The sequence below is a fragment of the Micromonospora zamorensis genome, from assembly GCF_900090275.1.
In the GTDB taxonomy this organism is placed as follows: Bacteria; Actinomycetota; Actinomycetes; order Mycobacteriales; family Micromonosporaceae; genus Micromonospora; species Micromonospora zamorensis.
The window spans coordinates 1,151,606-1,206,752 of the sequence record NZ_LT607755.1 but is presented as its reverse complement, the minus strand read 5'-3'; the positions used below and the strand labels follow the sequence as shown (position 1 = coordinate 1,206,752).

General features: G+C 70.2%; 59 protein-coding genes (2 of these 59 cut by a window edge). 25 read left to right on the top strand and 34 right to left on the bottom strand.

The features are described 5' to 3' along the window. Positions 1-245 carry the end of an MOSC domain-containing protein gene (locus tag GA0070619_RS05510; protein ID WP_088951575.1) on the top strand. The gene continues 574 nt to the left of window position 1, outside the view, so the window shows 245 of its 819 coding nt (coding positions 575-819); its start codon lies beyond the left edge, outside the window; it ends in the stop codon at positions 243-245. On the opposite strand, the gene GA0070619_RS05505 is transcribed toward GA0070619_RS05510, so the two are convergent. The 4 genes from GA0070619_RS05505 to GA0070619_RS05490 all read right to left on the bottom strand — a co-directional run bounded on the left by GA0070619_RS05505 (position 242) and on the right by GA0070619_RS05490 (position 2,294). Further along, positions 242-865 (bottom strand): hypothetical protein, encoded by a 624-nt coding sequence (locus tag GA0070619_RS05505; RefSeq protein ID WP_088947052.1) that lies wholly within the window; start codon positions 863-865, stop codon positions 242-244. The genes GA0070619_RS05510 and GA0070619_RS05505 overlap by 4 nt on opposite strands. Positions 866-942: 77 nt before the next feature. Further along, positions 943-1,413 (bottom strand): SRPBCC family protein, encoded by a 471-nt coding sequence (locus GA0070619_RS05500; protein WP_231927285.1) that lies wholly within the window; start codon positions 1,411-1,413, stop codon positions 943-945. A gap of 87 nt (positions 1,414-1,500) precedes the next feature. Further along, a complete protein-coding gene (locus GA0070619_RS05495) occupies positions 1,501-1,977 on the bottom strand; it encodes an SRPBCC family protein (RefSeq protein WP_088947051.1) in 477 nt (158 codons plus the stop codon). Then, positions 1,974-2,294 carry an ArsR/SmtB family transcription factor gene (locus GA0070619_RS05490; protein WP_172861982.1) on the bottom strand — a complete coding sequence of 107 codons (321 nt, stop codon included), beginning with the start codon at positions 2,292-2,294 and terminating at the stop codon, positions 1,974-1,976. The genes GA0070619_RS05495 and GA0070619_RS05490 overlap by 4 nt, the downstream gene beginning before the upstream one ends. A gap of 326 nt (positions 2,295-2,620) precedes the next feature. On the opposite strand from GA0070619_RS05490, the gene GA0070619_RS05485 reads away from it, so the two are divergent. Beyond that, a complete protein-coding gene (locus GA0070619_RS05485) occupies positions 2,621-3,748 on the top strand; it encodes a hypothetical protein (RefSeq protein WP_088947050.1) in 1,128 nt (375 codons plus the stop codon). A 216-nt stretch (positions 3,749-3,964) separates the two neighbouring features. Here GA0070619_RS05485 and GA0070619_RS05480 read toward each other — a convergent pair whose 3' ends face one another. Next, a complete protein-coding gene (locus tag GA0070619_RS05480; RefSeq protein ID WP_088947049.1) occupies positions 3,965-4,807 on the bottom strand; it encodes an aldo/keto reductase in 843 nt (280 codons plus the stop codon). 233 nt (positions 4,808-5,040) lie between these two features. Between GA0070619_RS05480 and GA0070619_RS05475 the strand changes: the two genes are divergently transcribed. From GA0070619_RS05475 to GA0070619_RS05450, 6 genes are all read left to right on the top strand, one after another. After that, the gene (locus GA0070619_RS05475) at positions 5,041-5,622 is read left to right on the top strand and encodes a type 1 glutamine amidotransferase domain-containing protein (protein WP_088947048.1); all 582 of its coding nucleotides are present in this window, start codon (positions 5,041-5,043) and stop codon (positions 5,620-5,622) included. A 373-nt stretch (positions 5,623-5,995) separates the two neighbouring features. Next, positions 5,996-6,907, top strand: a complete 912-nt coding sequence (locus GA0070619_RS33275) for an SRPBCC family protein (RefSeq protein ID WP_231927284.1) — start codon at positions 5,996-5,998, stop codon at positions 6,905-6,907. Next, positions 6,904-8,079, top strand: a complete 1,176-nt coding sequence (locus GA0070619_RS05465; RefSeq protein ID WP_088947047.1) for a zinc-dependent alcohol dehydrogenase — start codon at positions 6,904-6,906, stop codon at positions 8,077-8,079. The genes GA0070619_RS33275 and GA0070619_RS05465 overlap by 4 nt, the downstream gene beginning before the upstream one ends. 190 nt (positions 8,080-8,269) lie before the next feature. Next, complete coding sequence (locus tag GA0070619_RS05460) at positions 8,270-8,899, top strand: TMEM175 family protein (protein WP_088947046.1); 630 nt, start codon at positions 8,270-8,272, stop codon at positions 8,897-8,899. A gap of 73 nt (positions 8,900-8,972) precedes the next feature. Continuing rightward, positions 8,973-9,380: a DUF2267 domain-containing protein gene (locus GA0070619_RS05455; RefSeq protein WP_088947045.1), complete on the top strand. Its 408-nt coding sequence runs from the start codon at positions 8,973-8,975 to the stop codon at positions 9,378-9,380. Positions 9,381-9,536: 156 nt separating this feature from the next. Next, entirely contained in the window at positions 9,537-10,382 is an 846-nt protein-coding gene (locus GA0070619_RS05450; protein ID WP_088947044.1) for a hypothetical protein, read from the top strand. A gap of 64 nt (positions 10,383-10,446) precedes the next feature. Here GA0070619_RS05450 and GA0070619_RS05445 read toward each other — a convergent pair whose 3' ends face one another. The 7 genes from GA0070619_RS05445 to GA0070619_RS05415 all read right to left on the bottom strand — a co-directional run bounded on the left by GA0070619_RS05445 (position 10,447) and on the right by GA0070619_RS05415 (position 18,194). Then, positions 10,447-11,103: a DUF1345 domain-containing protein gene (locus GA0070619_RS05445; protein WP_231927283.1), complete on the bottom strand. Its 657-nt coding sequence runs from the start codon at positions 11,101-11,103 to the stop codon at positions 10,447-10,449. Positions 11,104-11,551: 448 nt separating this feature from the next. Further along, a complete protein-coding gene (locus GA0070619_RS05440; RefSeq protein WP_231927282.1) occupies positions 11,552-12,496 on the bottom strand; it encodes a mechanosensitive ion channel family protein in 945 nt (314 codons plus the stop codon). Positions 12,497-12,837: 341 nt separating this feature from the next. Further along, on the bottom strand, positions 12,838-14,385 hold the full coding sequence (locus GA0070619_RS05435; RefSeq protein WP_231927281.1) for an RICIN domain-containing protein: 1,548 nt from the start codon (positions 14,383-14,385) through the stop codon (positions 12,838-12,840). Between the two features lie 381 nt (positions 14,386-14,766). Next, positions 14,767-15,150, bottom strand: coding sequence for a VOC family protein (locus tag GA0070619_RS05430; protein ID WP_088947040.1), 384 nt, complete (start codon positions 15,148-15,150; stop codon positions 14,767-14,769). Between the two features lie 67 nt (positions 15,151-15,217). Then, entirely contained in the window at positions 15,218-15,967 is a 750-nt protein-coding gene (locus GA0070619_RS05425; RefSeq protein ID WP_231927280.1) for an alpha/beta hydrolase, read from the bottom strand. A gap of 162 nt (positions 15,968-16,129) precedes the next feature. Then, positions 16,130-17,551, bottom strand: coding sequence for a dihydrolipoyl dehydrogenase family protein (locus GA0070619_RS05420; RefSeq protein WP_088947039.1), 1,422 nt, complete (start codon positions 17,549-17,551; stop codon positions 16,130-16,132). A 1-nt stretch (position 17,552) separates the two neighbouring features. Continuing rightward, positions 17,553-18,194 (bottom strand): hypothetical protein, encoded by a 642-nt coding sequence (locus tag GA0070619_RS05415; protein WP_231927279.1) that lies wholly within the window; start codon positions 18,192-18,194, stop codon positions 17,553-17,555. Positions 18,195-18,293: 99 nt separating this feature from the next. Between GA0070619_RS05415 and GA0070619_RS05410 the strand changes: the two genes are divergently transcribed. After that, positions 18,294-18,902 (top strand): TetR/AcrR family transcriptional regulator, encoded by a 609-nt coding sequence (locus GA0070619_RS05410; RefSeq protein WP_088947037.1) that lies wholly within the window; start codon positions 18,294-18,296, stop codon positions 18,900-18,902. A gap of 30 nt (positions 18,903-18,932) precedes the next feature. Here GA0070619_RS05410 and GA0070619_RS05405 read toward each other — a convergent pair whose 3' ends face one another. Both GA0070619_RS05405 and GA0070619_RS05400 read right to left on the bottom strand, forming a co-directional pair. Next, entirely contained in the window at positions 18,933-20,168 is a 1,236-nt protein-coding gene (locus tag GA0070619_RS05405; protein WP_088947036.1) for a low temperature requirement protein A, read from the bottom strand. Positions 20,169-20,636: 468 nt separating this feature from the next. Further along, complete coding sequence (locus GA0070619_RS05400; RefSeq protein WP_088947035.1) at positions 20,637-21,152, bottom strand: hypothetical protein; 516 nt, start codon at positions 21,150-21,152, stop codon at positions 20,637-20,639. A gap of 502 nt (positions 21,153-21,654) precedes the next feature. Between GA0070619_RS05400 and GA0070619_RS05395 the strand changes: the two genes are divergently transcribed. Next, on the top strand, positions 21,655-21,987 hold the full coding sequence (locus GA0070619_RS05395; protein WP_231927278.1) for a hypothetical protein: 333 nt from the start codon (positions 21,655-21,657) through the stop codon (positions 21,985-21,987). A 16-nt stretch (positions 21,988-22,003) separates the two neighbouring features. On the opposite strand, the gene GA0070619_RS05390 is transcribed toward GA0070619_RS05395, so the two are convergent. Then, complete coding sequence (locus GA0070619_RS05390; RefSeq protein WP_088951570.1) at positions 22,004-23,098, bottom strand: bifunctional NAD(P)H-dependent oxidoreductase/GNAT family N-acetyltransferase; 1,095 nt, start codon at positions 23,096-23,098, stop codon at positions 22,004-22,006. Between the two features lie 71 nt (positions 23,099-23,169). Between GA0070619_RS05390 and GA0070619_RS05385 the strand changes: the two genes are divergently transcribed. After that, a complete protein-coding gene (locus GA0070619_RS05385) occupies positions 23,170-23,604 on the top strand; it encodes a MarR family winged helix-turn-helix transcriptional regulator (RefSeq protein ID WP_197699598.1) in 435 nt (144 codons plus the stop codon). Positions 23,605-23,609: 5 nt separating this feature from the next. On the opposite strand, the gene GA0070619_RS05380 is transcribed toward GA0070619_RS05385, so the two are convergent. After that, positions 23,610-24,644 (bottom strand): questin oxidase family protein, encoded by a 1,035-nt coding sequence (locus GA0070619_RS05380; RefSeq protein WP_088947032.1) that lies wholly within the window; start codon positions 24,642-24,644, stop codon positions 23,610-23,612. Positions 24,645-24,864: 220 nt separating this feature from the next. On the opposite strand from GA0070619_RS05380, the gene GA0070619_RS05375 reads away from it, so the two are divergent. Then, entirely contained in the window at positions 24,865-25,224 is a 360-nt protein-coding gene (locus GA0070619_RS05375; RefSeq protein ID WP_157743912.1) for a hypothetical protein, read from the top strand. A gap of 327 nt (positions 25,225-25,551) precedes the next feature. On the opposite strand, the gene GA0070619_RS05370 is transcribed toward GA0070619_RS05375, so the two are convergent. After that, positions 25,552-25,941, bottom strand: coding sequence for a hypothetical protein (locus tag GA0070619_RS05370; protein WP_088947030.1), 390 nt, complete (start codon positions 25,939-25,941; stop codon positions 25,552-25,554). A gap of 29 nt (positions 25,942-25,970) precedes the next feature. Between GA0070619_RS05370 and GA0070619_RS05365 the strand changes: the two genes are divergently transcribed. Then, positions 25,971-26,243, top strand: a complete 273-nt coding sequence (locus tag GA0070619_RS05365; RefSeq protein ID WP_088947029.1) for a hypothetical protein — start codon at positions 25,971-25,973, stop codon at positions 26,241-26,243. Between the two features lie 150 nt (positions 26,244-26,393). Here the strand turns inward: GA0070619_RS05365 and GA0070619_RS05360 are convergent, their stop codons facing one another. The 14 genes from GA0070619_RS05360 to GA0070619_RS05295 form a co-directional block, all read right to left on the bottom strand. Continuing rightward, positions 26,394-26,873: a GNAT family N-acetyltransferase gene (locus GA0070619_RS05360; protein WP_088947028.1), complete on the bottom strand. Its 480-nt coding sequence runs from the start codon at positions 26,871-26,873 to the stop codon at positions 26,394-26,396. Between the two features lie 291 nt (positions 26,874-27,164). Then, positions 27,165-28,322 (bottom strand): acyl-CoA dehydrogenase family protein, encoded by a 1,158-nt coding sequence (locus GA0070619_RS05355; RefSeq protein WP_088947027.1) that lies wholly within the window; start codon positions 28,320-28,322, stop codon positions 27,165-27,167. 12 nt (positions 28,323-28,334) lie between these two features. Continuing rightward, the gene (locus GA0070619_RS05350) at positions 28,335-28,712 is read right to left on the bottom strand and encodes a Zn-ribbon domain-containing OB-fold protein (RefSeq protein WP_088951569.1); all 378 of its coding nucleotides are present in this window, start codon (positions 28,710-28,712) and stop codon (positions 28,335-28,337) included. Next, positions 28,712-29,845: an acetyl-CoA acetyltransferase gene (locus GA0070619_RS05345; RefSeq protein ID WP_231927277.1), complete on the bottom strand. Its 1,134-nt coding sequence runs from the start codon at positions 29,843-29,845 to the stop codon at positions 28,712-28,714. Before GA0070619_RS05345 ends, GA0070619_RS05350 begins: the two co-directional genes overlap by 1 nt. A gap of 5 nt (positions 29,846-29,850) precedes the next feature. Next, on the bottom strand, positions 29,851-30,294 hold the full coding sequence (locus GA0070619_RS05340; protein ID WP_088947025.1) for a MaoC/PaaZ C-terminal domain-containing protein: 444 nt from the start codon (positions 30,292-30,294) through the stop codon (positions 29,851-29,853). Next, positions 30,291-30,791: an FAS1-like dehydratase domain-containing protein gene (locus tag GA0070619_RS05335; protein ID WP_088947024.1), complete on the bottom strand. Its 501-nt coding sequence runs from the start codon at positions 30,789-30,791 to the stop codon at positions 30,291-30,293. Before GA0070619_RS05335 ends, GA0070619_RS05340 begins: the two co-directional genes overlap by 4 nt. After that, a complete protein-coding gene (locus GA0070619_RS05330; RefSeq protein WP_088947023.1) occupies positions 30,788-32,023 on the bottom strand; it encodes a RidA family protein in 1,236 nt (411 codons plus the stop codon). Before GA0070619_RS05330 ends, GA0070619_RS05335 begins: the two co-directional genes overlap by 4 nt. Beyond that, positions 32,020-33,414 (bottom strand): MmgE/PrpD family protein, encoded by a 1,395-nt coding sequence (locus GA0070619_RS05325; protein ID WP_088947022.1) that lies wholly within the window; start codon positions 33,412-33,414, stop codon positions 32,020-32,022. The genes GA0070619_RS05330 and GA0070619_RS05325 overlap by 4 nt, the downstream gene beginning before the upstream one ends. Beyond that, positions 33,411-34,670: a CaiB/BaiF CoA transferase family protein gene (locus GA0070619_RS05320; RefSeq protein ID WP_088947021.1), complete on the bottom strand. Its 1,260-nt coding sequence runs from the start codon at positions 34,668-34,670 to the stop codon at positions 33,411-33,413. The genes GA0070619_RS05325 and GA0070619_RS05320 overlap by 4 nt, the downstream gene beginning before the upstream one ends. Next, complete coding sequence (locus GA0070619_RS05315) at positions 34,667-35,701, bottom strand: LLM class flavin-dependent oxidoreductase (protein WP_088947020.1); 1,035 nt, start codon at positions 35,699-35,701, stop codon at positions 34,667-34,669. Before GA0070619_RS05315 ends, GA0070619_RS05320 begins: the two co-directional genes overlap by 4 nt. Continuing rightward, the gene (locus GA0070619_RS05310) at positions 35,698-36,237 is read right to left on the bottom strand and encodes a MaoC family dehydratase (RefSeq protein WP_088947019.1); all 540 of its coding nucleotides are present in this window, start codon (positions 36,235-36,237) and stop codon (positions 35,698-35,700) included. Before GA0070619_RS05310 ends, GA0070619_RS05315 begins: the two co-directional genes overlap by 4 nt. Then, positions 36,237-37,778: a class I adenylate-forming enzyme family protein gene (locus GA0070619_RS05305; RefSeq protein ID WP_231927276.1), complete on the bottom strand. Its 1,542-nt coding sequence runs from the start codon at positions 37,776-37,778 to the stop codon at positions 36,237-36,239. The genes GA0070619_RS05310 and GA0070619_RS05305 overlap by 1 nt, the downstream gene beginning before the upstream one ends. A 46-nt stretch (positions 37,779-37,824) precedes the next feature. After that, positions 37,825-38,622, bottom strand: coding sequence for an SDR family oxidoreductase (locus tag GA0070619_RS05300; protein ID WP_088947018.1), 798 nt, complete (start codon positions 38,620-38,622; stop codon positions 37,825-37,827). Positions 38,623-38,661: 39 nt separating this feature from the next. Further along, positions 38,662-39,336 carry an isochorismatase family protein gene (locus GA0070619_RS05295; RefSeq protein ID WP_088947017.1) on the bottom strand — a complete coding sequence of 225 codons (675 nt, stop codon included), beginning with the start codon at positions 39,334-39,336 and terminating at the stop codon, positions 38,662-38,664. Between the two features lie 216 nt (positions 39,337-39,552). On the opposite strand from GA0070619_RS05295, the gene GA0070619_RS05290 reads away from it, so the two are divergent. Further along, positions 39,553-40,419, top strand: coding sequence for a DUF4437 domain-containing protein (locus GA0070619_RS05290; RefSeq protein WP_157743911.1), 867 nt, complete (start codon positions 39,553-39,555; stop codon positions 40,417-40,419). 98 nt (positions 40,420-40,517) lie between these two features. On the opposite strand, the gene GA0070619_RS05285 is transcribed toward GA0070619_RS05290, so the two are convergent. Further along, positions 40,518-41,384 (bottom strand): HpcH/HpaI aldolase/citrate lyase family protein, encoded by an 867-nt coding sequence (locus GA0070619_RS05285; RefSeq protein ID WP_231927275.1) that lies wholly within the window; start codon positions 41,382-41,384, stop codon positions 40,518-40,520. Positions 41,385-41,462: 78 nt separating this feature from the next. Here GA0070619_RS05285 and GA0070619_RS05280 point away from each other — a divergent pair, with 78 nt between their 5' ends. Further along, a complete protein-coding gene (locus GA0070619_RS05280) occupies positions 41,463-42,170 on the top strand; it encodes a hypothetical protein (RefSeq protein WP_088947014.1) in 708 nt (235 codons plus the stop codon). 14 nt (positions 42,171-42,184) lie between these two features. Here the strand turns inward: GA0070619_RS05280 and GA0070619_RS05275 are convergent, their stop codons facing one another. Continuing rightward, positions 42,185-43,003: an IclR family transcriptional regulator gene (locus tag GA0070619_RS05275; RefSeq protein WP_088947013.1), complete on the bottom strand. Its 819-nt coding sequence runs from the start codon at positions 43,001-43,003 to the stop codon at positions 42,185-42,187. Between the two features lie 205 nt (positions 43,004-43,208). Between GA0070619_RS05275 and GA0070619_RS05270 the strand changes: the two genes are divergently transcribed. The 6 genes from GA0070619_RS05270 to GA0070619_RS05245 are packed head-to-tail and all read left to right on the top strand — an operon-like array spanning position 43,209 to position 50,526. Next, positions 43,209-44,162, top strand: coding sequence for a flavin reductase (locus tag GA0070619_RS05270; protein ID WP_157743910.1), 954 nt, complete (start codon positions 43,209-43,211; stop codon positions 44,160-44,162). Between the two features lie 5 nt (positions 44,163-44,167). After that, positions 44,168-45,445 carry an acyl-CoA dehydrogenase family protein gene (locus GA0070619_RS05265; protein ID WP_088947011.1) on the top strand — a complete coding sequence of 426 codons (1,278 nt, stop codon included), beginning with the start codon at positions 44,168-44,170 and terminating at the stop codon, positions 45,443-45,445. Next, positions 45,442-46,935 carry an aldehyde dehydrogenase family protein gene (locus GA0070619_RS05260; RefSeq protein ID WP_088947010.1) on the top strand — a complete coding sequence of 498 codons (1,494 nt, stop codon included), beginning with the start codon at positions 45,442-45,444 and terminating at the stop codon, positions 46,933-46,935. Before GA0070619_RS05265 ends, GA0070619_RS05260 begins: the two co-directional genes overlap by 4 nt. Further along, positions 46,932-47,855 carry an isocitrate lyase/PEP mutase family protein gene (locus tag GA0070619_RS05255; protein ID WP_088947009.1) on the top strand — a complete coding sequence of 308 codons (924 nt, stop codon included), beginning with the start codon at positions 46,932-46,934 and terminating at the stop codon, positions 47,853-47,855. The genes GA0070619_RS05260 and GA0070619_RS05255 overlap by 4 nt, the downstream gene beginning before the upstream one ends. Next, complete coding sequence (locus GA0070619_RS05250; RefSeq protein ID WP_231927274.1) at positions 47,855-49,060, top strand: FAD-dependent oxidoreductase; 1,206 nt, start codon at positions 47,855-47,857, stop codon at positions 49,058-49,060. Before GA0070619_RS05255 ends, GA0070619_RS05250 begins: the two co-directional genes overlap by 1 nt. Next, complete coding sequence (locus tag GA0070619_RS05245) at positions 49,057-50,526, top strand: aldehyde dehydrogenase family protein (protein WP_088947007.1); 1,470 nt, start codon at positions 49,057-49,059, stop codon at positions 50,524-50,526. The genes GA0070619_RS05250 and GA0070619_RS05245 overlap by 4 nt, the downstream gene beginning before the upstream one ends. 29 nt (positions 50,527-50,555) lie before the next feature. Here the strand turns inward: GA0070619_RS05245 and GA0070619_RS32160 are convergent, their stop codons facing one another. Next, positions 50,556-50,918, bottom strand: a complete 363-nt coding sequence (locus GA0070619_RS32160; RefSeq protein WP_255509111.1) for a Dabb family protein — start codon at positions 50,916-50,918, stop codon at positions 50,556-50,558. Here GA0070619_RS32160 and GA0070619_RS05235 point away from each other — a divergent pair. The 4 genes in view from GA0070619_RS05235 to GA0070619_RS05220 are tightly spaced (at most 6 nt apart) and all read left to right on the top strand, a layout consistent with a single transcriptional unit that may run on beyond the window. Next, positions 50,911-52,551, top strand: a complete 1,641-nt coding sequence (locus GA0070619_RS05235) for a nitrilase-related carbon-nitrogen hydrolase (RefSeq protein WP_088947006.1) — start codon at positions 50,911-50,913, stop codon at positions 52,549-52,551. The two genes, GA0070619_RS32160 and GA0070619_RS05235, sit on opposite strands and share 8 nt — an antisense overlap. 2 nt (positions 52,552-52,553) lie before the next feature. Further along, a complete protein-coding gene (locus GA0070619_RS05230) occupies positions 52,554-53,360 on the top strand; it encodes an oxidoreductase (protein WP_088947005.1) in 807 nt (268 codons plus the stop codon). Continuing rightward, positions 53,357-54,346, top strand: a complete 990-nt coding sequence (locus GA0070619_RS05225; protein WP_197699597.1) for an alpha/beta hydrolase family protein — start codon at positions 53,357-53,359, stop codon at positions 54,344-54,346. Before GA0070619_RS05230 ends, GA0070619_RS05225 begins: the two co-directional genes overlap by 4 nt. A gap of 6 nt (positions 54,347-54,352) precedes the next feature. After that, positions 54,353-55,147, top strand: the 5' portion of a protein-coding gene (locus GA0070619_RS05220; RefSeq protein WP_088947004.1) for an aromatic ring-hydroxylating dioxygenase subunit alpha. Its footprint extends 471 nt past the window's final position; the window shows 795 of its 1,266 coding nt (coding positions 1-795); it begins with the start codon at positions 54,353-54,355; its stop codon lies off the right edge, out of view.

Genomic DNA, 55,147 nt, shown 5'->3' with positions numbered 1-55,147 from the left:
GTGACCCGGAACCGGGGCAGGAGCTACGTCTGGGCGACGTCGTGCTCCGGGTTACCCTGCCCACCCCGAGGTGCGTCATTCCCGGTCTGCCCCAGGCCGACCTGCCGGCGGACCGCTCGGTGCTGAGCGCCCTGGCTCGGCACTACCGCGTCCCGGTCGCCGGGCTGGGGCAAGCGGCCTGCTTCGGGACGTACGCCGATGTCGTTCAAACAGGCCGGCTCCGCCTGGGGCAGCGCGTCCGCTAGGGCCCTGTTCGATCCGTGGGCGGCCGGTGGCCTCCGTGGGACGCGAGCAGCGCCTCCGCCACGATCTCAGCGTCGGCCTCTGCGACGTCGGCCGGATACGCCGGCAGCAGGTCGTCCCAGACGGGCAGCCACGACCCGAAAAACTGGGCCTGCCCTTCCGGCCGGGCGAAGAACCAGATGTGCAGGTGGGCGCCACCATCGCCGATGCGATACAGGTGAGCCCGCGAGATGTGCGGCAGCGCCTGCATGTGGCGAACGATGCGGGTGCCCAACAGCCCCAGTTCGGCGGCCAGCTCGTCCGGCAGGTCCGCCATGTCGTAGTGGTCACGCGGATGCAGCATGAGTACGAGCGGGACGCCCACGCCCGAGATCCGGACCAGTCGCCAGTGGTCGTTCCACCAGATGCCCTTGTCCCGGTCGCGGCACGCGTCACAGTCCGACGGGTCCTCACCGTGGCGCGGGGGCTCCGGGAGCACCGGCGGGCGCAGGGGCGTTACGCGCAACCCGTCCGGCTCGAAGGGACTGATCTCCCAGCCCGTCATCCGTGCCAACGGAAGCCGACGCTCGCTGTCCGCGGCGGCGATTGCGTGGTCGTAGAACTCGTCCGGTCGCAAAGCCATGCGGCGAAGACTAGCCCGGGAGGAATCCGCGTGATCGACAGGCTCTCGGGACGGTCACGACACGCCGCCCGGCGTCGTCACGCCCGACGGTCGTGGGCTTCCGCCAAGGACCTGATGTGCGCTGCCCGCTGCCTCAGCAGGCGTCGCAGATACGGCGCGACCAGCACCCGGGCGGCCACCGCTCCCAGCGGCCCCCAGGGAGCTCTCATCGTCACGCGGTCGGTCATCCGCGTCCCACCGCCGTCGAGGCCCTGGAAGTGGTGCTCATGACGGATGGCGCTGAAAGGACCCCGTGTCTGCTCGTCAACGAAGCGGTGGGGCCGTTCATAGACGGTGATCCGGCTGGTCATGCACCAGCGCAGACCCAGATGGCGGGCGCGGAAGGTGACCTCGTCCCCGAGCGTGAGGAGACGACGTCCGGTGCTGGTGGTGGCCGTCTCCTGGCTGCCGCGCAGGGACGCGGCGTGCACGTCCACATCGAGTTCCAGGTCGAACACCACGTCCGGGGCAGCGTCGATGACGGACACGATCTCGATCAGCGCCGGCACGTCGACAGCTTAGAGCCACGTGGTGAGCGCTTCCCCTGGCCGCTCGTGACGCCCGGTCGGCGGCATGAGCGCGCACACGTACGTCACCTATCCCTGGAAGAGGGAGTGGTACCGGTCGAGGTAGAGGGGCCACCCGGCTTCGTCCTCGACGCCGTCCCGAACCGATTCCCAGCCAGGCCCGTGCCGGTCGAGATGCCGGTGCTCCAGCTCGACCCTGGTCTGGTCCGGAGTCTCGACCACGAAGGTGACCTCGACCTCGCTGGTCAGGCCAGGGTCGGTTTCGAGCTGCCAGGTCGGTCCGATATCCCAGCTGAAGACGACCCGCGTCGGCGGCTCGAAGGCGAGAATGCGCGCCCACCGGCATTCGCTGCCGTCGACGCCCCGGTCGTAGATGTGCCCGCCGACCCTGGGCTCGAACACGGTTTCGGCGATCGGGACCTGCAGCAGGTTGTGCTCGCGAGGCTTGAAGTCCCCGAACCGCTCGGTGAACACGGTGAAGGCCTGCTCGATCGGTGCGTTGACGACGATCTGTCGGCGGACCACCGACGTGGCTGCTTGCGTCATGAGCTCTCCTCGGTGTCTTCAACGACGTCCTGATAGCCATCCAGCGCCCGTCGCCAGAACGTGTCGAGCTGGTCCCGCAGAGCGGCCAGGCCAACCGGGCTGAGCCGGTAGACGCGGCGGGTCCCCACGGCCTGGTCAACGACCAGGCCAGCGCTCTTGAGCACCTTGAGATGCTGCGACACGGCCGGCCGGCTGATCGGCAGCTCGTCTGCCAGCTCCCCCACGGCGCGGGGCCCCTCGGCGAGGCGTTGAACGATGGCGAGCCTGCTGGGATCGCCCAGCGCTTCCCAACCCGGATGCGTTCGGTAAGTCGCCACGAACGTAAGCTACGACTTACGGTTGCCGTGGTCAAGGGGAACTGCTGAACGATCAGCCCGTCACCGCCTTCGCGACCCGCTACGGCGTCCCGACCGGGCCGCGCAACGTCCATTCAGGGCTGACGCAAACCGGCCTTAAAGATCGGAACGGTCTGCGACGATATGAGCGCCACAAAGGGCATGGCTCGGCAGTGCGTGGATTTTCTGCTGCACCCCGACGGTCGGCACTGGAAAGCACTCGCTTCTCAGGGATGACCTGGCCTACTCCGCAGCCGGCGTTGGTGACGACGGACGGCGACGAGCCCGGCCAGCGGTGAGGAGCAGCGATGACCCACAGTGAAAAGCACCGCCCGCAGATCGTCGTCGGGCTGGTGGCGACCCCGCCGGATCACCCGGCGCGGGTGGCCGCACGGCTCACCGCCGAGCTGGCCGGCGGGCTCCGCGAGCGGGTGAACGCGGACGTGCGGTGGACTGTCCGGGAAGGCTGGGGCGAGGTGGCGCCGCGCCGCGACGGTGGTGTTGAGGCACTGCTCGACGATCTTGCTCGGCGGCGTGCCGAAGACCAGTGGGACGTCGCAGTCTGCCTGACCGACCTGCCGCTGCATGTCGAGCGGGTGCCGCTGGTCGCGCAGACCTCCGCTCGGCGGCGAGTCGCGGTGGTGTCCCTGCCAGCGCTGGGACTGAACCAGCTACGAGCGGCCCGCGCGGCCGTTCCGGATCTGGTGAGCCGGCTGCTGAGCGATGCTTCGGACCAGCGGGTGCCGCAGGCCGGCTGGGCACCGGCCGAGATGGCGAGCAGGGTTCCCGCCGTCCACCGGATGGTCGGCGAGGCCGACGCCGGGGAACGAAGCTACGTCGCCTCGCGGTTCATCGGCCGGGTGCGGCTGTTGACCGGCATGGTCCGAGCCAACCGCCCGGGGCGAGCCCTGCTGGGCCTGTCCAAGCTGCTGGTCGGCGCGTTCGGCACGGCCGCGTTCGCGCTCACCACGGACACCATCTGGCAGATGGGCGATGCCCTCGGCGGGTTCCGGCTCGCGGTGATCATGCTTCTCGGGCTGTCGGCGTTGGTGGCCTGGCTGATCGTCGCGCACAACCTGTGGGAGAAACCGGACCGGGAGACGCCGGCTGAGCTGGCACGGCTGTTCAACCTGGGCACGATCCTCACCCTCACTCTGGCCACGGTGCTGTCGTACGTGGTGTTGTTCGTGGGGACGGTGCTCGTCGGGGCGCTGCTGATCGACACATCCGTGCTGGAACAAGTCTTGCAGCGGCCGGTCGATCTCACCGACTATCTGACGCTCGCCTGGATCACCAGTTCGCTGGCCACCGTCGGCGGCGCGATCGGCTCCGGGCTGGAGAACGAGGAAACCGTCCGGGCCGCCGCTTACGGCTATCACCCCGAACCGGACGGCTGGCGGGACGAGAAAGACGGGCAGCCCCACAGCAGGAGGTAAGCGGGATGCCCCAAGTCTCGCCTGACCAACTATGGACCGGGCGGTGCGAGAGAGAGTTGGCGGCAGTCGTACCGATCAGCCGGTGGGCTGGAAGACGGCCCGTACGCGTCCGTCGGACTTCTGTTTGAACCTCTCGTAGCCGCGCGGAGCTCGCCCAGCACGAATACTGCCGCCCTTGCGGCACTTACCTGGCTCCCGCCGAAACGGCCGTTGGCCCTACAACATCTCCAGCGGTTGCGGACCGGCCGGCGGCGGAAACGCCGTGTCGAGCGCCGCCACGTCCTCCTCGGTGAGTTGCACGTCACGCGCCTCCGCGTTCTCCCGCGTGTGTTCTGGCTTGGACGATCGGGGGATGGCCGCGACCGCCTCCTGTCGCAGCAGCCAGGCCAGCGCGACCTGAGCGGGTGTGGCCTCGTGCCGGGCGGCGACCTCCGCGACCTGGGGGTGGCCGAGCAGCCGCCCCTGCTCGATCGGCGAGTACGCCATCACCGGGATTCGGTGCTCGCGTAGCCACGGTAGGAGGTCGTACTCGGGGCCGCGGCGCGTGAGGTTGTACAGGATCTGATTCGTCGCGCAGGCATCTCCGCCCGCATCGAGCAGCTCCGTCATGTCCGAAAGATCAAAGTTGCTCACACCCCACTGCCCGATGTCGCCGGCGTCGACGAGTTCGGCGAACGCCTCGATCGTCTCCGCGAGTGGATGCGGGCCGCGCCAGTGCAGCAGGTAGAGGTCGATGTGGTCGACGCCGAGTCGTTGCAGGCTGCGGCGGCAGGCCTGCACGGTTCCCCGCCGACTGGCGTTGGACGGCAGCACCTTGTCGACCAGAAAGGCGTCGGCGCGCCGTCCGACGACTGCCTCGCCGACGAGTTCCTCGGAAGCGCCGTCACCGTACATCTCCGCAGTGTCGATCATGGTCATGCCCAGGTCGAGCCCGGTACGCAGGGCGGTCATCTCGTCCCGCCGCCTCGCGGGGCGCTCGCCGAGGTACCAGGTTCCCTGGCCGAGCACGGGCATGGTCTGGCCGGACGGCAACTCGATCGCGTCGGCAGCAGGGTTCATGTCGGCCTTCCGGGTACCAGTGGGTTGTCTGCGATACCCGCTGCGACAGCCAGCACACGCGCGATGCGGCCTTCTCCGCACAGGCACTGGCTGTGCAGCGGGCAGGTGAGGAAAATTGTCCACCCTCGAGCGGGCTTCGCTGGCCTGTTTGCCCGTCCCCCACACCGGGAAGGCGACCGCGATCTAGCGACGCGCCGCCGACGGGGCGGTGCCGCGAAGGGGAGGCCGCCGAGATGGCGCAGAGCCAGCAGCCACTGACCGGCAAGCGAATCGCTTGCCTCGCCGCCGACGGAGTGGAGGACGTGGAATACACCCAGTCCCGAGCCGCCGCGGAGCAGGCGGGAGCCGAGGTCCATCTGATCTCCTTGCAATCGGGCGAGATCCAGTCGATGAACCAGGACATCAACCCGGCCAACCGCTATCGGGTGGACCGGACCGTGAACGACGTCAATGCGGCCGACTACGACGCCCTGTTGCTGCCTGGCGGGACGGTCAACCCCGACCGGCTCCGGATGAACCCGCAGGCGATGGACTTCGTCCGGGCGTTCTTCCAACAACAGAAGCCGGTGGCGGCGATCTGCCACGGCCCCTGGTCGTTGGTCGAGACCGGCATGGTCAACGGCCGGACTCTCACCTCATTCCCCAGCCTGCGCACAGACATCCGTAACGCGGGCGGGAACTGGGTGGACCAACAGGTGCAGGTCGACAACCGCTTGGTCACCAGCCGCAGTCCCAGCGACCTTCCGGCATTCTGCGCAAAGATGGTCGAGGAGTTCGCCCAGGGCGAAGACGTCCGCCAGATGGCGACGGCCTGACAAGCGGGGCTCAGAGCCGGAAGCACCAGGCCGGTCCTGAGCCCGTAGCGGCGTTTATCCCGCCGCCCGAAAGGCCGCCGCTCCCGCCGAGCAGCGGCTGTTAGAACCGGTGCAAAGCGACGATCAGCCGGTGCCGTGACGCCGTGCTGAGCAGCGGGACAGGGATCGCCTGCGTACTGCGGCCGATGGGCGGGTTGAGGTGGTTTCCGAGGGGTATCCGGGCGCCTAGGGGTCGCGGCCCGGACCGTCGTGAACCGGAATGCGCGGCCGGTGCGACCGGATGCGGAGGCTACCCGTGACTCAACTAGCAACCCGAGATGCAGTGAAGGCCAGGCAGGACGAGGTTCAGCGGCGCGGGCGCGGGCTCGGCTGGATGAGTCTCGGTCTGGGCGTGGCGCAGCTGGCGGCACCGGACACGGTACGGCGGATCAGCGGAGTGGACGACTCCCCGACGTCACGGACGGTGGTGCCGCTGGTCGGGGCGCGGGAGTTGGTACATGCGGCCGGGCTTCTGACGAGCCGGCGGAAGAGCATCTGGGCGTGGACCCGGGTCCTGGGCGACGCGATGGACCTGGCCTCTCTCGGGGTGGCCATCGCCCGCCGTGGCGGGCGTCGCCGTCGTCGTCTCGTCGGTGTCACTGGCGCCGTCGTCGGGATCACGGTGGTGGACCTGCTGACCGCCGTGCAAGCCACCCGGGCGAAAAGGAGCGGGGCGGTACAAGGCTTACGCGAAGGAGGATCCATGGAGCTGACGGCCACGACAACCATCCGCAAAACCCCACCCAAGGTCTACGCGTTCTGGCGCGACCTGGGCAACCTCCCGACGTTCATGGCCCACCTTGAGGAGATCCGCACCACCGGTGATCGCACGAGCCACTGGTCCGCCAGCGCTCCGTTCGGCAAGAACGTCGAGTGGGACGCGGAGATCGTTGACGAGGCACCCGGCGAGAAGATCGCGTGGCGGTCGACCGGGAACGCGGATGTGCCGAACGCCGGTACGGTCCGCTTCGTCCCCGCCCCGGACGGTGTGAGCACCGAGGTGCACGTCGTTTTGTCGTACGACATCCCGGGCGGCGCGATCGGCAAGGCGGTCGCCAGGTACTTCGGCGAGGAACCACACCAACAGCTCGACGACGACCTGCGGCGGCTCAAGCAGGTGCTGGAGACCGGCCAGGTGGTTCGTTCCGACGGTGCCCCGTGGGGCAAGCGGGCTCGCAAGGAGTTCCCGCAGCGTCCGGCGCAACCGCTGTCGGATGCCGAACTGGCCAAGGGGGCGGACGCGTGAGGGCGAACACCTGGGCCGGCCGCAACAAGGTCAAGGTCCGCGACGTGCCGGACCCGAAGATCCTGAACGAGCGCGATGCCATCGTACGGATCACTTCCACGGCGATCTGCGGCTCGGACCTGCACCTGCTCGATGGGTACGTGCCCACGATGCAGGACGGCGACGTCATGGGTCACGAGTTCATGGGCGAGGTGATCGAGGTCGGCCGGGGCGTCGATCCGGGTCGGCTGCGCGTCGGGGACCGGGTCGTCGTGCCGTTCCCCATCGCCTGCGGCGCGTGCGGCGCCTGCGCCGCCGAGCTGTACTCCTGCTGCGAGAACTCCAACCCCAACGCCGGGATCGCGGAGAAGATGTTCGGTCACCCGGTCTCCGGAATCTTCGGCTATTCGCATCTGACCGGCGGCTTCGCGGGCGGTCAGGCACAGTACGCGCGGGTGCCGTTCGCCGACGTCGGTCCGCTGAAGATCGAGTCCGACCTGACCGACGAACAGGTGCTGTTCCTCTCCGACATCCTGCCCACCGGCTACATGGGTGCCGAAATGTGCGACATCCAGTCCACCGACGTGGTGGCGGTGTGGGGCGCCGGTCCGGTCGGCCAGTTCGCGATGGACAGTGCCCGCGCGCTCGGCGCCGCGAAGGTCATCGCCATCGACAAGGAGCCCTACCGGCTGCAGATGGCCGAACGGGCGGGCCACACGCCGGTGAACTTCGAGGAGGTGGACGTGCGGTCCCGGCTGCTGGAGCTGACCGGTGGGCGGGGACCGGACAAGTGCATCGACGCGGTCGGCATGGAAGCCAGCCACGGCAGCGCGCACGTGCACGCCTACGACCGGGTCAAGCAGGCAGTCCGCTCGGAGACCGAGCGCCCGCACGCACTGCGGCAGGCGATCCTGTCGTGCCGCAGCGGCGGCATCGTGTCGGTGATCGGCGTGTACGGCGGCTTCCTCGACAAGTTCCCGGCCGGGGCGTGGATGAACCGGGCGCTGACCCTGCGTACCGGTCAATGCCACGTACAGCGCTACATGAAGCCGCTGCTGCAGCGCATCGAACGCGGGGAGATCGACCCGACCCGGGTCATCACCCACACCCTGCCGCTCGACCAGGCAGAACGCGGCTTCGAGATCTTCAAGAACAAGCAGGACCACTGCGAGAAGGTCGTCCTCAAACCTTGACCACCACCCGCATCCGGCCACCGCGGCGCGCCCGGTGGCCGGATGCGGCGTATCCGGAGACATCGGCCTGCGGGCGCGGGGCATTCGCAACGGGGCTGCCCAGCTGTTTGCCGCGGACGACCCTGGGAAGGCGCACTCGGTGAGCGGGCCAGACACGGACCTAGGCACCCGATCGGACACCAGCCGTGCCGTGGCGTTCAGCGATGCGATCTTCGCCATCATCATCACGTTGCTGGTCCTGGACCTCCGGGTGCCGGACGTTCCTCCTGGCCGCCTCCTGTCTGGCCTACTCGACCAATGGCCATCGTACGTCGCCTATCTCGCGTCCTATTCGTACGTGGCCGTCGTCTGGCTCAACCACAAGGCGGCGTTCAACCGCATCCGGCAGGTCGATCGCGGCCTGCACTGGATGAACCTCTTCGTGCTGTTCAGCACGGCGCTGCTGCCGTTTCCGACGATTGTCGTGTCGCACGCGCTGCAGGAGCACAACAACGCGGACCAGCGTGTAGCCATCGCCTTCTACGCGCTGATCGGCGCGTTGCTGTGCGCGACGTGGCTGGCGTTCTACCACTACCTGGCCCGGAACCCCGATCTGCTGAAGGAGCAGGCCAAGGACGGCTTCTTTCACGTCGAGCGGTTCCGGGCCCTCGCCGGGGTCTTCCTGTACGTCCTCGCAGGAATTGTCGGCTACCTGGTGGCCCCCTTGATCGGCCTCGTCATCTTCCTCATCCTTCCCGTCTTTTATGCCATCACCAGTGCCGGCCTGTACCAGTTGCGGGTGACCCGCAGGATCATCCACCGCCCTCCGCCACCACCCTGAGGGTGTGCGAACCGCCGTTTCACCCCGGCAAGGGCGGGTACCCGCCGCAATCCGGCTCGAGAGGGGATCCGAGGTGAACTACAGCGAGTTCATTCAGTCTGTGGCAGCACGACCCAAGGTTCCACCGGGGCAGGCGGAACCGATCACTCGCGCCACGCTCGAGACTGTGGCAAAACGGATCACTGGTGGCCAGGCAAGGGACCTCGCTTCCCAGCTCCCCGAGGAGCTGAAAGGCCTGGTGTCCAGGCCCACCGAAGATCCGGAACGGTTCGGCTTCACCGAATTCTTGGAACGGGTGCAGTCCCGGGCAGGGGTGGATCGCCAGGTGGCCACCGACGGAGCGCGGGCCGTGCTGGACACCCTCCGTGAGGCTGCCAGCGCGAAGGAGTACGGGGACTTTGTCGACCAGTTGCCGCAGGAGTTCTGGCAGTTGACCGGGCCAGGGTCGGGACAGCTCCAGCCCCGGCGGATCGGCACCTAGGCCACACCCTCGCTGCGGTGAGGCTCAGGCTGATCACCAGGATCAGCAAGGCGGGGTTGGCCTTTCACACCAAGGGATGGGCCGAGGATCGGAGCGACGTACCGATGGTGGGGCTCCATCTGGTCGGGACGTCAGGCGAGGCCCGAGGAGTGCGGGATGACCGAACCGGAGAGCCGGGACACGCACGGGGAGTCGCCCGGGCAACCGCGTGAGCAGGTTGGTGGGCGGCGCGACGGCGAGGAAGGCGCGAAATCCGCCGGTCGCGGCCAGAACTTCGGTGCCGCCGGCGGGCCAACGGGTGCCAAGCACGGCGAACGCCCCGTCGTCCCGAAGAGCGCTGAGCACGGCCTTCCTCAGCCGGCTGGCGGGCACAGCAGCAAGACGATGTCAGACCCAGACGTCGTCCTCCAGATTCCGCAGGTCAAGGTCGAACAGATCTACGTCGAGGTCGACGATCTGGACGCCTCCGTTTCTCTGCGAGCCCGGCTGGGTAGCCTGCTCCAGCTCGACGTGGGCGTTCAGGCGCATCTCGGCACGGTGAAGATCGACATCAAGGGCGTCGAGGCCGAGGCGATGCTCGAGGTTCGGCTCGATGAGCTCAGGGGCATTCTCGACAGCGCCCTCCGCACAATCGAGCGCAACCCTCAGATCATCGAGTCGGTGGTGAAGACGGTGGACACGGCCGTGAACCAGGTCGGGCAGACAGCGCAGGAGGCGCTGGGGCCGGATGGACCACTGTCGCAGACGCTGCAGCAGGCCACCCAGCAGCTCGGTCAACAACTCGGACAGGCCGCCCAGCAGCTCGGACAGAGCACCCAGCAACTGACTCAGACCAGCGGGACGGCGGCTGGCGGCGGCGTGGAGGGTCTCGGCAGCGTGCTGGGCGGGTCTTCGGGCCGAGCGGGGTGGCAACGGATGAAGAAGATCGTCAACAGCAGTCAGCCACTGAGGCAGGTCACGGCGCGGCTGGCACGACCGCAGGGGCAACAGCCACAGAGCTGATCGACGTCTGCCGTGGTGGTGGCACAGCAGCTGGCCAGGTCACGCCACTGCATGCTCCGCGGGGTCACGATTGGCCCAGGTTGGTGACCAGGTTGACGGCGACGGCCAGGATGCCAGTTCCGAAGGTGTAGGAGAGCAGCGCATGCCCGAGCGCGACCCGACGCATGCGATTGCTTGTCGGTTCGTTCTCGCCGGGAGCATAGGACATGCCCACCGTGAAGGCGGCGTACGCGAAGTCGGAGTACGCCGGTGGGTCTTCCCGCTTGAAGTCGATGCCGCCATCGTCGCGGTAGTACAGCCGAGCGTACTTGAGTGCGAAGATCGTATTGACCAGCGCCCACGCCAGGACCACCGCGACGACGCTGAGGATCACCAGCGTGACAGCCACCGTGTCCTGCTGGTTCGAGGCGCGGACGAGCGCCTCGGCCACGGCGGCGAGGCTAATGGCGGACGCGATCAGGATCGCCGCATCGGTGGAACGGGACTGCTGCTCCGCCTCGGCAAGCTGCTCGGTGCGCGTTGGGCTCGCCCACCAGCAGGCCCGCCACACCCAGACGAGGATCGTGCCCGCCGCGATCGTCCAGATCACCAGCGGCGTCAACTCCGGCGCCCCGACCAGCGCGGTGGCGGTCCCTGCGACGACACCGACCGCTAACGACCACAGGGCACGCCTGACCGACAGCAGCCGTCCCCGCGCCGGTGGTCCCGATTGCTGCTCCACCTGTTCAGCGTTCCAGCTCGAACGGATCATGCAGGGAATACCCGAAGCGATTACCGGATCAGGTTGTGAATATCCTGGAATTGTGGAGGCTCGCCGATGGTGATGTGTCCCTTCTCAACCTCGTTGCGGTGCCGCGACGCGCAAATGAGGGCCGTGGCGCTCAGCCCTCCATTCGCAGGTGGCGGTGTGCGGCGCGCAGCGCGTCCGGCAGCTCCTCGGACCGCTCGCAGACCAGCCCGGGCACCTTGGACCGGACCAACTCCGGCACCGCGCCTCGGGCGAGCGCGACGGGCCAAACTTAGGCGGTCGTTCTGGTCGGCTGCTGTTCTTACCGGGACCCGCTGTCTGGAGCAGCGACGCGCCGCCACCCCCGCCCGCAGCACAGCCGTCCTTGATCAACCCAAGAAGGGCCATTAGAGGGCGCGGGTGGCTAGTAGCCGCCTGCCGGTCAGGGTTGGTACTGACTGCGCGTGCGGGGCAGCCACTGGGGATGATGGTCGCGCAGGTACGCGACGAGTCCCTCGCGCAGGTCGCAGCGCAGGTCCCAGGCGCTGGCGCCGTCGGCAGCTGAGGCCTGCACCTGGATGACCGCCGTCTGAGGGGTGGAGTCGACCATCTGGAGCACCCACTGGCCGCGATCCCACAACGGTGAGGATTCGACCAGCCGGCGCGCCTCCCGGCGCAGGTCGTTGAGGTCGGCGGTGTGGTCGACATGGATCTGGATTTTGCCGACGACCCTGGACTCGTTCCGGGTCCAGTTCTGAAACGGCCGCTCGGTGAAGTACGTGGTCGGCAGGATGAGCATCCGCTCGTCCCAGAGTCGGATCACCACGTTGGTCAGCTTCACCTCTTCGACTCGGCCCCATTCGCCGTCCACCACCAGCACGTCGCCGACATGCAGACCGTCGGCGAAGGCGACCTGGACGCCGGCGAACGCGTTGCCGAGCGCGGTTCGGGCAGAGAGGCCGATCAAAGCGCCGACCACTCCTGCCGACGTCAGCACGGAGATGCCGAAGAGGCGTACCGGCCGGAAGGTGATCAGGATCAGGCCGACCGCGACGATCGTGACCACGGCGACGGTGAGCCGCCGTACCGGGCGAATCTGCGTCCGGGCCCGCCGGACCCGCCGGCTGGTGACCGCGTCGCCCGGAAGTCGGCTGAATGCGACCGCTTCAGCGACGTGCAACGCCCTGTTCACCAGCCATGCGCTGAGGATGATCAGGACCACCTGGACGGCGTGCCGCAGGTCCCGCTGCCACCCTGCCGGCCCCACCGGCAGCGCGTAATACAGCGCCCCGACCAGCAGGACCGCTGCCGCCGGGCGGCGGCAGGCTTGCCGCAGCGGCTCCAGCAGCCACTGGTAGCGGCCACGGGCTACGCGGCGGATGAGCATGCCAGAGATCAGGTCTACGACCACCGCCGTCGCCAGCGTGGCTCCTACGATCAACGCGGTGCGCATCAGAGGCCGTTCACCGTAGTCCCGATGTCAGCCTCCCCCGGCTCCCTGCCCTGTCCACGTGCCCAGGGTGCCACCCGGTCCGATCGTAGGCAGCGAACATCGGCGACCATCGCTGACCTGCATGCCAGATTCCCGGGTCACTCGTCATCGGTGACTGTGAAGGGCGTTCAGCCCTCCCCACCTCCGTCACAAACCAGCCAGACCGTGGTGCCGCGCGACCAGGTGGCAACGAGGCCAACCGTTTGACGGTTGGCCCCGCGGTTGCAGCGCACCGGTCAGCCTTGGCGCCACTTCTGGTTGGCGGTGCCGGCGCAGTCCCAGATGATCAGCCGTGCGCCGTCGCTACCGTTCCAGCCGTCGATGTCGACGCACTTGTTGGCCTGAGGGTTCACCAGATCGCCGGCCGCCGACAGAACGAACTGCTGGGCGCCGGTGCCGTTACAGGACCAGAGCTGAACGACCGCACCGTTGGCCGTAGAGCCGCCGGCGACGTCCATGCACTTGTTGTTCGCAGACCGCAGCGCCCCGCCGCTGAAGGTCCACGCCTGGGCGGCGGTGCCATTGCATCCCCAGGTCTGCAGCGGTACGCCGTCGGAGAAGTTGGCCGACGGCACGTCGATGCACTTGTTGTTCCAGTTACTGATCAGGCGGGTGCTCCCGCCACCGCCGGTGGTGACCAGACTGAGCCCGTACGTGCTGAGGATCTCGTTGACCGGCTGGAACCATATTGTTGCTCCGGAACTGCAGTTGCCGGACCCACCCGAGGTCACACCCTGCGCCTGGTTTCCCGAGATCCATGAGCCGCCGGAGTCCCCGGGCTCGGCGCAGGCGTTGCTGCGGGTCAGGCCGGAGACGGCGCCCTGGGCATAGTTGATCGTCTCGTTGCGGCCCAGAATCGTGCCGCAACGCCAACCGGTCGTACGCCCTGAGCGGCACACCGAACTGCCGATCGCGGCGTCCTGCGAACCGGCTACGGTCACGTTGCCGCCGGAGTAGTTGTTGACCCACGGCTGGGGCGTCCAGGAACTGTTGGTCCGGATCCACGCGTAGTCGTTACCGGGGAATGACGAACCGGCGAAGCTGCCCTGTGCGGCGTTGTTGTAGCCGAGGGTGGCGCTGCCGACGCCGCCACAGTGCCCGGCGCTGACGAAACCGCCGACGACCGCGAAGCCGACCGAGCAGAGTGTGTTGCCGTTGATGACGTACTGGTCGCCACCGCGGATGTCGTACAGCGGCCGGGGCGCTTCGGGGGCCTCGACGACGGCGATGGCGTCGCCGGCGACGCCGCTGGACCGGGCGAACGACCTGGCGGCCAACTCACCGCCGGGCTGCACCCGCACGACGACGCGGTTGGTGAGAACGTCGACGTACCAGCCGTGGACGCTTGCGCCGGCGCTGGCCCCATGCCGGTCGAGCACCGCCAGTGTGGCGTTGAGCTGCTTCTCGCTGCGGGAGACCACTGTCGCGTCCGCGCCCTGCGCGCGTACCACGGTGATGGCGGAGGTGTCGGTGACCGCGACGGTCAGACGGTCACCGCCCTCCGGGATCCAGGCGCCGGCGAACGACGGGCCGAGCCGCTCGCGCAGCCGCCGCTCGACGGCCGGCGCGGTGGCCTCGACCCGCACCCGATTGGCGATCTGGACGTCGGTGAGGTGCAGATCCCGTCGCATGGCGGCGGCCATCGCGGGATCCATGTCGAGGGCGGGCGAAGCGGTCGGCGCGGCCGGAGCAGAACCTGAGTCGGCGAAGCTGACGGTCGGCGGGAGACTGAGCGTGGCAAGCACCGCGGCGGCGATGCCGAGCGTCCTTGGTAGACGGTTCATTGCGCATTCCTTCCAGCTCCCGGCCGCATGTCGACCGCGGACCGGCGGTGGCGGAGGAGGTACCGGAACGAACACGGAGAGCGCTCTCTCGCATGAAGAGTCTGACCCTCGACATCTACGCGTGTCAATCAAATGATGGTGGTGGGGACCAGGCTGGCACGGCAGGACCGATGGCTGTGGGTGGCTGGCAAGCGACTGACCACCGATGACAACCTGGCTTTCGTCCCGTCCCTCTCCCATGGCATGCGGTCGAGCGCGGGACGGGTGCGCCGAGGCGACATCAAGCCCTGCCCGTTTCCCGGCCGCCGCCCGGAGGAGGTATTCCGGCTGCTGCAGACCGACGAGACAGACCCGGTTGCGGAATGGGCCCTGATCATGGCCTCAAGCGACGCAGAACTCGTTGCCCTCGGGGTCGAGCATGACGACGTGCCCGAGGACATCGCCGTACCACTCCTCGCGGACCACCGTCGCGCCGGCGGCGACCAGATCGGGCACTTTCTGCCGGATCAGCAGGGTGCGCTCGGCCATGTCACCGGCGCCCGGACCGACGACTCGGATGTCGATGTGCATGCGATTCTTGGCAGACTTGCCCTCGGGCACCTTGAGAAACGCAATGGCGGGGCCCCGGCCGTCCGGGTCGACGATGGACGCGTTGTCGGGCTCGTCAAAGCCGGGTTCATTGACATAGCCGAGGGCCAACGCCCAGAAAGCAGCGATCCGCTGGGGATCGTCGGCATCACAGCCCAGGGTCCAAAGAGTGCCCACCGCGCCAACGTACCCTGTTGCTCCCAGCAGACACGGCCAGCGCAGTCCGACCAGTCGGAACGAACACCTAGCGCGTGGTGGCGCGGGCGGCGGTGTCGATGAGGTCTGCGACCGGGCCGGGTTGAGAGACCGCCACGGCGTGGGACGCCTCAATCTCAACCGTCGTGGAGCCGGCCCGCTTGGCCAGGAAGCGCTGGAGGTCCGGCGGAATCCCCATGTCCTGGGTGGTGATCAGGGTCCAGGACGGGATCGTCTTCCAGGCGGCCCTGGTCACGCTCTCCGTCTGGGCGGCCTCGGTGGGCGGCCGCTGCGTCACCGCCATCAGCTCAGCGGTGTCGGGGTCGACGTCGGCGGCGAAAACCGCAGGGAATTTCTCCTGATAGATGTACTGCTCCATGGACGTGCCGCCCTCGTCGAGGGGGTACGGCACCATCTTGACGGAAGTGAGGAGCGCGCTTCCCGGGAACTTCGTGACCAGGTCGGCCACGCTCTCGCCGACGTCCGGGCTCACGCTGGCGACGTACACCAGAGCCTTGACGTTGGAGGCCCCATCGGCAGCCTCGGTCATCACTGATCCGCCGTATGAATGAGCGGCCATCACGACCGGGCCGGACACGGTGTCTACGACAGATCGAACGTACGCCGCGTCCTTGTGCACACCGCGGAGCGGGTTCGCGACGGCGATGACCGGATAGCCCCGACCCTTGAGGTGAGCGATCACCCCGTTCCAACTCGACGAGTCGGCGAATGCGCCGTGAACAAGCACGATGGTGGGCATCCCAGCGTCCTGGGCGGACATGTCAGATGCAGCGTTCATCGCGGCATTCCTTCCGAGCTGGCGGACGTCGTACCGGCCCGCAGTTTCGGCTGTGGGAACGGTGCAGCACTCAGTATTCAAGGCGACTCAGACCTCTGTCAGCGAGATCTGGAATGCCAGCTGTACAACTCGACGACGCGGGGCGAGCGCTTGGTTGCACCGTCACCGGCCGTATGTCTCCAGCAGCCGTAGCCAGACCTCGCTGACGGTCGGGTATGCCGGAACCGCGTGCCACAGCCGGTCCAGCGGAACCTCGCCGACGACGGCGATGGTCGCGGCATGGATCAGTTCCGCGACGTCCGGGCCGGCGAGGGTGAAGCCGATGATCACCTTTCGATCCTCGTCGACGACCATTCGGGCGTGCCCCTTGTAGCCATCAGCGTGCAGGGACGATCCGGCGACAGAGCCCAGGTCGTAATCAACGACCCGGATCCGCAGCCCGGCCGCCGCAGCCGCAGCTGCGGTCAGCCCGACCGACGCGACCTCCGGGTCGGTGAAGATCACCTGCGGCACCGCACGCTCATCAGCCGTCACCGCATGGCGGCCCCACTGACCGTCCTCGACCTTCTCACCCCTCGCCCGGGCCACGATCACGTCGCCCGCCGCGCGCGCCTGATACTTGCCCTGATGGGTCAGCAGCACTCGCCGGTTCACATCACCGGCGGCGTACAACCATCCCCCGCCGCCGACGACGCGCAGCGTGTCGTCGACCGCCAGCCAGACACCCGGCGCCAGCCCAACGTTCTCCAGTCCGATGTCCTGGGTGTTCGGGATACGACCGACTGCCACCAGTACCTCGTCGGCTTCAACCTGCTCACCGTCGGCCGTATCGACGTGGACGGTTCCGCTGTCGCCGCGGCTGACGGAGACGGCATTCGCACCGAGGCGTACCGACACACCGGCCTCGCGCAACGACTCCGTGACCAACTCCCCCGCGAACGGCTCTGCCGACGGCAGCACACCGTCACGGGCCAGCACCGTCACCGAAGATCCCAGAGCGCCGAACGCGGTCGCCATCTCGGCCGCCACCACGCCACCACCGATGATCGCGAGCCGGCGGGGCACCGAGGCGGCCGAGGCGGCCTCGCGACTGGACCACGGCGCCGCCTCCCGCAGGCCTGGAATATCCGGCAGCAGAGCGCTACTCCCGGTCGCGACGACCACCGCGTGCCGCGCGGTCAGCGTGACCGTCACGCCGTCGACCCCAGTCACCTGGACGACCCGGGCCGAACGGATTCGCCCCTGCCCGCGGTGCAGCGCGATCCCCGCCGACTCAAGCCAGGACACCTGCCCGTCGTCCTTCCACTGCGACGCGAAGGAGTCCCGGCGTCCGAGCACCGCTGCGGCGTCCAGGAGTCCCGTCACCGCTTCCCGCGCACCCGGCAGTTGGCGAGCCGCCCGCAACGCGGACGCGCTACGCAGCAACGCCTTGGTCGGCATGCAGGCCCAGTACGAGCACTCCCCGCCGACCAACTCCCGCTCGACGATGGCGGCGGTCAGGCCGCCCTGCACGACCCGGTCAGCGACGTTCTCCCCAACCGGACCGGCACCGATCACGACGACGTCGTACTCGAAGGCGGTCATGTCAGTTGCCCCTGTCGGCACGGCCGAGACGGAAGGCCGCGATGAGGAAGAAAATGGCGCCGGGGATGGCGTAGCCAGCCGCGTTGGTCAGCGACGGGTCAGCCGCGGACGCACCGGCGATGAAGGACCCACCAGCCAGAACCGAGATACCGCCACTGATGATCATCGGCCACTGGCCACCCATCTTCCGACGAGTGACACCCACAATCAACTGGACCAGTCCGGCCACGATCGCCCAGACGCCCCACACCCGCAGAACGGCGGGGATGCCGGACACGCTGGCGACGCCCACGCCGACGGCGGCGATCAGGCTGACCGCGATGTTCACGTACAGCAGGGCCGGTGAGCCGGCGAGCCGCGTCGAACGAAGGTCGTAGATGGCGGCGCCCACGTCGAACAGCGGGTAGAGCACGAAGAGTGCCACCGTGAGCGGGCCGATCTCCTTGGCGGTGGCGATCGTCACGAGTGCCCACACGATGGCGAACGCGAAGCGGGTGAAGTACAGCCGCCGCAGGGCGGAGGCGGGCTGGGAGATACCGGGGGAGGCAGCAATGGCGGTCACGGTGACCCTTTCGGCGAAGGCTTGACGAGAACGAACGTTCTGTCGTGCCTCAAGCATGACGAGCCCCCGCCCGTCTGTCAAGACAGACCGTTCTACCCACCAATCCGCCGAGGAGCCACCACCACAAGCCTTCGGCCGCGCGCAGCGTCAGACCGAACGTTCTATCGCTAAGATGGTGGGATGCTCCGCACCGAACCTGGCACGCGGCCTTCTGAGGCGCGGCTCCGGCTCCTCACCACGGCAACCAGGATCTTCTACGCCGAGGGCATCCACGCCGTGGGCGTTGACCGGATCATTGCTGAGGCGAAAGTGACCCGGGCCACCTTCTACCGGCACTTCCCCAGCAAGGACGACCTCATTCTGGCGTACCTGCGGGAGATCCACCGCCTGGAGCGCGGCACGGTCGAGGCGGCCATCGCCGCCGACTCCGCGCCTGTCGACCGCCTCCTGGCCGTTGCTGGCTCCATCGCTGGAAACATCCAGTCCCCCGGGTTCCGCGGATGCGCCTTCCTGAACGCAGCGGCCGAGTATCCCGACACCGACCATCCCGTGCATGAGGAGATCATCGCCCACCGGCAATGGTTCCTGGACACGCTCACCACGCAGATGGCGCAGGTCCACGAGGAAACGGCGGATGCCGCCGCACGCCACTTCGTCATGCTCCGCGACGGCGCCATGGCGGCCGGGTGCCTTTTCGACCCCGCGTTGGTGTCCGAGACCTTCCTCAGCGGGGTCGAAGGACTGCTCCGGATCAATACCGAGCGTCAGTCGGCCGAGTCGGCGCCTTAGTACGCCTGATTGGTGCGCAAAGTCGCGCGGTCATGCCTCGGAGTCACGCTCGCCGGATGCCTCTCGCCCGATCGGCGAGGCGGAACCCTCCAGCGGTCGTCCCCGGCTCCGCAGGCTGTCGAGTAGCGCCACCAGGACCAGCACTGCGGCCACCACGCTCAACCCGACCATCGGTGCCCAGCGGGCCAATGCCGGCGTGAACAGCAGCAGGGCCAGCACTCCGGTCACCCGGGAAGGCGAAACCCGGCCAAAGATCTCGTATTCCAGCCGCATACGGGCGACAAGGAAGAGCATCGGACCGCCCACCACGAACAGAAGCCAACCGGGACGCGGCGACCCGAACGGATTGTGGATCACCAGCTCGTAGCCGACCGAGGTGACGAGCACGCTGAACACGATCAGCAAATGCGTCCGTTCCGACGACGCGCCCAGCCGGCCGGGCATGGCCGACCGTTCCAACGCCTCGGCCAACAGCAGGCCGGCGCGGTGGAAGTAGATCCGCCAGATCAGCGCGCTGATGGCGAACGCGACCGCGAAGGCGGCCGCCCGCACCGCGGAGTAGTCCGTCCCGCTGAAGACCACGCCGATGACCAGAATCGACTCACCGAGTGCGATGAGAAACATCTGCTGGTAACGGTCGGCGAGATGCGTGCCGGCGATCCGCCAGCGGCCCACCTCTGAGGCCCCGAGCCACGGCAACGGCCAACCCAGGGCCCAGGCGACGTAGTCGACAGTAAGGGCGGCAGCCCACAGCGGCAGGCGAAGTCGATCCGGCCCCAATGCGCCGGCCAGCCACAGTGGCGCACTCGCCGAAGCCCACACGGCAAGCCGAAACGGCACCAGTCGTCGCGGATGGCCACGCAGCGCGGCCGCGATCACCAGCGGCCGCACCACCATCACCATCAGGTACGCGACCGCGAACGGCAGCGCCCGTTCCTCCATGGCCCGGGGCAACGCCACCGCCATGACCAGGCCGGCGAACATGGTGCCGACCACGACGGCCTGGATGATCGGTTGCTCTGGTTCGTAGCGACTGGTGATCCAGGCTGTGTGCGACCAGATCAGCCAGAGGGCCAAGAAGAGCAGCAGCGTACGACCGAACCCCTCGACGAGGGCCCAACCGGTGTCATCGCTCAGGCCGGCGAATCGTTGCGAGACCCGGGTGAGGGCCACTACGAAGGCCAGATCGAAGAAGAGTTCGAGGAAGGTCGCGCGGCCCGAACTCGTCGGAGGGCGCAGCAGTGCGGCGCCGCGTTCCGCCGCCATCGTCCGCCCCCGTCCTCCCCTTGTCGCACCAACGATTCGGCCGACAGAAGAGTTGCGTCCGGGTCCGCCCGAACCAGATAGAGCGGGCGAGCCGCTCCTGATCCAGCTGAGCTGTCAGGTCGGGCACCGTGTTGATCTATACCCCGGATGGCTCCTCGTGACGGTGGAGCCATCGGACGAGAGCGCGTTCGATGTGTCCTCGTTGCCGCATCCATCGGACCAACAGGGCGACGCCGAGTGACAGGACCAGGCCCGCCCACTTGGGTGCACCGGCTTTCCACACGAGCCCGCCAGCGAGCCCGGCGACGATGAGCAGAACCGACTCCGCCCTTTCGGGGGTCACCCACCTAACCAGCCTTGTGCGAGTCACGAGCACACCGAAGCACATCTGCGGTCCGGTCGCCTCGATCGATCAGGTGAGGAGGAACACCGGAGGTACGACACACCCGTTCCGCCCTAAAGGGTCTGTCACGTGTTGTTGCCCGGTCCATCCTCACTCACCCGGGACGCCACTCGCCTCGACTGCCGTTGGTGTTCTCGGGCGCGCTGTTCGAGGTAGTCAGCGACGTCGTCCGCCCGGGTCGCACGTCCGAGCCAGCGGCTCAGGTTCGACTTCTGCGGGGCGGGAGCCATTACCCGACTGCCGTCGGCGCAGGTGATGGCGATTCCGTGATAGCCCGGGTCGCACCGCACAACGGCTGACCACGGCAGCACGTGGAACGTACGCCACTGGCTGTGCAGGATCAGTCCTTCGGGACCTGCGGACAGTCGAGGATGGAATATGTTCCGCCACAACACGAATCCCAGGAGGCCGTAAGGCACGGCGATGGCGAGCACCGGACGCAGATCGCCGTCGGGTGCAGAAGCCTGGTAGGCGGAGAACACCAGCACCCCAACGGCTACAACACCCAACAGCAGGCCGCTGAAGATCCTCAACGCGACACCCAGTCGCCACACCCGCACTTCCTGCAGATCGATCGGCACTCCCGACCCCTATCTGTCTGGCCGCGATTACGTCAAGCGCCACAGGCTCCGCCCACGAGCACCGGCAGCAACACCATCATCTATCCGCGCCGTGCCCAGCCCTCGGCCGGGTTCGCCGCCGTCTCCACGACGCGGGATTTCCCTGCGATAGTTCAGCTCTTACGGTTCGGGTCGGGCTGATCATTCACTGCCGGCAAGGTAACAGCACAGTGGGACATCACCTCGTCTGCTCGCCGTGTGCCGTAGCGCAGCGGCATGAGCGGATACCGGCTGGCGAGACGTGTGTTCAGTGGGCCATGGTTTGGGCGTGATCGTCATTCAGCGGGTACGCGTGCGATGGAGCGCGGCTGGGCGAGGCGCTCCACAGGCCAACGCCCGTCGAGGGCTCAACCGCCCAGTGGCACTCCCTGCGCCACTCCCAGAAGGCGACGTCGTAGTCCACGACGTCCTGGACGATGAGGCCCGCGGCTACGTACGTCGTAGCGACGTACTGACCGGTGACGTGAGCATCGCCCGCAACCTCAATCTGTGGCTCACCTCCGACGGCCCGGCGGTAACCGTCGAGCGCCTGCCCGGCGCGGCGGCGTTCCCCCCACCGGGAGTGTCGGCCCGCCTGTTCACCCTCGCCCACGGACAGGTCGGCCGGTATCGAGCCAATTTCCGGTTCCGGTTCACCCAGTGCGCGTGCGACCCCAGCTGGTACTACGAGGACTGGGTGGTTCATGTCAGCAACGGCCGTGTCGCACACGACCGCTTCCTGCACGGCGAACCGGACCACGATGTCGACAACCGCGTCCACCTGTATGGCGGCCCTGCGCGCCGAGGTAACCGCTGACAACCGGCGATTAGGGTCAGGCGGTCGGTTGCCTCTGTTTGATGAGGTGGACGCTGCCATCCGGGGTGTCGTCAGCGTAGGTGAGGGCGTAGCCGGCGCGTTCGTACATCTTGATGTTGCTCGTGCTGCGGTGGCCGGTGAACAGCTCGTAGTGCGTGGTTTCCTCGGGGGCCTGCTGTTCGGCGTATGAGAGAAGCCAGGAACCGACGCCGTTTCCGGCCTGGTCGGGCGCCACCATGAGGCGACCGATCAACCACCCACGGCCGCGTGCCTGGGCTCGGACCGCTGCGACGAGGCGTCCGTGTCGACGTACGCACCACACCTGCCATGTCGACGTCGATTCGCGCAGTTCGTCGAGGGTTTCCCGGAGCGGCGACAGGTCGAGCGTGTCGTTCGCGAGGGCCTCCTGCACCCAGCAGCACCGCTGGAGGACGAGCAGCTCGGCGAGGTCGTCCGGCTGGGCGATGGTCAGCCGTAGTCCTTCGACCGGCCCGGGCACGCTGGTGACGTCACTGTCAGGTTCGGTGCGCAGGGGCCGCATCGCCGAGGCCACCCGGGTCAACTCAAGCAGCATCCTGCGAGCCGTGTCGTCGAGTCCCGCGGAACGGAGAACCTGCCCGTCCTGGGTGCTGTCGGCGATGCGGAGGGCGACGGTGGCACCGATGGGCATCATCTTCAAGGTGGTGACGACCTGCTTCGTCATCTGCACCGACCGGGTGCCGGCCGAGGTGTTGCCGTAGCTGACGAATCCCACCGGCTTCCACGCCCACTCGTGGTAGAGGAAGTCCAGAGCGTTCTTCAACACCGCTGGCATGCCGTAGTTGTACTCGGGTGTCACCACCACGAATGCGTCAGCTGCGGCAACCCGCTGGCTCCACGCGCGAGTGTGCTCGTGGACGTAGATGCCGCTGGAGGGATGCTCGGGCTCGTCGAGCAGCGGCAGCCCGATGTCGGCCAGGTCCGCGACGTCGAGAGTGATCCGGGCCGCCGCGGCTGTCGGGAGGGTCGCCTGGACGAACCAGTCGGCGATTGCTGGTCCCAGCCGTCCGGGGCGGGTGCTCCCGACGATTACCAGGACGTTCAGTTGGGCAGTCTGCGCCTTCAATGACATGTCAACGAACATAACCGAGCTTTCGATGACGTGTCAACGAGATGTAGTGTGACCGCGTGGACACTGCCTGGTTGAGCGAGGACGAGGAACACGCCTGGCGCGCTTTCCGGCGCCTGCTGACGACGCTGCCGGCGCGGCTCAACCGGGACCTGGCCCGCGACTCAGGGCTGTCGCCGGCCGACTACGAGGTGCTGAGCACGCTGTCGGAGAAGCCGAACCGCCGGTGGGCGCTCAAGGACCTCGCCCACAAGATGGAGTGGTCGCGCAGCCGACTGTCCCACCACGCGACCCGAATGGAGGCGCGCGGACTCATCGACAAGGAGCCCGACCTACAGGACGCGCGGGGCTGCATCCTGCACCTGACCGACGACGGCTTCAGGGTGCTGGATGAAGCTGCCCCACACCATGTCGTTTCCGTACGCGCGCGCTTCCTCGATCATCTAAGTCCCGACGAGCTCGAGGTGCTGCGCAAACTTTCGACCCGGATCTCCGACCTGCCTGACTGACGGCACTAGTCGGCGGCGATCTGCTCGACGGATTGCGCGGCGATGGCGAGCAGTGCGGAATCTCCGGATCGGGTGTACGTGTCGCTCAAGGCATCAATGAACTTGATCGCGTGCGCGTCTCCGCTGTCTGTTGCGCGGCGCATGACCTGACCGAGGCTCAGGTTGGTGCCAGCGGACGGGGCGGGCCGCGCCTCGGCCGGGGCGTAAGCGGCAGTAACGGCAGCTGTTGCCGCCCAGGCGGCGGCGAGGCTCGGCACCCAGAGCGCCTGCGGTAGAGCCGGCAACGCACGCAGGACCGCGTTCGGCGCGGTCGCGGCGTGGACGAGCATGACAGGGCTCGCGTACCCGTGGGTGCCGTGCCGGACCACCGCGGCGTCGACGATCCCCGCGAGCCGTGTCGGCACGTCGTCCGTGTTGTTTCCGGGCACCGCGCCGGCTGCGGAAGGCCACCGGCTCAGGTCGGCCAGTTGGGCGAGGCGGGCTCGAATGCCGGACCGCTGGTCGGGTACGCGGGGTACCGCGTCGAGCGCGGACCGGGCGTCGGTTGTCGGATACGGCCCGGCGCCAGGTGGCGCGAGGGGCTGCCACCGGGCGGCCCAGTAGGCCAGCCCCTGACCGAGTTCGGCGACGCGCGGCTGGGTCTCCTCGTCGAGCAACGCGCGTACGGCGTGGCCGACCCGGATGACGCCGTGGGTCGCGCCGGCGGCTATGCCAGGTAGCAGGCGCGGCCACCACCGGACCAACACCTCCCGCCAGGGTTCGCCGGCCAACTCGCGGTCGAAATAGTTCAGCCAGTCTCCGGTACGAACCGGGTCGCCGAGCGGGTCGCGCCACTCGTCACCTGGGATGGGCCGAATACCACGTGGCCGCTCTTCCAGCCTGTCCGCGTAACCATCAATCCATCGGTGCACTGCCTGCTCGTGGCCGCGGTAGGCCAGGGCCTCGACCGCCATCGGGGCGTGGTTGGACAGCCAACCGTTGCGCTCCGGACCAGTGTGGCGCACCCGTTCGTACGCCTCGTCGAGGACGAAACTCGTCATGCAGTGGAGTCTTCAAACTGAAGTCCGGTTGAAGTCAAGCGATAGTTGCCCGAGTGCCGAGGTCGAGTCCCGCTGTTCGCCGGACCTCGCCATGCAGCAGGGAAGAGACCGATGCGTAGCGACTGGACCACCCTGCCGGAGAGTGTCACGGCAGGCATCGCCGAACGGGTCGGCGGCAGCTTCGACGTCGTGTGTGACTCTCGTTGGTATTTTTTGCGGCATGGTGGGGCGCCAGAGATCGGGTAGCCGTAACAGACGGCGACAGGTCAGCGAGGATGAGCGCGCCGCCGCGATGGAGGCCCACCGCACGTCGGTTTCCCGCTTGCAGGACACCGCGTACCGGAACATGCGACAGACCGTCGCCTACGCGACGATCTTCGTTGCGGCCATGGCCACCTGGATGATCTTCATCGGTCAGCCGACGCCGACGACCTTCCCGTGGTACGCGATTTCGATACTCAGTGGTGCGTTCGGCCTGTGCACCTACTTCGTGCGACAGCCGCGTCCGCGGTTCTACGTGCTCGCCGCCGCCGTCGTCCTGGCCGTCGTGGGCGTAACCGGCATCTTCGTCACGGACTAGGTAACCCCGATGACGCTGTCGATGTCCGTGACGTACGCGGCCACCTCGACACCCCGGGCGACCCAGACAAGCCCGCGAACTCACTCGCCTGGATAGACTACCTCAGCCCGGCCAGTTGGCTCAACGAAGTGTTCAACCACGTCTTCGGCTTCGACCCCATCGGAAGGCTCCAGAGTCAGGTCTCCGGGGACTGGGAAGCCCTGGCCAAGATGGCACCCGTCATCGACAACATCGGTGACGCCCTGCGGGACCTGGCGTACAACCTCCAGTCCGGCACCACCACCCTGCGCCCCCTCTGGCACGGCGTCGCCGGCGACGGAGCTTCCGCTACTTCACGACCACCGCCAACGCCACCGCCGACCTCGACAGCTCCTTGTCCGCCATCAGCAAGGCGTTCCGGGAAATGTCTGACGCTGTCTGGTCCGCTGGTGAAGCCCTCGGCGGCGTGGTCAAAAGCCTTATCGACGCCGCCATCATCATCGGCGTCTCCGCTGCCGCCGGCACCGTCACCTCACAAGCGGCGTCGGCGCACCCGTCGGCTACGGCGTCGCGGCCATGGAGGTTGGAAACATGTTCCGGCTCTGGGCCGAAGCAACCAAACTCTGTCATTAGATCGCCGCCGCCGTCCTCGCCTTCCGCGCCGTTCTCACACGTGAAGTCAGCGGCCTCGACAGCGTCGCCCTTCCCGCGCTCCCCGACGGCGATCGCTACGACCACCCCCTCGTCGACGCCAAGGTCTGAACCTGATGGACGACCTCGACGACATCACCGGCGGCGACGAGGAACGGACGCACGACTTCCGCCGGCTCCTGGAGCAGCTCGCACAAAGCAAGAACCCCCTGCTCCGCGAGATGGCCACCGCAGTCCAAGACGGTCATCTCGCCCTGCGCCAGGCGGCCACCAGCACGACCTACGGCACCGAGTTGGCAGCGCCCGTCCAGACATTCCGGAACGCCTGCCAGAAGCTGAGCCCAGAAGAGCGCGACAACCTCGCCTCCCGCGCCCGACAACAAGGGTGACGTCTCGCTGACAAGCTCTGTGCGGCGCGTCCGCTGCCCCTGATCCGGCACTACCCCGCCAACTGTGAAGAGCCGCGAAGCCTCCAGCGGGCTGGCACGTACGGACGGCGGCTATCTGATGTGTGCCTGGGGATTTCGTGAGACCCGCTTCTATCGATCAACTCGCCGGTGGAGCTGCTGGGTGACGGCATACCGCGTGACCCACAAGTCAGGGATGACTTCCTTCTCGTCAACCAACACGAAGCCGAGGCCCTCGTACAGAGCCCGCGCCGGTAGATTCGCTCGCCCGGTGCAAACGACGGTCCGACGGCGACCGGCCAAAGCGAGGACCTCCGACACCAACGTTCTGCCCACCCCCCGCCGATGCAATGTTGGGTCAACGACGAGCCGGTGAATATCCACCTCCGAGTGGTCCTCCGACCTTGCTATCGCGCCGACTAGGCGTCGGTCGTCGAAGGCGCCGAGCCACCGCAGCGGCGTCCCTCGCAGCTCATCGAGCGTCTCACGCAAAGGCGGAATTCGATCATCACCGATGATCGACGCCTCCACCGCGTAGGCCGCCTGCTGTAACGACAGCAGCACCCGCGCCAGACGCTCGTCGTCACCGGGCTTGATTTCAGCGATCTCCACTGGCGAACTGTGGCACGCCGATCAAGATCGAGTTATCCGGTCCGCCTGGGCCGCAAGGTTCCTCGCCGACAGCGACCGAACGTCGTCATCTAGCCAGCAGGCTCGCTCGGGACCGCAAATCAGCTCGATTAGCCGAGCGGGGTCCATGGCGTCCCGAACCAAGAACCAGCCGCGCTGCTCCCAACTCCCGTGGAGGGGGTTCGGCATGTGGAGCAGCGAGAGGTGACCACTTCGGACGTCAACAGGAGGCGGTCGTCGGCCGGGCACGACGAACCCGCCCTGGTGGGAGTGTCAGACCGTCAGGTCGCCGCGTACGAGCGCCTTCGCGACGACGGTCCGCAGGATGTCGTTCGTGCCCTCGCCGATGCTCATCAGGATCGAGTCCCGGTAGAGGCGCTCGACCTCGAACTCGGTGGAGTAGCCGTAGCCGCCGTGCACCTTCATCGCGTCGATCGCGGCCTCGAGGGCCACCTCCGAGCAGAACACCTTGGCCATCCCGGTCTGCCCGTCGGCGCGACCGCGCCGGACCGCGTCGGCCGCCCAGTACGCCATCAGGCGGGCGGCCTGGAGCTGGATCGCGATGGTGGCGAGCTTGAGCTGGATCGCCTGGAACTCGGCGATGTGCTTGCCGAACGCCTTGCGCTGCTGGGCGTACGCCAGCGCCTCGTCGTGGGCGCGCTGCGCGATGCCGACCGACCGCGCGGCGATGTTGACCCGGCCCCACTCCAGGGCGGACAACGCCTGCTTGAGGCCGACGCCCTCGACGCCACCGAGCAACCGGTCCTTCGGTACCCGCACGTTGTCGAGGAGGATCTCGCAGGACTCGGTGCCCTTGTAGCCGAGCTTCGGGATGTCCCGCAGGACCTGGAAGCCGTCCAGCGTCGCGTCGACGAGCAGCACGCTCATGCCGGTGTGCGCGGGCGTGGCGTGCGGGTCGGTCTTTACCAGCACCGGCAGCGGGTCAGCGTACCGCGCGTTGGTGATCCACATTTTGGTGCCGTTGACGACGTAGTGGTCGCCGTCGAGGCGGGCGGTGGTGCGGATGCCCTGCAGGTCGGTGCCGGCGTCCGGCTCGGTGAGGCCGATGCCGCTCCGCCGGGCGCCGGTGGCGAGGTCGGGCAGGTAGGCCTGCTTCTGCTCCTCGGTGCCGTGTATGGCGATCATCCGGCAGGCCAGGGAGTGGCTGCCGAGGATGCCGGCGATGCCCATCCAGCCGCGGGCGAGTTCCTCGAACACCAGCGCGAACGAGACCGGGTCGAGGTCGAGGCCGCCGTACTGTTCGGGCACGGTGATGCCGAACAGCCCCATCTCGGCCATCCCCCGCACGATCTCCGTCGGGTACCGCCCGGTTTGCTCCCACTCCCGCGCGACCGGGATGATCTCCCGGTCGACGAACGTGCGGAGCAGGGCGCGGAAGTCCTGCTGCTCCTCGGTGAGCGTGAAGTCCATGGGTAGCCTCCGTCAGCGGTGGAAGACCGGCAGCGCCCGGCCGTCGTCGAGGTCGAGCCAACCGACACGGACCGGGTCACCGATCCGCCAGTCCTGCCCTTCGAGGGTGGACAGCACGAGTGGTCCCTCGGTGAGCCGGACCCGGGCGATCGTGTACGGCACGGCAGCCCCCGGCACGGGTGCCCGGTGCACCACGGTGAACGTGTCCACGACGCCGTGGCCGGACGCCTCGACGAACCCGAGATCCACCATCGACGAGCAGGCGGTGCACAGCGCACGCGGCGGATGCTGGACGTGCCCGCAGGACCCGCAGGTCTGCAGCGTGTAGCGGTGCTCCCGGGTGGCGTCCCACCAGCCGGCCGTCACGTCGTCGGGTGGCGGCACGTGCATCACCGCACCCCCAGCACGACCGTCGCGTGCGTGGACAGGATCCCGCCGGTGCCGTGCGCCACGGCCACCCGGGCGTCGGGCACCTGCCGGGCTCCCGCCTCGCCGCGCAGTTGGCGGACCGCCTCCACCAGCAGCAGCACCCCGTACTGACCGGGATGGCAGTACGACAGGCCACCGCCGGAGGTGTCCAGCGCCAACTCACCGCCGGGACGGATCCGGCCGCCCTGTATGAAGTCGAGCACCTCCCCCGGTCCGCAGAAGCCCAGTGCCTCGATGCTGAGCGCGGCCGTGATGGTGAACGAGTCGTACACCTCCAGCACGTCCACGTCAGCCGGTGTGATGCCGGCCCGGGCGAACGCCTCCCGGCCGGACTCGCGCGCGCCGGCGACCGTCAGGTCCTCGACAGCGGTCATCGACGTGTTCGTCGACCGTTCGCCGTACCCGAGGACCCGTACCGGCGGGTGCCGCAGGTCGCGGGCCCGGTCGAGCGTGGTGATCACGACCGCTCCGCCGCCGTCGGTCACCAGGCAGCAGTCGGCGACGGTCAGCGGGCTGGAGACCATCGGCGCGGCGAGCACGTCGTCGACGGTCAGCGGCCCGGCGCCGTAGCGGAACGCGGCCGGGTTGAGCAGCGCCCACTCCCTGGCGGCGACCGCGATCTCGGCCAGCTTCTCCCGCGTGCCGCCGTACCGGTGGAAGTACTGCTGCGCCGCCATCGCGTAGTACGACAGCGGGTACAACGGGGCGTACGGCGCCTCGAACTGGGCCTCCGGGGTGTGCTCCTCGACGATCCCGCCGAGGCTGCGCGAGCGCGCGGAGCGCTGGTTCGACGCGAAGCTGATGACCACTGTGGATGCCTGACCGGCGTCGATGGCCTGGGTGGCGCGGGCGACCATCATCTCGGCGGCCGACCCGCCGACGAACGTCGAGTCGACCCAGCGGGGCTGCTGCCCGAGATACTCGGCGAGCTGTGTGGTGGAGAAGCGGGACACTCCGGTGGTGGCCAGTCCGTCGACGTCGGCGAGGGTCAGCCCGGCGTCGGCGAGCGCCCGGGTGACGGCCTGGGTCTGAAGCGTGAGCGTGGACTTCCCGGTGCTGCCGAGGTCGCACTCGGCCGCGCCCACGATCGCCACGCCGGTCACTGCGCGCCCGGCCCGTCGGCCGTGCCCAGCAGGACCGTCGCGTGGGCAGGGCGGACGGCGGGCCGTTGCGGGCCGTACTCGCTGGCCAGGATCGTGGCGGCGAGTTCGACCCGGACGCGGTCGGCGCCGACCTCGACCACTGTCGCCTCGCACCGCACGGTCTCGCCGGCGAACATCAGGTTCCGGAACGTGAACGACAGCTCGTGCACGAAGCAGCGTGGACCGAGCGCGTCCTGCAGCAGCTCGACGAAGAGCGCCCCGAACACCTGCCCGTCCACGACCGGGCCCGGGACCCGCGCGGCGGCCACGAACTCGCTGTCGAAGTGCAGGCGGTACCAGTCCCAGGTGGCGCCGGCGTAGGCGACCATGTCGGTGAGCGTGATGGTGCGCTCCAGCGTGGGCAGCGCAGCCCCGATGTTCGGTGGCACCGGAGGTGTCATGCGGCACCGTCCAGGCCGACCAGGATGATCGTCTCCTCGTTGACGGCGAGCAGTTCGCCGTCCTGGTTGGTGTACGTCGCGCGCGAGGAGACCACGAGCATGTCCGCGCCGGTGCGGGTCCGCTTCTCGGTCAGGTCGTGGATCTCCCAGCTCGCGGTGATGACGTCGTCGGGGCGTACCCGGCGGTGAAACGTGTAGCTGTTGCCGCCGCGGACCTGGCGGGTACCGGGGAGGTCGAGGTGCCAGGAGTGCCCCGCATAGCCGTCGCTGTCCATCGGGAGGTTCGCGTACTGGTTGGTCTCGCAGATGAGCGTCGGTGGGGCGGTCACGCCCGGCAGGCCCTGCGCGCGGGCGAACTCGGGGTCGGAGTAGAGCGGGTTGTCGTCGCCGACGGCCATGCCGAAGTACCGGCCGGCCGCGGCGCCGAGCGGTTCCGGCGCGGTGTAGACCTTCCTCGTGCCCAGCAGTGCACGCAGATCGTCGGTCAGCAGGCTCATGCCGTCTCCTCCGCCACGCCGCGCGGCGCTGATACCGGGTACAGCGCCGTCGGGAACACCTCGAGCAGGAACTCGGGGCGCAGCAGGGCCTTGCAGATCGCTCCGGTCGACGCCGGCCAGGGCGGGCTGAGCAGCCGTTCCCGCACGCCGGCCACGCCCCGGTACGCCGACAGCGCGGACTCGACGCAGTATTCGGTTGTCTCCAGCAGGTGCTCCGGTCCGAGGCCGGCGTGGCGCAGCAGGTGCAGGATCGCGCCGTACGTCGCCTCGGCCTGCGCCACGATGTCGTCGGGGTGCAGGGCCTGCTGCGTCTGCATGTCCAGCGCCGCGAACCCGGACATGTACAGGGTCCGGCCGGCCCTGACCCCGGGTGCGTAGGTGAGCGTGTCGTAGCGGGACCAGCCGGGGTTGACCAGTTCCAGGGGGTGCCGGGAGGCGGTGACGTCGATCGCGACGAGCGCGTCCGGGTGGTGCAGCCGGCTCATCAGGATGCCGCCCGCGCCCGGGTAGACGCCGGCGCCGCCGAGGCGTTCCCGCCGCACGCGGTGCGTCCGGCGGTACACGTCGCGGGTCTCCGGCGTCGAGTAGTCGTACGTCGTGACGACCGCGTCGAGGGACAGCCCGACCGCCGTGAGCAGGTCGCCCGCCCGGTCCAGGCAGTAGGCGTACTGCGCGGCGAAGTCCCCCGGGTGGACCACGGCGCCGGTGGCGTCGACCGGGACCATCGTCGGTAGGTACACCGCACCGTCGTGGCCCGCCCGCACGGTGGAGGCCTGCCAGGTGCCGGCCGGCCGGGGCTCGCTGGCGGCCAGCACCTCGCCGCCGCCGCGGACCGCGTGCAGCTCGACCTCCAGCAGCGCGGTACGCCGCACGAGCCGCTCGACGACGACCGTCCGCAGCACGGGCTCGTGGTCGCCGAAGACCTCCCGCCGGACCGCCGCGGCCGCCTCGTACTCGGCGAGCCCGGCGACCGTCACGTTCTCGGTGATTCGGGTGACGTCCTGCGGCCCGAACCCGGCGGCCGCCAGGATCGTCAGCACCTTCTCGTACGCGGTGCGCGCCTGCGCCGCCATGTCCCCGGTGACCGTCATCCTGCCGACGGCCTCGTCGAACGCGGCGGAGGTGTGGCCGGAGGTCCAGGCCGCGTCGCCCTCTGCGAGGCCGAGGCAGAACGTGAAGCCGTCGTACGGGAACCAGCGGAAGGAGGGCGGTTTGATAGCGTGTGGTGTCACGGGCGGTCCCTGCCTGTACCGGCGGCGGCCAGCGCCGCCATGAGCGGTTCGATGGTGTCCAGCTCGTCGAGACGGGACAGCAGGTCGATGACGTCTGTGGTGTCGCCACCGGCGTTGCCGTGGAACTTCGCGACGAGCTGCTCGTCGGTCAGCGGGTTGTCCGGGCCACCCGCGCTGCGTGGCACGCTGCCGGGAACGGCCGAGCCGTCGACGAGCGTGATGCGGGCGGTGCCGGGCGCGTCGGCCGCGGGGCCGCCGGTGGGGGCAACGTGCCAACGCACCAGCCGGGCAACGCGTTCCACCTCGGGTCGGACGAGCGAGTCCGGCTCGTACGTTGCGGTGGTCAGGTCACCGTCGACGACGGCGGCGGCGATGCTCCACGGCAGCGAGAACTTCGCCGCGTACGGCGACGCCGGTCGCGCCAGGTCCCGCCGGGTGTCGCAGACCGTGGGCACCGAGTCGGGGTGAACGTCGACGTCGATCGAGGCGACGTCGCCGGAACGGACACCGCCGCGGCGCACCGCGTCGCGGACCGCGTCGATCGCGGCGTGGGAGAGTTGGCACGCCGGGTACGGCTTGATGCCGATCCGGGTGGTCTCCCAGCGTGTGCCGAGCTCGGCGGTGATGGACGCGAGGTCGACCGCGCCGGCGGCCAGTGCGTCGTAGACACCGTGCGGGCCGTCGAGGACGTTAGCGGGGCCGCCGGCCCCGGCCGCGGCCAGCCGGGCGGCGAGGATGCCGGCGTGCCCGGCGAATCCCGGGTGCAGCTGCTTCGTCGAGGCTCCACTGTGCAGGAACGCCAGGAGCCCGCCGGCCTGGCTGCCGGCGATGCCGAGCGCGTCGGTCGTCCGCGCGGCGTCGAGGCCGAGCAGCCGGGACGCGACGATCGCCGAGGAGAACACGCCGGCCACCATCGTGGCGTGCAGCCCGCGGGCGTGGAAGCCGTGCGACGCGGCGGCGGCGACCCGGCACACGGTTTCGTAGCCGACGACGGCGGCCTCGAGCACGGCTCGGCCGGGCGCGCCGACCTGCTCGCCGACGGCGAACGCGGCCGGCAGCACCACGGCTGTGGCGTGCACGAGGCCGCCGGCGTGGGTGTCGTCGAAGTCCAGTGCGTGCACGAGGGTGCCGTTGGCGAGCGCGGCGGCCGGCGCACCGACCCGGCCCCGCGACCCGATGATCGTCGCCTCCGGCGGCCCGCCGAGTCCCCGGGCGACGACGACGGCCGGTATCGGCGACCGCCCACCGGGCTCCCCCGTCATCGGGCTGGCGCGCAGCCCACCCAGCGCCGTTCCGACCCCGTCGAGCAGGTGCCGCAGCGCTGCGGCCCGGACCGCGGCCGGCACTTCGACGTGGCCCGTGCCCCACTCGGCAAGCTCCTCGGCGATCATCGTGACGTGGCTGTGGTGTCGAGGCTGTCAGGGGTGTTCGCGCCGTGTGCCGGCTCGGCATCGCCGAACGCGCCGGCGGCCCGCAGCGCCACCACCTGCTGCGCGTCCAGGCCCAGGATCTCCTCGGTGACGAGTGCCAGGTCCTCGTTGCGCTGCGGTGCCCGGCGGTAGGTGGGCGTCTCGTCGCCGACCCGCACCGGGGACGCGAGCTGCCGTACCTCGCCGTAGCGGGGGTGGTCGGTGGTGACCACGAGGTTCCGGGCGGCGGTGTGCTCGTCCGCCAGGGCCGCGCCGACGTCGTTGATCGGGCCGCACGGGATCGACCCGGCGTAGAGCCGCGTGAGCCAGTCGTCGACGGTCTTCTGCCGGAAGATCGCCTCCAACCGGGGCACCAGGTCGCTGCTCTGCTCCCGCCGGCCGGCGAAGGTCGCGTACGGCGAGCCGGCCTCGGCCCACTCCGGGTGGCCGACGATCTGGCACAGCCGGGCCCAGAACTTCTCCTTCGCGCAGCCGACGACCATCCAACCGTCCTTGGCCTCGAACGCCTGGAACGGCACGAGCGACGGGTGGGCCGAGTGGTGTGTGCGGGCCGGCTGGAACCCGGCGTTCAGGTGCCACGTCGCGGGATAGGTCAGCATCGACACCGCAGTGTCGTAGAGGCTGACGTCGCAGTCCATCCCGACGCCGTCGCGGCGGGCGGCGTGCACCCCGGCCAGCAGCGAGATCGCGGCCACGAAGCCGCCCGAGTAGTCCACCAGTGACAGTCCGGACTTGGTGGGCGGTCCGTCCGGCTCACCGGTCAGCTCCATCCAGCCAGCGAGACCCTGCAACACGTAGTCGTAGCCGGGTTCCTGCTTGCGCGGTCCGGTCATCCCGAACCCGGTCAGCGACACGCACACGATGCGCGGGTTGAGGTGCTTGAGGTCGTCGTACCGGATGCGCAGCTTCTCCGGCACGTCCCCGCGCAGGTTGGAGTAGACGACGTCGGAGACCGCGACGAGTTGTTCGAAGACGCCACGCCCGGCGGCGGTAGCCAGATCGAGAGAGACGCTGCGCTTGTTGCGGTTGAACGTCTCGAAGAAGAGCGAGTCCTCGTCCTCGGCGTACGGCGGCACGTACCTGCCGACGTCGCCGCCGGCCCGCGGGTCCTCGATCTTGATGACCTCGGCGCCGAGGTCGGCCAGGTGCACGCTGCCGAACGGCCCGGCACCGTACTGCTCGACCGCGATGATGCGCAGGTCCTCCAGCGGTCTCACGTGGTCGCTCCCGTCAGCTCACCGATCAGCGCGATGATCTCGTCCTGGGCCGCGCGGATCTCGACGGCCGGCAGCCCGTGGGTCGGCGGGCTCAGCTTCACGGTGTCGGCGATGCCGTCATAGGCCGCGATCCGGGCGGCGACGTCGTCGCGGGTGCCGGCCATGGTGAGCGCGTCGACCATCCGGTCGCTGACGCTGCCCGCGAGGTGGTCCGCGCCGGCACCGGCCCGGAACGCGTCGATGACGGCCTGCTGGTCCTCGGCGAGGCCGTGGAACGCGAAGAAGTCGGCGTAGGTGCGGACCGTGGCGTAGAAGCCGACCACACCGGCGGCGCGGCGGCGGGCGAGCGCCGGGTCGGCGGCCACCGAGCAGCACGCGGAGACGACGACGTCGACGTCGTGGCGCGTCTTGCCGTCCGCGCGGTCGATGCCGAGCGTGAGGTCGGGCAGGATGTGCTCCCGCAGGTACCCGGGTGAGCACAGCTCGTGGCTGATCCAGCCGTCGCCGATCTCGCCGGCCAGCCGGGTCATCAGCGGGCCCATCGCGGCCAGGTACACCGGGATCGGCCGCTCCGGAACGGCGTACGGCCGCTCGTAACCGCGGATGTGCATCGGCTCGAACTCGCCGTCGGCACGGATCTCGGCGCCGGTGGTGCAGGCGTCCCAGAACAGCCGGATGTTGTAGACCGTCTCGCGCAGGTGACCGACCGGCTTGCCGAACGGCACGTTGTGCCATTGCTCGTTGAGCCGGCGCACCCCGGAGCCGAGGCCGATCACGAACCGGCCACCGGACAGCTCGTCCAGGTCGAGCGCCTCCAGCGCGGTGATCATCGGGCTGCGGGTGAACGCCAGGACGATCGAGGTGCCGATCCGTGCGGTCGACGTCGCCCCGGCCAGGGCCGCGGCGGTGCCGGTCGCGCTCCGGTGCAGCTCCGAGGCCCACAGCACCTCGGCGCCCGCGCGTTCCGCCCGGCGCCCGGCGTCGGCCAGCTCCGCGAGCGTCTCCCCCCACGGCTGGTACGTGAGCCTCATGCCGTTTCCTTGCTGTCGCCGTCGAGGGAGAGTGGGGACTTCCCCACCGGGAAGAGGTTTTCCAGCTGTTCGGCGCCCCGGCGGTACACGTAGAACGTGCGCTTGAAGGAGCAGACCTCGTCGCCGTGCTGGTTCAGCGTGCGGGTGCGCACCGTGACGATGCCGGCATGCGGGCGGGACGCGGACTCGCGCTTCTCCAGCACGAGTGACTCGCTGTAGAGCGTGTCACCGGCGAACACCGGGTGGGTCATCCGGATCTCGTCCCAGCCGAGGTTCGCGAACGCGTTCTGGGTCAGGTCGGTGACGCTCTGCCCGACCGCGATGGCCACCGTGAGCGTCGACACCACGAGCGGCTTGCCGAACTCCGACCGTGCGGCGTACTCGGCGTTGAAGTGCATCTCGTTGGTGTTCATGGTCAGCAGCGTGAACCAGGTGTTGTCGGTCTCCGTGACGGTGCGTCCCAGCGGATGCTGGTAGACGTCTCCGATTTCGAAGTCCTCGAAGAACCGCCCGGTCCAGCCTTGCTTGAGCCCCATCAGTCAATCTCCTTCTGACAACGCGCGAGGTACCCGTCGCGGATCATCCGCTTGAGGATCTTGCCGCTCGGGTTGCGCGGCAACGCGTCGACGACGTGCCACTCGCGGGGCACCTTGTAACGCGCCACGTGCTGCCGGACGTGGCCCTCCAGGGCTCCGACGTCGATCCGCGTCCCTGGGCGGCCCACCACGAACGCGGCGATGCGCTCGCCGTACACCTCGTCGGGCACGCCGATGACGGCGACCTCGTCGACCGGCTGGTGGCGGGCGATGACCTCCTCGATCTCGCGCGGGAAGATGTTGACCCCGCCCGCGATGATCATGTCGTTCTTCCGGTCGAAGATGGTGATGAAGCCCTCCTCGTCGCGCACGGCCACGTCGCCGACGGAGAAGAACCCGTCGGCGTCGTATCCGGCCCGGGTGGCCTCCTCGTCGTCGAGGTACCCGGCCAGCAGCAGCGGCGAGCGGGCGAACAGCTCGCCGGGCTCACCCGGCCCGACCTCGTTGCCGTCGTCGTCCTTGAGCCGGATCTCGTTCCAGAACCAGGGATGCCCGACGCTGCCGGCCCGTTCCAGGGCGAACTCGGGGCGCAGGTTGGTGACGATGGAGCACTCGGTCGAGCCGTACAGCTCGTGCACGTCGACGCCGGGGAACGCGGCGATCACCCACTCCTTCAGCGCGACCGGCAACGCGGCGGCGTTGAAGTAGAGCGTCCGCAGCGCCGACAGGTCGTACCGGGCGGCCGGCTCCTCGCAGAACCGGCGGAGGTGCTGGGCGTGCGTGGGCACCAGGAACACCGTGGAGGCGCGACTGGAGGCCATCAGGTCCAACAGCCGCTCCGGATCCCAGGTCGGCAGCACGCTGCACGAGCCGCCGAGCATCGGGGCGGTGTAGGCGAACGCGAACCCCGCGCCGTGGTACATCGGTGCGACGGCGATCGTGCTGCGATTGGGGCCGAGCCCGTAGTCCAGCCCGACTCCGAACGCGGTGAGGACCCGTCCGCGGTGGGTCAGCAGGACGCCCTTGGGCCGCCCGGTCGTGCCGGACGTGTAGGTGATGCAGAACGGGTCGAGTTCGTCGACGGGGACCTGCGGATCGATCGCACGGCCCTGTCCCAGGAACGTCTCGTACCGCTGGCCGACCTCGCCGGCGAAGCTGAGCACGAGCGGCAGGTCGTCGAGCAGGCCGTCGACGTTGCCGGCCAGCTCGTCGGCCAGGATGATCCCCCTCGCCCGGGAGTGGGCGAGGATGTAGGCGTTGTCCGAGCTGTTGTTCTTCGTGTTCAGCGGCACGGTCGGGATGCCGGCCTTGGCCATCGCCGCCGATATCTCGAAGTACTCGTAGCGGTTGTTGCTCAGCACCGCGATCCGCTCACCGGGGGCGATGCCGTGCGCGAGCGTCGCGGACGCGAGCTGGTTGGAGCGCTCGTCGAGCGCGCCGAACGTCACGGCGTGGTCGCCGTCGACGACCGCGACCCGGCCCGGCGTGGCCCGGCCGAACTCGCGGATCCCGGCGGCCATGTTGAGCTGCACACCCTTCACCCGGTGTCGTCCTTCCCTGAGTCATTGATGTGCACGACGGCTCCGGTCAGAGTCCGTAGCGGGCGAGGACGTCCCGCTTGCCGGGGATGAGGACCTTGCGGGTCATCCGGCCGGTGGTGAGCCACGCGATCGCGTCGCCGTTCCTGGTGCTTGTCAGCATTCGTTCGACCAGGTACGGCGCGACGTCGTCGACGTGGTCGCAGAGGATGTTCAGCCACCTGCGCTGCCGCGCCACCTGCTCCGGCGCGGCGGCGGCTTCGCGCAGCCACCCCTCGGTGATGAGGATGCCTGGGCGGATCTGGCCGATCCGCACGCCGGTACCGGTGACCTCCTTGGCCAGTGCCCGGGTGAAGGAGTCCAGACCACGCTTGGTGGCCGCGTAGACCCCCATGCCGGGGCGGATCCGGCCGTCGCTGCCCCCGCCGAGCACGTTGAAAACCTGGCCGCCGCCGGCGGTGAGCATGCCGCGGACGGCGACCTGCGACCCGTACACGGTGCCGAGCATGTTCGTGGTGACCATCGTCCGGACGTCCTCCGGCGCGGTGTCGACGATCGGCCGGGTGGTGTTGGCGACGCCGGCGTTGTTGATCCACAGGTCGACGCCGCCCAGCGCGTCGACCGCGGCGCTCCACATCCGCTCGACCTGCTCGGCGTCGGTGACGTCCACGGCGAACCCGTGGACCGTCGCTGCCGTGAGGGCCCGCGGGCGCAGCCGTGCGACGGCGTCGTCCACGGCCGTCCGCGAGCGCCCGGAGACGACGACTGAGTGGCCCCGCGAGAGCAGCTCGCGGGCGAGCGCGAAGCCGATCCCCCTGGTGCTGCCGGTGATGACTGCCTTACGCATGACTGCTCCTGCCCACTCAAGTCGGGAGAACGGGTCCGGTCAGTGGCCGGCCAACCGGGCGACCGCGTCGGCCAGCGGCACCACGTCGGCATACTTGGCGTCGAGGTCGAAGAGGTTGGCCTCGTGCGGGCCGGGATCGCGGTCGGCGCACGCCTCGCGCACCACCATCGGGCGGAACCCGTGTTGCAGGGCGTCCACCGCCGACGCGCGGACGCAGCCGCTGGTGGAGAAGCCGCCGAGCACCACCGTGTCGACGCCGGCCGCGGTGAGCCAGGCGGCCAGGGCGGTTCCGGCGAAGGCGCTGGCGTAGTGCTTGTACACGATGTGATCGCCCGGGGCGGGCGTGACCTGGGTCGGGAAGTCGCCGAGTGGGTTGCCGGCGGCGAACGCGGACAGCGCCGGCACCTTCGCGGCGAACAGGGGTGCTTCGGCGCAGGACTCGTCGGCGTACCGCACCGCGGTGAAAGCCACCGGAATCCGGGCCGCACGCGCCGCCGCCACCAGCGCGGCCATCGCGGCCAGCGCGGCCTCCGCGGTGGCGAGGAACAGCGGCGACGAGGGTACGGCGTACGCGGCGACGGGGTCGACCAGCACGAGCGCGGGCCGGGTGCCCCAGCCGAGCCGGCGGGCGAACCCGGCACCGGCGTAGTCGGCATCGAGCCTGCCGCCGCGCGCGGTGCCGCCGGGGGTGGCGGACAGCTCGGCACCGTTCATTCGACGCATCGTATGCGCTGGATACACCGTTTCGCTAGGGGGAACATTGCGGGGCTTGCCGTGCCCATGGAAACAGTGTTTCCATTGCAGCCATGCTGGTCCCGGACGGCGCCGATCTCACCATCGCCGGCTGCCTGGCGCCCTGCACCTCCGGCTGGGGGCGCCGCCCGCAAACGCCGCCGGGAAGACCCTGAAACGCGAAGTGAGGAGCAGCGGGTGCGAGCGCACGTCGAACTGATTCACGAGAATGACTACATCTGGCACGTCGGGGAGCTGCCGCACGGCGAGGGCGGGGTCCACGAACGCCGGCTCTCCACAGACGAGGAGGACGGATCGTCCTCGCTGGCGTTGCGGTTCGACAGCGACTGGGGGCGCGGGCCCGGTGTGCCGCACGCCGACACCGAGTTCTTCGTGCGGTCCGGCTCGCTGATCTACGGCGGTCAGGAGATCGGCCCGGGCGGCTATCTTCAGGTGCCCCGAGGCGTGCCGATGGACTGGATCAAGATCCGCGAGGGCTCGTCGGTGCTGCACTGGCGCGAGTACGGCGACTGCGGTTTCGACGTCGGGAAAGCACAGTGGAGCCCGGCCTCAGCGCGGTGGGAGTCCGCCGTCGGCGAGGTGACGGTGGTGGATTCCAACGACATGGAGTGGACCGCCGCCCCGACGGTCGGGCCGATCACCCCGCTCTACATCAAGCTGCTGCACCGCGACCCGGTGACCAACTTCTACACCCGCCTGATCCGGGCCCACAAGGGCTGGAGCGACCACCGGCTGGCCCACCACCCCTGCTATGAGGAGTTCTACACGCTCGGCGGGAAGATGGCGTACAACTTCGGCGACATCGACGAGGGCACCTACTGCTTCCGGCCGGCCGGGGTGAAGCACGGCCACTTCGTCGCCGAGACCGACATCGACTGGATCATCCGGTCGGACGGCGAGCTGATCAACTGGTACACCACCGACGAGTGGGTCAAGTGGGGCGGCACGGCGACCAACTACCACGAGCACGACGAGGCGCCGGTCATCTCCACCCTGCCGGTGCGGTCCCGTTCGCGCGGTCCCTGGTCCGGCGACGGGATGTGATGGCGACGGGGTGTGTCGCGGCCACGACCACCGCCGCGTCACACCCCGGTCACACGCAGCCGCGCGTGCCGGCGAGTGCCCGGGTCCCGGGCGGGCGTCTACACGGCCAGGGCGAGCAGGCGCCGGGCGGAGCGGACCACCGCCTCGTCCACCAGCCGGCCCTGTGCGTCGAGGCAGACTCCCACGCCGTCGCGGACCGCCGCGTCGAAGCGGGCCACCAGGTCAGCCGCCGTCGCCACCTCGTCGGGTGCGGGGGTGAACACCTCGTTCACCACCGCGACCTGCGCAGGGTGGATACAGGCCCGGCCGACGAAGCCGAGCCGCCGCAGCGCCATCGTCGACTCGCGCAGCGCGACCAGGTCCCGGAAGTCGGTGCTGACCGGCCCCACCGGCGGCTCGATGCCGACCGCCGCGCTGGCCAGCACCACCTGCGAGCGGACGAAGAGCAGTTCGCGCTCGTCCGGCCCGAGCGTGACACCGAGGTCGGCGCGCAGGTCCGCCTCGCCGAGTTGCAGCCGCCGTACCCGGGGTGCGCGGGCGATGTCGAGGGCCGCGACCACGGCCGCCGCCGACTCCAGCAGCGGCACCACGGGGGTCGTGCCCACCGGCGACCCAGCCGCCGACTCGGCCGCGCCGAGCACCTCGTCCAGGGCGACCAGTTCGGCGGCGGACTCGGCCTTCGCCACACAGAGCCCGGCGAGCCCCGACCCCACGACGGTCGCCGCGTCGACGTGGCCCAACCGGCCCGGGTTGATCCGCACCCACCAGGCGACCCCGGGTGGTGCGGAGCGCAGGAAGGCGGCGACCGCCGAGCGGGCGGCGTCCTTGCCGGCCTGCGGCACCGCGTCCTCCAGGTCGACGATCACCGCGTCCGCGCCGCGCCCCGCCGCCTTGGCCAGCTTGTCGGGCGCGTCCCCGGGCACGTACAGGTACGACCTCAACGGCTTCGCGCCCTTCCGTTCCACGATGCTCCGGCGATGCGGCCATTGTTTCGGCTGCGGATACAGTGTTTCCATTAGTGGTCGAGACGTCAAGGAGGCCCCATGGGACCGCACCCGCACGGCTGGTGGATTCTGCTGCACATCGTGCTCTTCGTCTTCTGGCTGGGCGGGGATCTCGGGGTCTTCTGGTCGAGCCGGTTCGTCCTCAAGCCCGACCTCACGCCGGCCGCCCGGGCCACCGCGCTGAAGATCATGGGCGGGCTCGACCTGGGGCCCAAGATCTGCCTGGTGCTCTTCCTGCCCAGCGGCGTCACGCTGATGGCGCTGGACCCGCACGGCGCGCAGGTCTTCGGGATCAACCCGTTCGGCTGGCCGATCGTCGCACTGGTCTGGGTGTTCGCGGCGGCGTGGCTGGCCGCCACGATCTCCGACCACCACCGCCCAGGCCACCGTCGGTGGGTACGCCGGGCGGACTGGACGGTCCGGACCGTGCTGATCGCCGGCCTGGCCGGGACCGCCCTCTACACGCTCTTCGCCGCCGCACCGTTCGGGGTGGACACCAACCCGAGGTGGCTGGGCGGCAAGATCCTGCTCTACAGCATCGCGATCGCCTGCGGACTGGGCATCCGGCTCACCCTGCGCCCGTTCGGGCCGGCCTTCGGCGCGCTGATGACGACAGGCTCCACGCCGGAGGTGGAGCACGCGATGCGGCGGGCGATCGACGGCTGCCTGCCCTACGTGTGGGGCATCTGGGGCAGCGTGCTGGCGGCCGCGGCGCTCGGCGTGCTGAAGCCGCTCGCGGCGCTGTAACCCGGGCAGGTCGGTCAGGCGCCGCTGTAGCCGAGCTGAGCGGAGATCCGGCCGGTCGCCTTCAGCAGCGACTTCGCCAGCTCGGGCGAGTCCGGCTTGAACCGCCCCACCGGCCCGGCCACGCTGACGACCGCCACCACGTGCCCGTCGTGGTCGTAGACCGGTGCGGCGATCGACGTCGCGCCGGGCTGGCGTTCGCCGCGCGAGGTGGCGTAGCCGCGCTTACGGATGGCGGCCAACTCCTTGCGCAGCTTCGCCGGGTCGGTGATGGTGCGGTCGGTGATCTCGTCGAGCCGGTGCCGCTCCAGGTAGACGTCGAGCTCGTCGTCGTCGACGAAGGCCAGGAACGCCTTGGACGAGCTGCCGGCATGCAGCGGGTACGGGATGCCGATGTTGACGTCCAGCCGCAGCTCCTGATCGGGCACCACTTGGTCGACGTACAGCCGGGTGTCGCCCCGGCGCAGCGACAGCGTGGCGGTCTCGCCCGTCTCGGCCGCCAGCCCGCGCAGCTCCGGGCCGGCCATCGCGCGCAGGTCGGTGCGGGCCAGGTAGGCCCGGCCGAGCGTGACGGCCGCGTGGCCCAGCGCGTAGCGACGGGTGCTCGGGTCGACGGTGATCAGCTCCCGGCTGCGCAGCGCCGTGAGGATACGGTGCACGGCGGCCTTGGTCAGGTCCAGCGCGGTCGCGATCTCGGTGACGCCCAGGTCAGGGCGCCCGCTGCGCCCGAAGTAGAGCAGCACGTCCATCGCCCGCTCGACCGCCGCGATCGAGCGGGACTGGCCGTCGCCGTCCTCCGCGGCCGGTGCCTTCGCCTCCGATGTCCGACTGGGCATGGTTGGGCCTCCACAGCGCTGTTCGTGCGTCCGTCTCCAGAGCAGTGTAGGGCGCTCGATTTCACCTAGCGAAACACCGTGTCCTGAGCGGGTCACCGATTTTCGGCGGCGAGGCGCCCGGACCGATCGGCGGTTGACACGGGCCACCACCCGTCGTTACGTTTCTGGTAACGACGTTTCCTCATGCGAAACGGAGAACCTGCCAGTGTCGGTCGACAGCATCACGTTCCGCTCGGCCCTCGCCCAGTGGCCCAGTGGCGTCGGTGTCGTGACCACGGTCATCGACGGCCAGCGGCACGGCATGACCGCGAGCTCGTTCTCGTCGGTCAGCCTCAACCCGCCGCTGGTCTCCGTCTGCCTGGGCGTCCACCTTCCCAGCCACGCCCTGGTGGAGCGGGCCGGCGTCTTCGCGATCAGCTTTCTCGGCAAGGGCCAGGCCGGCATCGGCCAGCGCTTCGCCGGCATGCGTCCCGAGGTCACCGACCGCTTCGCCGGGCTGGACTGGGCGCACGCCGAGACCGGCTGCCCGGTCCTGGCCAACGCGACCGCCTGGCTGGACTGCCGGGTCGTGCACGCCTATCCCGGCGGCGACCACACGATCTTCGTCGGCGAGGTGCTCGCGGCCAGCACCCCCCGGGTCGGTGCCCCGCTGCTGTTCCACTCCAGCGCGTGGAGTCAGCTCGCCGACCCGCTGCCGGAGAAGATCGACATCGCGATCGGGGGCCGACTCTCCCGCCTGCGCGCGAACACCCTGTTGACGGCCGGCTTCACGGTGCGGGCAACCCCCGGCCCGATGATCGCCGACGCCTTCCGGCCCGGCGGCGAGGATGCCACCCTCGCCGAGCTGGACCAGTTGCTGCGTGCCGGGCACACCGCCGTCACCCTGGTCGAGGAGGCCGACGCCAGCCCGGTGCAGGTGCGGGCCGTGCTCGCCGACGCCACGGTACGCGCCCGTCGCGCCTCACTCCGGGTGCGGCTGCGGCCCCAGCGCGGGCTCGGCCTGGTCAACGCCATGGTCGCGATGAAGAGCGGCGTCACCGGCTTCGACACCACCCTCAGCGGTCGAGCGAGCGCCCTGCGCACCCGCGACCTGGTCTTTCTCGCCCGGCAACTCGGGGTGTCCTGTCCCCGGCTCCCCGCCAACAAACCAGAGGAGTGACCCACATGTCCACCGGCGGACGGCTCATCGACGACCTCACCCCGGCAGAGCAGGATCGCGCGGCCCGAGTGGAGAAGGTGCTGCCCGCGCTGCGGGCCGCCGCCGCGCAGGCCGACGCCGACGGGGTGTTCCCCGCCGCGCACGTCGCGCTGCTGCGCGATGCCGGGCTGCTCGGCCTGGTGGTTCCGCAGGAGTACGGCGGTCTTGGCGGTGGCCTGCGTGACCTCGCCGCCGCCACCTTCGCCATGGGCAGCGCGTGCCCGTCGACGGCCTTGGCCTTCTTCTTCCACAACACCAGCGCCTCCCGTGGTCTGCTGCCGCTGGAGGCCATCGAGCGCGGCCTCTTCGACGACGCCGACGTCCCCGCCGTGCAGGCCTTCGCCGAGAAGGTGCTGACCCGGATGGCTGGTGGGGTGTGGCTGGCCAACTTCGCCAGCGAGGCGGTGAAGAGTTCGTCGGCCAACATCGCCATCTCCACCACCGCCACGCCGGCGAGCCGCGACGGCGTCGACGGCTGGTCGCTCACCGGCGAAAAGTCGTTCGGCTGCGCCACCGGCGTCGCCGACACCTACCTGGTCACCGCCCGGCTCGCCGGGCACGAGACGGCGGACGGACTGGCCCTGTTCCTGGTCCCCCGCGATGCCCCCGGGGTCGCCTCACGGCCGGCCTGGGACGGCATCGGCATGCGCGGCTCGGCCAACCACGGCATCCGGCTCGACGACGTCTTCATTCCGGCCGACGAGGCGCTCACCGTGCCCGGCGCGTTCGTGAAGATGTTGCAGTGCAGTCGGGGCAGCTTCGTCGGCAACCAGCTGGCCATCACGGCGGTCTACGTCGGTGCGGCGCAGAGTGTCTACGACGACACGCTGACCAGCCTCACCCAGAAGACCTTCGCCGACACCGGTCGGCCGATTGCGGAGAGCCCCATGCACCAGGTGATCATCGGCAACATGACGGAACGGTTGGAGACCGCGTACCTCTGGCTGCGCCGCCAGTTGCTGCTGGAGACCAGTGAGCCGCCGCTACGCCCGCACGCCGAGGTCTACCGGCAGTGGCGGTTGGCCAAGGGCTCGATCTGCGAGGCGTGCTTCGACGTGGCGGTCGGCGCGCTCAAGGCGTCCGGCACGTCCGGCGCCACCATGAACGGGTCCGTCGGCCGGGCGCTGCGCGATCTGGCGATGGGACTGGTGATGACGTTCCCGCCGGAGCGCGGCCGGTTGGAGGCGGCCAGTTCGGTGACCAGCGACCGGTCCAACGACCTGTTCGCGGCGGTGGCCGGGTGACCCAGCCGGACCTGCCCGATCTCGCCGACCTGGTCGACGGGGTCTGGACGCCCAGCGACGCACCGCTCGGGTTCGACCTGGAGGATCCGGCGACCGGTGCGGTGCGGCGACCCGCTGCCGGCACGCCGTCGCACCGGATCGAGGCCGCCGTCGCCGCCGCGTCGGCGGCGCACGAGGCCGGGAGCTGGGCCGCGCTACCGGCCCCTGATCGCGCCGACGTACTGGACGCCGTCGCCGAGGCGGTCGAGGGCGTCGCGGCCGAGATCTGCGCGCTGGAGTCGGCGACCACCGGTGTGCCGATCCGGCAGACCACACCGCTGGGCGTGATCCTCGGCGGCTCGTTCCGGCTGGCCGCCGCCCAGCTACGGCAGGGCCCGCAGAGCCAGGAGTTCCAGCGCGAGGACGGCCGGATCGCGTACGCCGAACGACTGCCCTGGGGTCCGGCCGCCTGTGTGGTGCCGTGGAACGCGCCCGCGCCGATGGCCGCGCACAAGGTCGCGAACGCGCTCGCCGCGGGCTGCCCCACGATCCTCAAGCCCAGCGAGTACGCCCCGCACGGCAGCCAACGGCTCGCCGCCGTCGTCGGGGCCACGCTCGCCGCCTCCGGCGTGCCGGCCGGGGTGTTCCAGCTCGTGCACGGCGGGGCCGAGGCCGGTGCGGCAGTGGTCGGCGATCCCCGGATCCGGGCGGTCTCCTTCACCGGCGGGCTCGCCGCCGGGCGGGCGGTCGCGGCAGCCTGCGCCTACGACATCAAGCCGGTGCAGCTCGAGCTCGGCGGCAACAACCCGCTGGTCGTGCTCCCCGACGCCGACGCCGCCGATGTCGCCCGGGCCGCGGTCGACCTGCTCAGCACCCTCAACGGGCAGTGGTGCCGGGCGCTGGGTCGGCTGATCGTGCCCGCCGACCGGCACGACGAGATCGTCGCCGCGATCGCCGACCGGCTCGCCGGCCTGGTCGCCGGCGCGCCGTTGGACCCCGCGACCGACCTCGGTCCGCTGGTGCACTCCCGGCACCTGGCCCGGGTGGTGGCCGCCCGCGACGACCTGCTGGCCCACGGCGGGACCGCTGTCACCGGCACCACGCTGCCGGCGGCCGGGCCGCTGGCCGGCGGGAACTTCCTCGCCCCGACGCTGGTCACCGGCGTCGCCGCCGCGCACACCGGCGACGAGATCTTCGGGCCCGTGGCAGCGGTGCACCCGTACGCCACCGTCGACGAGGCGGTGGCGCTGGCCAACGGCACGTCGTACGGGCTGGAGGCGTACGTGCTCGGCGCGGACGAGGAGGCCGCGCTGGCCGTGGCCCGCCGGATCCGGGCCGGTGAGGTCAAGGTCAACGGCTCCTCGGTGCTCAGCCTGCACCTGTTCAGCCCGCGCCCGGCGTTCGGGCTGTCCGGGTACGGCGAGGAGGGCACCGCCGAGACCCTGCGGTTCTTCACCAACCCGCGGGTCGTCGGCGTCGAAGGCGGCTTCGCGCTGCACGGCCGGTCATGACCCCGGGCGAGACCGCCCCGGCGCAGGCTCCGCCCCCGCTCACGGCCGGCGGCGCGGCGACCGCACGCCCGGCCGACGTGCTGCGGGCGCTGTTGGGCGGCCCGTCGCCGGTGCACGCCCCCGGCGTACACGACCCGCTCACCGCCGCGCTGGCCGCCGGGGCCGGACACCGCGTCGTGCACCTGTCCGGTGCGGTCTGCGCCGCGGTCGAGCTGGGCCTTCCCGACCTGGGATACCTGCACGGCACACACGTCGCGGAGCGGGCCGCCCGGCTCGTCCCGGCGCTGGCCGGCGTGCCGCTGATCGCCGACGCGGACACCGGCTACGGCAATCCGCTGCACGCGGTCTGGACCGCCCAGCGGTACGCGGCGGCCGGCGTCGCCGGGCTGCACCTGGAGGACCAGGTCAGCCCGAAGCGCTGCGGCCACCTGGACGGCAAGGAGCTGTTGGACATCGCGGGTGCGACGGCGAAGATCCGGGCGATCGCCGAGGCGGGTACCGGTCTGGTGCTGATCGCCCGCACCGACGCCTACTCGGTGGCCGGCCTCGACGAGGCGATCGAGCGGGCCGGCCGGTTCGCCGACGCCGGCGCCGACGCGGTCTTCCTGGAGGGTGTGGACACCGCCGAGGAGTTGGCGGCGGTGCGTAACGCGCTGCCCGGCGTACCCCTGGTGGTGAATCGCTCGGAGGCGGCTGGTGTGCGCGCCTTCCCGCCCGACGACGCGCTCGGCGCGCTCGGGGTCCGGGTCGTGCTGCACCCGGTCGCGCCGATGCTGGCCGCGCTGCGCGCGGCTGCCGCCGCCTACGCCGCGATCGGCCGGCACGGTCACGCCGACGCGGTGCCCCGGCTCGCCTGGTCGTCGTTCACCGCGCTGGTCGGCCAGGACGATGCGCTGACTCTCGATCGGAGGTACGCCTGATGCACGTGCTGATCGCCGGAGCGGGGCCGGTCGGGCTGACCGCGGCGCTCGCGCTGGCCCGCCGGGGCTGCGAGGTGACAGTGCTGGAGGCCGGTGACGACCTCGCCGCCGAGTCCCGTGCCTCCACGTTCCACCCGCCGACGCTGGAGATGCTCGACGCATTGGGGGTCGGCGCGGACCTGTTGGCGCGCGGGCTGGTGGCGCCGACGTTCGCCTACCGGGATCGCCGGGAGGGACTGATCGCGGAGCTGGACCTCTCGGTGCTCGCCGAGGACACCCCGTTCCCGTACCGGGTGCAGTGCGAGCAGTCCAAGCTGTGCGTGATCCTGCTGGCGCACCTGGCCCGGCAGCCGACGGCCCGGGTCCGCTTCGGTTGGCCGGTCGACTCGGTACGACAGGCCGCGGATCAGGCCGACGGCGGTGTGGTCGCTGTCGCCGGGGACGGCCGGGAGGTGGCCGGCGACTGGCTGATCGCGGCCGACGGCGCCAGTTCGGCGGTGCGGCGGGCGCTGGAGTTGCCGTTCGACGGGATCACCTACCCCGAACGGTTCCTGGTGGCCTCCACCGACGAGGACCTGCCGGCGCTGCTCGGCCCGCTGGCGTACGTCAACTACGTCTTCGACCCGGTCGAGTGGTCGGTGCTGCTGCGCACGCCGGACCACTGGCGGGTGCTGCTGCCCACCCCCGAGGACACCCCTGACGCGCACGAGCTGGACCGGCTCGACGGGCGGCTGCGGGCGATCGCCGATCCGGGCCGGCCGTGGCGGGTGGCGCACGCCAGTTTGTACCGGGTGCACCAGCGGGTCGCCGCGACGTTCCGGCAGGGGCGGGTGCTGCTGGCCGGCGACGCCGCGCACGTCAACAACCCGCTCGGTGGGCTGGGCATGAACTCGGGCATCCACGACGCGGTCGCCTACGCGCAGGTGCTGGCCTCGGGCCGCCCGGCACCGGACGGCGGGGAGCTGGACCGGGCGGTGACGGCGGTGGCCGACGAGCGGCGCCGGATCGCCCTGACCTACGTGCAGGAGGTCTCCGACCAGAACTACCGCCGGATGCGGGCCACCGATCCGCAGGTGCGGTCCGCGCAGCTGGCCGGCCTGCGCGCGCTGGCCGAGGATCCGGCGGCGGCCCGGGCGTACCTGCTGCGCAGCTCGATGATCGCCTCGCTGCGCCCCGACGCCGGGCAGCCGGCGGCCCGGGCATGACGGCACCCGGCGACGGCCCGCGCGGCGCGGTGATCGAGCGGGAGAACCCGTCCAGGACCAGCGAGCTGGTCGGCACTGTCGGTGTCAGCGGGCCCGAGCGGGTGGACGCCCTGGTCCGCCGGGCCGACGCCGCGCAGCGCAGCTGGGCGGCCACCGGCATCGCGCGGCGGCTCGCTGCGCTGGCCGCTGGCGCCGACGCGATCGCCGGGCGGCTCGAACCGTTGGCCGAGCTGCTGGCCCGGGAGTCGGGCAAGGTGCTCGCCGACTGCCGCGGCGAGGTCGGGTTCGCCGGCACGTACCTGCGCTGGGTCGTCGAGCACGCCCCGGCGGCGTACGCGGATCGGGAGATCGACGACGCGGCCGGTCGGCTGCTGCGGCTGCCCCGGCCGTACGGTGTGGTCGCCGCGATCACGCCGTGGAACGCGCCGATCATCCTCACCCTGCTCAAGGTGGCCCCGGCCCTCGCCGCCGGCAACGCGGTGGTGGTCAAGCCCTCGCCGCTGGCCCCGCTGGCGGTCTCGGAGGTGCTGCGCCTGCTCGCCGGGGCGCTGCCCGGCGGGACGCTGGCGGTCGTCCACGGCGACGCCGCCGCCGGTGCGGCGTTGGTCGGGCACCCGCTGGTGCGCAAGGTGGCGTTCACCGGCGGCGGCGTGGCGGCCCGGCAGGTGGCGGCGACCGCGGCCACCCAGACCACACCGGTCGTGCTGGAGCTGGGCGGCAACGACGCGGCGATCTTCCTGCCGGACGCCGACCTGGGCACCGAGCCGATGCGCCGGCTGGTCCTGGCGAGTTTCGCCACCAGCGGCCAGGTGTGCATGGCCGCCAAGCGCCTGTATGTGCACCGCGACCGCCGCGACGAGTTCGTGGCGGCGTACCGGGCCGCCGCGGCGGAGGTGCTGCGCGTCGGTGACGCGCTCACGCCGGGGGTGAGCATGGGCCCGGTCATCTCGGCCGGTGCCGTCGCCCGGATCGAGCGGATCGTCGCGGCGGCCGTCGCCCGGGGTGCCACGGCGCTGCCGCTGGGCACTGTCGACGGTGGCACCGACCTGGCCGGCGGGTACTTCGTGGCCCCGACCCTCGTGCTGAACGCGCCGGACGACGCCGAGGTGATCACCGGGGAGCAGTTCGGGCCGACGGTGCCGCTGCTGCTCTACGACGACGAGGAGGAACTGCTGGCCCGGGTCAACGCCGACGAGCTGGGCCTTGGCGGCTCGGTCTGGTCGGCCGACGAGGAGCGGGCGTTCGCGCTGGCCCGTCGGGTCGAGGCGGGCTTCGTCTTCGTCAACACGCACAACCGCACCGGGCTGTCGCTGCGGGCGCCGTTCGGTGGGGTGAAGCGCTCCGGCTACGGCCGTGAGTATGCCGAGGAGGGGCTGGCCGAGTACGCGCAGACCTGCGTCGTGCACGCGCCCGGCCCGTTCCGGCCGGGTGGCGCCGGGCTGCCCGCCAACGCGTACCCGGGCTGAGGCCGGGCCGCGTCGGTCGAGCGCTGCCGTCAGTAGTCGACGACGACGCGGGCCGCGAGGCGCGGCTTGAGCCAGCCCGCCACCTCCAGGTGGGCGGGGTGGGACTGGTAGGCGCGCAACGCGTCCACGTCGGTGTGTGTGCTGATCATGCACAGGTCGTAGGAGACCGGGGTCCGCAGCGTGTCCAGGGCGACGGTCAGCGTCGCGATCTCATCAATTGAGCTGGCCAGACCTTCCAGCAGCGACCTCGCCTTGGCAGCATCGGCCGCATCGTCGAACTTCATGAGTACCACGTGCGTAAACACCTGTTCTTCCCCCTGTTCCCCGGCGTCGCCCGAGTGTATGTTCTGGAAACAGCGTTTCGCCAGGGGAACCGGAGCGGGAATGACCATCAGGGTTGCCGCCGTACAGTTCGAGGCCGGCCAGGACATCGGGGCCAATCTGGCCACCTGCCTGCGCCTGGTCACCGACGCCGCCCGACAGGGCGCACAGCTCGTGGTGCTACCCGAGTTCTGCAACCATCTGGCCTGGTACACCGACCGCGCCCAGGCGCACGCTCTGGCCACCCGGCCGGGCGACGATTTCCTCACCGCGATCTCCGCGAGCGCCGCCGAGCACCGGGTGTATATCAAGATCAATGTCACGCACGCCTATCCCGACGGACGCACCGGCGGCACCAACTTCCTCTTCGGCCCGGACGGGGCGCTGCTCGGCAGCTGCGACAAGCAGGTCCTGATGGGTGCCGAGAACGACCACCTCGACCCGGCGACCGAGGTCGGACCGGTGCTCGACACCCCGATCGGCCGGCTCGGCATGTACGCCTGCATGGAGGGCGTCATTCCCGAGACCACCCGCGGGCTCACGCTGCGCGGCGCGCAGGTGCTGCTCAACAGCCTGAACTCGTTCGCCACCGATGAGGCAGCGCTGCACATTCCGGTGCGGGCCGCGGAGAACCGGGCCTGGGTGATCGCCGCCAACAAGGTCGGCCCGCTGCTGCCCGCCGAGCATCTGCCGGCCATGAGCCGCGGCCTGGGCGTGCCGGAGCAGTGGCTGCACGGGGCCGGCGAGTCGCAGATCGTCGCACCGGACGGCACGGTGCTGGCCAAGGGGCCGCGTACCGGTGAGGCGGTCGTCATCGCCGACATCGCTCCGGAGTGCGCCGACGACAAGCACCGCCCGGACGGCAGCGACATCCTCGCGGCCCGCCGGCCGGAGCTCTACGGCCCGCTCGGGGACGCGCCGACCGGCCGCCGGCGGCCGCCCAGCGCGTCGAGCCTGCCGGTCGCCGTGGTCCGGCCGCGGGAGCCCGGCCAGGCTGCCGACCTGCTCGCCAAGGCGGTCGCCGAGGGCGCGCTGCTCGCCGTGCTCGCCGAGAACGCCCTCGGCACGCACGTCGGGCCGGCCGAGGTGGCCGCGGCGCTGACACCGAAACTGCGTGGCACCAACGGGTACGCGGTGGCCACCGCCCGCACCGCCGACGGCCCGGTCGGGCTGCTCATCGGCCCGGATGGCGTGCTCGGCGAGCAGCCACAACTGCATCGGGCCGGCGCGGCCCGCGACGCCGTGCGGCCCGGAGACGCGCTGCGCACCTTCGACCTGCCCTGGGGGCGGCTGGCGATCGTGGTCGGCGACGACGCGATCTTCCCGGAGACGTTCCGGCTCGCCGCGCTCGCCGACGCCGATGTGGTCGCCGTGCCGTTCACCCCGCGCGAGCCATGGGAGCTGGCGCTGGGCCTGCCGGAGCGGGCTGCGGAAAACCGGCTCAACGTGATCGCCGCCGGGCCGCTCGGCACCGGCGCCGCGGTCTTCGCCCTCAGCGCCGACTTCACCCTCTGGACCACCTGGGCCGGGCCGTTCACCGGCCGGATCAGCAGCCCACTGCGCACCGACATCGCCGCCGACCGGTCCGTCACGCATGCCGTCGTGGCGCCGGCGCAGGCGGCGAACAGGCTCGTCTCCCGCCGCACCGACCTCGTCGACGGCCGCCCGTGGCGGCTCGTCCAGGCCCTTACCGAAAGGCGCTGACCGTGGCCGACACCTTGAAACACGTCGAGGAGATGCTCGACGACTCCCCCACTGTCGACGTCCACGAGACGTTCCACCGGTACCAGGCACTCCTGAATGAGCTGAAGGACAAGATCACCGCACGGTTCGCGCTGACCCGCGACCCGTCCACCGAGGCGCTGGAAAACTACGGGGACTACCCGAACGGACCGGGCGGCTCGCTCGCCGCGTACACCGGACCCGAGGTCGACTGGCTCGTGCACTCCTGGCTGGGCAACCCGGGTGCCAGCTTCGCCAACCTGCACCTGACGTGTTGGCTGGGCCCGCAGGTCAGGGTGCCGCACCTGGGATTGGCCCTGCTGGTCTGGCCCGGCGGCTGGTTCTACGTCGACTCGGTGCCCCGGGTCAACATGGTCGAGGACGGCGACTACTACGACAGGTACTACGAGCCGGCCAACGAAGAGTGGCTGCAACTGCGCAACGACCCGGCGTTCGACTACTTCGTCAGCCGCGCCGGGTTCATCCGGGCCAGCCTGTCACCGACGGCGTACTGCTACTCCTTCGACCGCAGCCCGGAGAACATCGAGAAGGTCAGCCAGGTGACCCACGCCCACGTCGACCGCTGGCTGCGCTGGGTCGACGAGGCCGAGCCGGTGCCAGCCGAGGAGCGGGCCGCGCTCGCCGAGACCGATCTGCGGATCCGCCGCAATATCGCCGACCGCGACCCGGCGAACGTGATGGGCGTGCGCTACTTCGGCGAGGAGACCACCAACCAGCTCGTCCGCGCGCTCTGGGGCGGCGACCGCGAACTCCCCCGGCCGTCGGCATGAGCGGTGGGCAGGAAGGCGGTGTCCGGTCGGTCTGGTGGGCCGTACGCGTCCCCGGCGCGCCGGCACCGTTCGACACCGCGCACCTGCGGGTCTACTACCCGGCCCGGCCCACCGGCTCGGACGCCGAGCGGCTCAGCGGGGTCCTGGCGGCCGACCCGGCCGGTGCCCCGTACCCGGTGGCCCTGCTGGTCTCCGGCGTCAACGTCGGGCAGGACGCCTACCGCTGGCTGGCAATGGAACTGGCCGCCCGGGGCGTCGTCGCGGTGACCTACGACTGGGTCGGAGTGCTCTTCGCCGGCCTGCACGGGATCACTCCCGGCGTCGACCTGGACGCGGCCCGGCCGGACGGCTACGGCAGCCGACCGACCAGCCCCTCGCTGCGCCCGGTGCTCGACGCGCTGGCGCAGCTCACCGGGCCGCTCGACGGGTTGCTCGACCTCGACCGGGTGGCGCTGGTGGGTCACTCGGCCGGCGGTACGGTCGCGCTGCAGTCGGCGCGGTTCCTGCCCGAGGTCCGTGCGGTGGCCAGCTACGGGGCGCACACCATGGTGGCGACCATGCTCGGTTGGCCGGCCGGCACCGTGCTGCCGGCCCAGGTGGACTGCCCGGTCATGCTGCTCGCCGGCACCCACGACGGCGTGATCAACGGCTCGGCCGACCGGTACGGCGAGGACACGGCCACCCGCGCCGACCCGATCACCCGCACCTTCGACGAGGCGCTGCCCGACGCGGGCGGCACCAACCTGCTGGTGCGGCTGGCCGGCGCCAACCACTTCAGCATCGTGCACCCGCTCGATCCCACCTCGGCGCGCGCCTTCCTCGACGAGGAGGCGACCGCCGAGCCGGAAGCCACCCGCGCGCTCCTGGTCGACCTGCTGTCCGGGTTCCTCGCCGTCCACCTTCGCGGCGAACCGACCGACGGCTTCGACCGATTGCTGGCACAGCTCGGCACCACCTCTTCGATCGCCTCGTTCCGTCGGAGGTAAGCCACCATGCTCAAGAACTTCTGGTACGCGGTCGAGTTCTCGGACCGGGTCACCACCAAGCCGGCCCGGATCACCGTGCTCGGCCAGTACCTGGCCCTCTACCGCACCCCGCGCGGGCGCGTGGTGGCTCTGTCCGACCTGTGCGTGCACCGAGGCGCGGCGCTCTCCGGCGGTTCGACGGCCGGCGAGAACATCGTCTGCCCGTATCACGGCTGGGAGTTCGAGCCGGGTGGGGCGTGCACGAAGATCCCGGCGAACCAGCCCGGCCGGGGCATCCCGAACAAGGCCCGGGTCGACTCGTACCCCGTGCAGGAGCGCTACGGCTTCGTCTGGGTCTTCATGGGCGACCTGCCCGAGGCCGAGCGACCGCCGATCCCGGTCTGGCCGGAGTTCGACAACCTGGTGGAGAACGGCGGCAAGTTCCGCGCGGTGACCGGCGAGTTCCTGTGGAAGGCCAACTACGAGCGGATCCTGGAGAACGGCTGCGACATCGCGCACGCGCCCTTCGTGCACGGCGGCGCATTCGGCAACCCGCAGAAGCCCGAGGTTCCCGAGTACGAGCTCGAAATCCCCGACGAGTGGTCGGCGTACGCCACGGTCAGCCTGCACCCGCCGCGCTCCAAGGGCCTCTGGTCGCTGGTCAACCGCAACAACGCGGACCTGGCCAACCGCCCGCCGGTGGTCACCTCGGCCGGTTGGATGCTGCCCAACATGATCAAGCTGCACGTCCGGCTGTCGATCGGTGAACTGATCATCTACGACACCAACATTCCGGTGGACGAGACGACCACGCTGGTCAAG

What these genes read in the sequence shown, in the direction of transcription:
- GA0070619_RS05425 (WP_231927280.1), bottom strand. Translation starts at nt 15,967, where the DNA reads ATGAACGCTGCATCTGACATGTCCGCCCAGGACGCTGGGATGCCCACC.
- GA0070619_RS05365 (WP_088947029.1), top strand. Translation starts at nt 25,971, where the DNA reads ATGGACGACCTCGACGACATCACCGGCGGCGACGAGGAACGGACGCAC.
- GA0070619_RS33275 (WP_231927284.1), top strand. Translation starts at nt 5,996, where the DNA reads ATGAGTCTCGGTCTGGGCGTGGCGCAGCTGGCGGCACCGGACACGGTA.
- GA0070619_RS05420 (WP_088947039.1), bottom strand. Translation starts at nt 17,551, where the DNA reads ATGACCGCCTTCGAGTACGACGTCGTCGTGATCGGTGCCGGTCCGGTT.
- GA0070619_RS05390 (WP_088951570.1), bottom strand. Translation starts at nt 23,098, where the DNA reads ATGTCATTGAAGGCGCAGACTGCCCAACTGAACGTCCTGGTAATCGTC.
- GA0070619_RS05300 (WP_088947018.1), bottom strand. Translation starts at nt 38,622, where the DNA reads ATGCGTAAGGCAGTCATCACCGGCAGCACCAGGGGGATCGGCTTCGCG.
- GA0070619_RS05275 (WP_088947013.1), bottom strand. Translation starts at nt 43,003, where the DNA reads ATGCCCAGTCGGACATCGGAGGCGAAGGCACCGGCCGCGGAGGACGGC.
- GA0070619_RS05325 (WP_088947022.1), bottom strand. Translation starts at nt 33,414, where the DNA reads ATGATCGCCGAGGAGCTTGCCGAGTGGGGCACGGGCCACGTCGAAGTG.
- GA0070619_RS05480 (WP_088947049.1), bottom strand. Translation starts at nt 4,807, where the DNA reads ATGAACCCTGCTGCCGACGCGATCGAGTTGCCGTCCGGCCAGACCATG.
- GA0070619_RS05355 (WP_088947027.1), bottom strand. Translation starts at nt 28,322, where the DNA reads ATGGACTTCACGCTCACCGAGGAGCAGCAGGACTTCCGCGCCCTGCTC.
- GA0070619_RS05310 (WP_088947019.1), bottom strand. Translation starts at nt 36,237, where the DNA reads ATGGGGCTCAAGCAAGGCTGGACCGGGCGGTTCTTCGAGGACTTCGAA.
- GA0070619_RS05440 (WP_231927282.1), bottom strand. Translation starts at nt 12,496, where the DNA reads ATGCTCATCCGCCGCGTAGCCCGTGGCCGCTACCAGTGGCTGCTGGAG.
- GA0070619_RS05295 (WP_088947017.1), bottom strand. Translation starts at nt 39,336, where the DNA reads ATGAACGGTGCCGAGCTGTCCGCCACCCCCGGCGGCACCGCGCGCGGC.
- GA0070619_RS05380 (WP_088947032.1), bottom strand. Translation starts at nt 24,644, where the DNA reads ATGACGAGTTTCGTCCTCGACGAGGCGTACGAACGGGTGCGCCACACT.
- GA0070619_RS05335 (WP_088947024.1), bottom strand. Translation starts at nt 30,791, where the DNA reads ATGAGCCTGCTGACCGACGATCTGCGTGCACTGCTGGGCACGAGGAAG.
- GA0070619_RS05315 (WP_088947020.1), bottom strand. Translation starts at nt 35,701, where the DNA reads ATGAGGCTCACGTACCAGCCGTGGGGGGAGACGCTCGCGGAGCTGGCC.
- GA0070619_RS05255 (WP_088947009.1), top strand. Translation starts at nt 46,932, where the DNA reads ATGACCCCGGGCGAGACCGCCCCGGCGCAGGCTCCGCCCCCGCTCACG.
- GA0070619_RS05340 (WP_088947025.1), bottom strand. Translation starts at nt 30,294, where the DNA reads ATGACACCTCCGGTGCCACCGAACATCGGGGCTGCGCTGCCCACGCTG.
- GA0070619_RS05350 (WP_088951569.1), bottom strand. Translation starts at nt 28,712, where the DNA reads ATGCACGTGCCGCCACCCGACGACGTGACGGCCGGCTGGTGGGACGCC.
- GA0070619_RS05245 (WP_088947007.1), top strand. Translation starts at nt 49,057, where the DNA reads ATGACGGCACCCGGCGACGGCCCGCGCGGCGCGGTGATCGAGCGGGAG.
- GA0070619_RS05235 (WP_088947006.1), top strand. Translation starts at nt 50,911, where the DNA reads ATGACCATCAGGGTTGCCGCCGTACAGTTCGAGGCCGGCCAGGACATC.
- GA0070619_RS05375 (WP_157743912.1), top strand. Translation starts at nt 24,865, where the DNA reads ATGGTGGGGCGCCAGAGATCGGGTAGCCGTAACAGACGGCGACAGGTC.
- GA0070619_RS05475 (WP_088947048.1), top strand. Translation starts at nt 5,041, where the DNA reads ATGGCGCAGAGCCAGCAGCCACTGACCGGCAAGCGAATCGCTTGCCTC.
- GA0070619_RS05405 (WP_088947036.1), bottom strand. Translation starts at nt 20,168, where the DNA reads ATGGCGGCGGAACGCGGCGCCGCACTGCTGCGCCCTCCGACGAGTTCG.
- GA0070619_RS05250 (WP_231927274.1), top strand. Translation starts at nt 47,855, where the DNA reads ATGCACGTGCTGATCGCCGGAGCGGGGCCGGTCGGGCTGACCGCGGCG.
- GA0070619_RS05410 (WP_088947037.1), top strand. Translation starts at nt 18,294, where the DNA reads ATGCTCCGCACCGAACCTGGCACGCGGCCTTCTGAGGCGCGGCTCCGG.
- GA0070619_RS32160 (WP_255509111.1), bottom strand. Translation starts at nt 50,918, where the DNA reads ATGGTCATTCCCGCTCCGGTTCCCCTGGCGAAACGCTGTTTCCAGAAC.
- GA0070619_RS05505 (WP_088947052.1), bottom strand. Translation starts at nt 865, where the DNA reads ATGGCTTTGCGACCGGACGAGTTCTACGACCACGCAATCGCCGCCGCG.
- GA0070619_RS05485 (WP_088947050.1), top strand. Translation starts at nt 2,621, where the DNA reads ATGACCCACAGTGAAAAGCACCGCCCGCAGATCGTCGTCGGGCTGGTG.
- GA0070619_RS05280 (WP_088947014.1), top strand. Translation starts at nt 41,463, where the DNA reads ATGGGACCGCACCCGCACGGCTGGTGGATTCTGCTGCACATCGTGCTC.
- GA0070619_RS05435 (WP_231927281.1), bottom strand. Translation starts at nt 14,385, where the DNA reads ATGAACCGTCTACCAAGGACGCTCGGCATCGCCGCCGCGGTGCTTGCC.
- GA0070619_RS05450 (WP_088947044.1), top strand. Translation starts at nt 9,537, where the DNA reads ATGACCGAACCGGAGAGCCGGGACACGCACGGGGAGTCGCCCGGGCAA.
- GA0070619_RS05495 (WP_088947051.1), bottom strand. Translation starts at nt 1,977, where the DNA reads ATGACGCAAGCAGCCACGTCGGTGGTCCGCCGACAGATCGTCGTCAAC.
- GA0070619_RS05265 (WP_088947011.1), top strand. Translation starts at nt 44,168, where the DNA reads ATGTCCACCGGCGGACGGCTCATCGACGACCTCACCCCGGCAGAGCAG.
- GA0070619_RS05225 (WP_197699597.1), top strand. Translation starts at nt 53,357, where the DNA reads ATGAGCGGTGGGCAGGAAGGCGGTGTCCGGTCGGTCTGGTGGGCCGTA.